We start from the raw sequence: 42,971 nt of genomic DNA on the forward strand, positions 1-42,971 counted from the left end.
GGCACTGCTGCGCGACTCGCCGATCGTCATTCTGGACGAGGCGACCACCGGGCTGGACCCGGCCTCGACGTCGGCGGTGCTCGAGGCGATCGACGAGCTGGTGGCCGGACGCACGACCCTGACCGTCACCCACGATCCGCAGGCCGCCATGCGCGTCGACCGGGTGGTGTGGATCCAGGACGGGCGGATCCGGCTGGAGGGGAGTCCTCAGCACCTCATGGACATCTCGGACGAGTTCCGCCGGTGGGCGAACAGCCACCTGTCGGACTCCTTCGCCTTGGAGGGGAGCGGATCGTGAACCTGCCAACGATCTCCACAGCGACCACAGCCGACGCCGTCTGCGCGGTTCTCGATGCCGACCGGCTCAGTGAGTTCATCGGCCAACCAGTGCGGGCAGGCCGACTGCGCATCAAGCCGAACGTCTCGGTCCTGGTGTCCTTGACGGGGCGCTCCACCGGGCTCACGTCCGGGTGGGCACGGCTGCTCTGGCCGGTCTCGCACTCCAAGGCCGCCCAGGCCGAGCGCCTGGCCACCTCCCTGGGGCTCGACCAGGCTCCGGTCACCCGGTCCGCAGGCGGCGACCTGCTGCTGCAGAGCGGTCCGATCCACACCGACCCCAAGCTGGCCGAGCCGATAGCGGGCGCCGCCCGCCAGGGGGTGCTGAGATCCTGGGAGGCTAGGGACGTTCTACGCTACAACCCCTCACGCCGTCTCGTACTGCGAGACGGCTCCACGGTGGTGCGGATGCGTGCTCAGGCCGGCAGCCCGGCCGACGACGTTCATCGCGCCCTGTCCGAGTTCCTCCCGGTCCCGCGTCTGCTCGATTCCGAGGCCGTGGCCCGGTGCGAGGGGCATGTCAGCCTCCAGCAGTGGTGCGGCGACACGAACTTGGCCGAGCTCTCCGATGACCGTACCGCTGAGCACGCCGCATCCGAGGCCGTAACCGAGTCCGCAGCGGATGCCACGCGGCGCGTGGGGGCGCTGCTGGCCGAGCTGCACTCCTGCGTGGAAGCACTGAAGCCGGACCTCGTCGACCGGCTGCCTCACCAGCATCCCGATCCTTGGGACCTGGCCGAGGTTCACGCCCGTCAGCTCGATGTCCTCGATCCCGAGCTGGCCCGCCGCGTGCGGGCGGTGGGCGGCATGCTGCCCATCCGGTCGTCTGGCGAGCCGGTCCTCACCCACGGCGATGCCTCCCCCGACCAGGTGCTGTACGAGCGCTCCTCCGGGCGGATCTGGTTGACCGACTTCGACCGGGTGCGCCTAGCCCCAGCGGCCACCGATCTGGGCTCCTACCTCGCGATGGCGCCGGTCTCCCAGGGGCGTGCCCTGCTGGAGGGCTACGCCGAGCACGGACCGGTGCCCGCTGCCGAACAGCTGGGGGTGGCGGTCGCCCGCTCGCGCCTGGCACGGCTGGCCGATCCTCTGCGCCATGCCGATCCGTCCTGGCGAGAGCGCATCGGGGTGGAGCTGGCCGCCATTGAGAGCATCGCCCGGTCACCTGAGAAGGAGGCCACCTGGAGATGACAGAAGTCTCGACTACGACACAGATGACTGAGATGACTCAGAAACCAGAGATGAACGGCATGCTGAGCACGCTGCGCGCGATCCCAGGGCTGCGCCGCGCCTGGCCCGGGCACCTGGACTCGGGCTCCACGAGCGTGAGCATCGAGTGCGTCGACGGCAAGGGCCGTCTGCGCGCCGGGCACGTCACCACAGGCGCCGCACCCGAGCTTCTGCCCTACGCCGCGGACCCGGCGCTGCCGGCCCTGTCCGCGGGTCTGACCGGGGCGCTCGTCGTTCATCGCGTCGGCCGTCGCGCCGTGGTGATGGAGGAGGCCCGAGTCCGCAAGATGGTCCGGCCCCACAAGGCCGCCTCCCTGGTGCGGGCGCACACGACCGCCGCCTCGGTCCTGCGGGTCACCGGTCTGCGCACCCCCAGGATCCTGAGCAACAACGACAACGTCGTCGACTTCGAGCTGCTGCCCGGCCGCAGCCTCAATGAGCTCGGCGATGCCGGCCTGCCCGGGTGGCAGCGGATCGCTGAGTCCTGGTCCCATCTGGCCCGAGCCGAGGCGGACCTGCCCGTCCACGGGCCGCGTCAGGAGGCCGAGGTGCTGCGCCGATGGTGTGCCTCCGCCCAACGCTACGGCGTCATCGACCAGCCGGCTCTCCTGCACGAGCAGGTGGTGGACACATGCCTGAGCCTGCGGGAGGACGACGGGGTGCGCATCATCGCCCACCGAGACCTCCACGACGGTCAGCTTCTGTGGGACGGAATCGAACTGTCCCTGCTCGACCTGGACACCGCGGCGGTGGCTGAGGCGGCCCTCGACCTGGGCAACCTCTGGGCCCACGCGGACATCATGGCGGTTCAGGGCCGGCTCGGCCTTGAGGCCCACGCACAGGTCCGCGGGCTGCTCGACAACCTGGCCCGCACGCTGCCCACGACGGCGGAGCGTCTGGAGACCTACTACCGATCCTCGGCGCTGCGACTCGTCTTCGTCCATGCCTTCCGCCCCACCGCCCACCAGTGGCTGCCCATCTGGGTGCGCCACTGCCTAGGACACGCCTCCCCCTTCATGCCCCTCGACCTCAGCAACGATTGGAACAACTCATGAACCCTCTCAAGCTCACCGTCATCGGCTGCGGATACCTTGGTGCCGTCCACGCCGCCGCCATGGCCCACCTGGGGCACCACGTCCTGGGAATCGATACCCGGAGCGAGCAGGTCGACGTCCTCTCCCAGGGCCGCGCCCCCTTCTACGAGCCGGGCCTTCCCGAGCTGCTGATCACCGGCGCCCAGCAGGGCGATTTGCGCTTCACCTCAACGCCGACGGCGGCGGAGCTGGCGGAGGCCGATGTCCACTTCATCGCCGTGGGCACCCCGCAGTCCGCCACTGGCGGTGAGGCGGATCTGAGCCAGTTGTGGAGCGTGGTCGACATGCTTCATGATGCCCTGCCCGAGGGCGGGCGCAGCATCGTGGTGGGCAAGTCGACCGTCCCGGTCGGCACCGCCCAGCAGGTGGCCGAGCGCCTGGCCGACCGCGCCCTGGTGCTGTGGAACCCCGAGTTCCTGCGCGAGGGCTTCGCCGTGGCCGACACCCTCCACCCCGACCGCATCGTCTACGGGATGCCCGCCGACCCCCGCGACGCCCAGGAGGCCCAGGCCGCTCTCGACGCCGTCTACCAGCCCCTGCTGGAGGAGGGCATTCCCCGCATCGTCACCGACTACCCCACCGCCGAGCTGGTCAAGACCGCCGCGAACTCCTTCCTGGCCACCAAGATCAGCTTCATCAACGCCATGGCCCACCTGTGCGACACAGCCGGTGCCGACGTCACCGTCCTGGCCGATGCGATCGGCCACGACCCGCGCATCGGCAAGCGCTTCCTCCAGGCCGGCGCCGGATTCGGCGGAGGCTGCCTGCCCAAGGACATCCGGGCGCTGCAGGCCAGCGCCGATCTTCACGGCGCCAGGCACCTGGCGGACCTGCTGGGGCGGGTCGACTCCATCAATCGCGAGCAGCGCAACCGGATCGTCGATCTGGCCAGGGCTCACGCGGGAGGAGACTTCTCCGGCAAGGCGATCACCATCCTGGGAGCCGCCTTCAAGCCCCTGAGCGACGACGTACGCGACTCCCCCGCCCTGGATGTCGCCTCGCGCCTGGCCGACCTCGGGGCGGAGGTGACCGTCTGCGACCCGCAGGCCCTGCCCGTCGTGGTCCGGTCCCATCCCCATCTCACCTTGGAGGATGACCCCCGCACCGCACTCCTGGGCGCCGAGCTCGTGCTGCTGCTGACCGAGTGGGACCAGTTCGTGGCCCTAGACCCCACTGAGACCGCTACCGGCGTCGCCGATCGCGTCATCATCGACGGACGCAACGCCCTAGACCCTGCGGCCTGGCGCCAGGCAGGGTGGACCTACGCCGGAGTGGGACGCTGAGTCGGGCCGGTACCGGCTCCGCCCGTGCCCGGGCTCGTCGGGCGGAGCCCAGTAGGTCCGGGCACAATGGCGATGTGACCTCACTGATGCACACCCGTACCGTCACCATCGGTACCCGCGTCATATGGGCGATTGTGCTGGTCGCCAGCATCGCACTGGTCACCTGCGGGGCGATCGTGTGGGCTCTGGGGCACTCGAGTGTGTCGGCCGATGCCACGAACCGGCTCGAGCACAGCCGAGACCGGATCCGCGAGCTGGCTGTGGACGGGACGGATCCCTCCAGCGGCCAACCCTTGGAGGACATCTCGGCAGTGCTTCGCGTCCACATGCAGCGCACCGCGGAGGGGCCCGGTGAGGCCGAGCTCGGCTTCGTGGGCACCAGCTCCAACACGGAGCTGATCTGGCTCTCCGCAGACAACGTCTCCTTCCGACCGGAGGAGGACGCGAAGCTGCTTAAGCACGTGACATCCCGGGCCGCCGCGTCGGAGTCCGTCATCGAGACCGTGCACACTCCTTCATCGAGCTACCGGGTTCTCATCGTCCCGATCCAGGACGGTTCCCAGCACGGGGCCCTGGTGCACGTCATCGATCTCAAGGTCGCCGAGTCCCAGCTGCTGCGCACCATGGCCTTCTACGCGGCGGCGGCCGTGTTCACCGTAGCCCTGGTGACAGGTCTGGCCTGGTTCGCCGTCGAGCGGCTCCTGCGCCCCATCGAGCAGCTGCGGCGCGCCACCGAGTCCATCGGTGAGGACGACCTGACCACTAGGGTGCCGGTCAGGGGCCGAGACGACCTCACCGCTCTGGCCGCTGCCGTCAACCGGATGCTCGACCGGGTCCAGACCTCGGTGGAGGCACAGCGCAGCCTGCTCGACGACGTCGGCCACGAGTTGCGTACGCCCATCGCCGTGGTCCGCGGTCACCTCGAGCTCACCGATCCCACCGATCCTGAGGACGTGCATCAGACCCAGCTGCTGGCCATTGATGAGCTCGACCGGATGGGAATGCTCGTGGGCGACCTGATCCTGCTGGCCAAGAGTGCTCAGAGCGACTTCGTCACCCCGGTGGACACCGATGTCGCCGAGCTGACCGAGATGGTCTTCGACAAGTCCCTCGCCCTGGGTGAGCGCCGCTGGCGGCTGGAGTCGGTGGCCTTCACCCGGGCCAGCATCGACCCCACCCGGATCACCCAGGCGTGGCTCCAGCTGGTGGCCAACGCGGTGAAGTACTCCGCGCCCTGCAGCACCGTCTCCCTGGGCTCCGCCGTCCGAGACGGCCACCTGCTGATGTGGGTGGGCGACGAGGGCATCGGGATCGCCCCTGAGGACATCGACGTGGTGCGACAGCGATTCAAACGCACCGCCGGTGCTCAGGAGATGGCCTCGGGAACAGGGCTGGGACTGAGTATCGTGGAGACGATCGTCGCAGCGCACGGAGGGCGACTGGACATACGCTCTAAGGTAGGCGAGGGATCGGTGTTCACCATGACGATCCCCCTGGAGGCGTCCCCTGTTCCGTCCTCGTCCGAGACCACGACCTCGGGCGACGCCGGTGCCTCACCCCCTGAACAGTCCCCGACGGCGTCCGAGGAGTGACCCACCATGAGCAGCATCCTCATCGTTGAGGACGAGTCCCGCATCGTCGCGTTCCTCACCAAGGGTCTCAAGGCGGCCGGGTTCACCACGCACACCACCGCTGCAGGTCGGGAGGCGGTGGAGCTCGCGCTCCAGACAAGCTTCGACCTCATCATCCTGGACGTGGGCCTGCCCGACATCGATGGCTTCGAGGTGCTTCAGCAGCTGCGTGGTCAGGGGGTGGCTGCACCGGTCATCATGCTCACGGCCCGGTCCTCAGTGGCCGATCGCGTTGCCGGTCTCGAGGGCGGCGCGGACGACTACATGCCCAAGCCCTTCTCCTTCGAGGAGCTCCTGGCCCGCATCCGGGTGCGACTGCGTCCGGAGGCCGCGGGAGCGGACCAGATGCGGTTGACCCACCGCGACATGGTCCTGGACCTGCGCACCCGGACCCTGACGCTGGAGGGCCGGACGGTGGAGCTCTCGGCACGGGAGTTCGCCCTGGCCGAGGCCTTCATGCGCCACCCCGGCCAGGTCCTCAGCCGTGAGCAGCTCCTGAGCGCCGTGTGGGGTCTGGACTTCGACCCCGGGTCCAACGTGGTGGAGGTCTACGTCTCCTACCTGCGCAACAAGCTGGGCAGGGACAGGGTGGAGACGGTACGCGGCATGGGCTACCGGCTCACCTGATCCGCAACGCCTGCGTCTCCGAGCACCGGCCCGTGACCGCTGCGTCAGCCATCTAGTCGGTCATCCATTCAGTCGTCGATGTCGTGGTCGTCGTCACCGGCTTCTCTCACGCCGTTGTTCGCCGGTTTCCTGTCGTCATCATCGTCGACCTCGGTGCGGGAGTCATCGGACCGTCCAGTGGCGGCCGGGGCAGCAGGGGCGGCCGGCGCCGGCTGACGACTGCCGTGGTCGACGGCGACAGGCGGGTCGGGCTCCACCGCCTGAGGCGCGTGGTGGCCCTGCGTCGAGGAGTCCGATGAGGCTGCGGATCCCGCTTCGGTGCTGTCTGGCTCGTGCTGGGTACTACTGGCACCACCGGCACTCCGGCTCGGCGTCGCCGTGGTCGAGGACTGGGAGGATGTGACCCGTGGGGTTGCCGTCAGGACGATTCCCGGTTCCTTCGCGGACTCGGTGGGGTGGGAGAACACCATGCGGGTGACCGCGAGCAGGAGGCCCGCTGTGACCACGACAACCGCGCTGGCGACGACGCGGCCACGACCGAAACGATGTAGCAGACTCGCCACTCCAGCGCCCCCTCTCCCCAGCCTTCCTGGACTTGCCCGACTCTCGTCGACCGTAACACGAATGAGATAACAAAGCACCGGAGCATAGCACCAAGGAGTCACAGAACTGATGCGCAAGCTTTTCAGAATCAGCACAACTCCGAGGCGTCCCGGCGTCGCTCGGAGGTGCGACGGTTCAGGGACGGATGTGGCCGTCGCCCTCGACGATCCAGGTGGTCGTTGTCAGCTCGCTCAGCCCCATAGGGCCGCGGGCGTGGAGCTTCTGGGTGGAGATGCCCAGCTCGGCACCCAGGCCCAGCTGGCCGCCGTCGGTGAATCGGGTCGAGGCGTTGACCATGATCGCCGCCGAGTCCATACCCGCAATGAAGGCACTGATGACGCCCACGTCCTGAGCGAGGACCGCCTCGGTGTGCCCGGTGGTGTGGGCCCGGATGTGGTCGATGGCCTCGTCCAGGTTCTCGACGACGCGCACGGCCAGGTCCAGGGAGCCGTACTCGGTGTCCCAGTCCTCCTCGGTGGCCTCGGTCAGGAGGGCCTCGTGCCCGCTGTCGGCGGCCGCCGTGGCCAGGATCCGGCCGGCGGCCGGGTCCGCATGCAGGATGACGTCCTGGCCCCACAGGGCGGCGGCTGCGGACGGGAGGTAGGCGGCCGCGGCATCAGTGTGGACCAGGAGCGTCTCGGCAGCGTTGCACACGCCGACGCGCTGGGTCTTGGCATTGACGATGATGTCCACAGCGGCCTCGAGGTCGGCGCTGGCATCGACGTAGACGTGGCAGTTTCCCGATCCGGTCTCGATGACGGGAACGGTGGACTGCTCGACGACGGTGCGGATGAGCCCGGCCCCGCCGCGAGGCACGAGGGCGTCGACCAGGCCGTGGGTCCGCATGAGGGCGCGGGCCCCGTCCCGTCCGGCGGCGTCTACGCTGGTGACGAGGTCGGCCGGCAGCCCCTGGGCGTTCAGGGCACTGCGTAGGGCCGCGATGATCGCGGCGTTGGAGTCCTGGGCGGCGCTGCCTCCGCGCAGGATGATGGCGTTGCCGGACTTGACGGCCAGTGCGGCGGTGTCGACGGTGACGTTGGGGCGGGCCTCGTAGATCATGCCGACGACTCCCAGGGGCACCCGAACCCGGCGCACCCGCAGCCCGTTGGGCATGACCGAGCCGTCGACGACCTGCCCCACGGGGTCGGGCAGGGCGACAACCTCCCGCAGGGAGTCGGCGATGCCTGCCAGGCGGCCGGCGTCCAGAGCCAGGCGGTCCAGGAGTCCGGGCTTCATCCCGGAGTCGCGTCCGCGCTCCAGGTCGGCGGCGTTAGCGCTCAGAATGGCCTCGGTGTGCTCGGTGAGGCTGTGGGCCATGGCTTCCAGGGCGGCGTCCTTGACGGCGCGCGGGGCCGTGGCCAGGCTTCGTTGCGCGGTGCGGGCGGCATGGGCGGCTGCGGTGACGAGCTCGTGGGCCTCGACGTCGTTCATGGGGACACCATAGAAGAAGAAAGCAATCTAGCAAAAGCGAAGTTGAAGCGATAGACTAGTTGAATCCTTGCAGACAGCAACCATTCGATGGGAGTAAATCTTCCATGAAGATAACCCACATTTCTGCGAACAACTGGCGAAACTTTAAAACAATAGACTTCGACCTTGAACGCAGACTATTCATTGTCGGCCCTAATGCGGCCGGAAAATCCAACCTACTCGATCTCTTCCGATTTCTGGGCGAAGTTGCCGCACCTGGAGGGGGTCTCGCCAGCGCAATTTCCAGCCGAGGCGGCCTCAGCAAAGTACGCAGCCTATTCTCCCGAAACTTTCGAAAAGGAAGGCTCATCATTGATGTCGATCTTGTCGACGGCGACACGTCCTGGAGATACTGTTTATCCATCAAGGGAGAATCGGGGGGACTCAATCGACCAATCGTCGATGAAGAACTTGTCGAACAAAACGGGAAGACAATTCTCAAGCGCCCCGACTTCGTGGATAACTCCGACAAAGAGCGCCTCACGCAAACACACCTTGAACAGATCGCAGCAAACCAGGATTTTCGCGAAATAGCAGACTACTTCAGCAAAGTCCAGTATTTCCACTTAGTTCCGCAGATTATTCGAGATCCAGGACGAATTAATGCCACTCCTCAAGACCCTTTCGGGAGAGACTTCATCGCCCAAATGAACGCCACCCCCAAACGCACGAGGGATGCATGGATGCGGCGAATGCAACGAGCCCTGCAAGCAGCCGTCCCCGAGTTCGAGTCCCTTGAGATCGAGGTGGACCCCTCAGGCACCCCCCATCTCAAAGCCGGCTACAGGAACTGGCGCTCCACCCCCTCAACACAGTATGAAACAGATTTCTCGGACGGAACTCTACGCCTTATCGGCCTTCTCTGGACCGTCATCAAGGCACCGAGCAACGCCGGAGTCCTCCTCCTAGAGGAGCCCGAATTATCACTCAACTCAGCTATCGTCAAGGTTCTGCCTTCCATGTTCGCCATGGCACAGCGTTCCAACGATCTTCAGATTGTTTTATCTACTCACGCTCCCGAACTGCTCGACGAGGAAGGGATCAGCCCGAAAGAGATACTTATTCTAAGGGTGACTGACGATGGCACAACTGCTGACCTCCTCTCAGATCTCGATCACCCTATGGACAACATTGAGCTTGGACTGCCCACCTCGGACGTCATCCATCAACTCATTGCACCACATGAATTGCAAGGCCTAATCGACTCCTCCAGTCGATAAAGGTTTCATGAACATGAGCAATCCCTATGTCAGCACAGTATTTGAGGGTACCTCAGACCAAGAGATGGTCAAAAAAATAATCAGCCACTCCGGTCTACTCATCCAGCAAGCCCTACCGAAGAACGGCTCGGGCAACGTTGACAAACTGGTCCCTAAACTCGCAAAGACCGGAGCATGGAATCCTTGGATAGTTTTCCGCGACTCAGATACTGCATGCCCAGTCAAACTGTACAAAAAGCTCACGTCATCGACGCCACCAAATCCAGCATTCGTTCTTCGTATAGTACATCCCATGAGCGAGGGATGGCTTATGGCCGACGCCCAGTCTTTTTCTCAGTACTTTAAAGTTCCTGTAAGTAAGATACCTGTCGACACAGAAGCTTTAACTCATGCCAAGCGACATCTTCTTTCTCTATGTCTGAAATCACGTAGTGGAAACATTCGTAATGACGTAGTTCGCTCTGACGGAACCACAGGCCCCTTGTACGCCTCGAGAATTAATGACTTTGCAGAGAAGCACTGGGATGTTCGAACGGCAGCTGAGAACAGCCCGAGTCTCCGTCGTGCTCTCGTACGCTTAGAGGAACTGCGTTCTTTCCTATTGTCGCGGTAGAAGAGCTGCTTCAGACTCCGGCGATACGGGGCAGCTCGGCGAGATCGTCGCGGTGGATCACTGGGGCCACGTGATCGGGGGCGGCGGCGCCCTCGGCCCGGGCCGCCAGGACCTCCCCGAGCTCAGCAGCGGCGTAGCGGCATATTCCCCGTGCCAGGACACCCTCGGGGCCGACGACATCGACCACGGAGCCCGACTCGAAGTCCCCGTCGACGCCGGTCAGGCCGGGCAGCAGGAGCGACTTCTTCCCCACGGTCAGGGCCTGGGCCGCCCCGGCATCGATGAGAACACGCCCTTCGGGCTGGGAGGCGTGGGCCATCCACAGCCGGCGGCTGGGGCGGTGGGGCCCGGTGGGCTCGAACCAGGTGCCCAGGTCGCTGGGAACCCGTCCCTGCCCCAGGAGCCCTGCGGCGTCGTCGGCCCGAGCTATGAGGGTGGTGGTGCCCGAGGCGCAGGCGATGGTGGCGGCCTGAAGCTTGGTGGTCATGCCGCCGGTTCCCACGAAGGAGCCGCGCCCGGAGACGCTGACCCCCGCCAGGTCCGCTGAGGAGCGCACGAAGCGGATGGGCGTGGCGCCGGGGGTCCCGGGGCGCGCGGTCCACAGGCCGTCAACGTCGGTGAGCAGCACGAGAACGTCGGCGGTCACCAGGTGGGCCACGAGAGCGGCGAGCCGGTCGTTGTCGCCGAGGCTGAACTCGCTGGTGGCCACCGCGTCGTTCTCGTTGATGATGGGGACGGCTCCCAGTGAGAGCAGGGAGTCGAAGGTGGCGCGCACCGTGCGGTAGTGGCTACGTATGGCGACGTCATGGGCGGTGAGGAGGACCTGGGCGGTCACCAGTCCGTAGGCGCTCATCGCGGTCTCCCAGCGGGCGGCGAGCCGGCCCTGTCCCACGGAGGCGGCCGCCTGCAGGAGACAGAGCTCGTCGGGACGCCGGCTCATCCCCAGGGGCACCAGCCCTGAGGCGACGGCCCCGGAGGAGACCAGGACGACGTCGTGGCCACGGCGTCGCATGCCGGCGATGAGGCCGGCGAGGATGTCGATGCGGTTGAGGTCGAGCCCGCCGTCAGCGCGCGTCAGGGACGAGGAGCCGACCTTGACCACCACGCGAGCGCCTGCGGGCAGTCGTTCGGGGCGCTCCTGTCCGTGGTCGGAGCTGGCGCCGGTTGCTGCTGGAGTCATGGGTTCGCGCCTCAGTCCTCGTCGTCCCCGTGCCAGGAGGCGGCATCGGTCCACAGGCCCTCGGCGGCCTCGTCGCGCAATTGCTGGCGCGCGGCCTCCTTGGCGTCCATCATCTCGCGGTACTGGCTGCGCCGCTCCACGTTGGTCCGACGCCGACTGGTCTCCAGGCGCAGGTCGGTGCCTCGGGCGCCCAGCAGCTCGGGACCGGTGGTCATCGAGGGCTCCCAGGTGAAGAGCACTCCCCCGTCGACCTCGCCGATGAGGACGGTGTCTCCTGCGTGGGCGCCGGCCTTGACGAGCTCGTCCTCGACCCCGGCCGCGGCCAGGCGGTCGGCGAGGTAGCCGACGGCCTCGTCATTGGAGAAGTCGGTCTGATGCACCCAGCGCTCGGGGCGCTGCCCGCGGACCTGGTAGACCTGCCCCTCGCTGGGATGGGCCAGCAGACGTACCTGGGCGACGCTCTCCTTCTCCCGGCGTCCGACCGCTGCGGGCCGGATGATGGGGCGCGGCTCACCGGATCCCTCGGTCTCACTGGACTCGCGGTCGCGCTGGGGAGTCGCCGGAGCGGCCTTGCGGGCCCGCTCAACCTCGCTTGCCAGGGCGAAGGACAGGGGACGCAGCCCCGTGTGGGCAACCGCCGAGACGATGTGGACGGGCAGGCCGCGGGCCTCGATGTCGGCTCGCACGAACTCAGCGAGCTCGGCGGCATCGGGGACGTCGACCTTGTTGAGCACCACGATACGTGGCCGCTCCATGAGCGGGACCCGGCCGGTGAGAGCGGGATCGTCCTCCTGCTCGCCCAGGCGCTCGGAGTATGCGGAGAGCTCGGCCTCGATTGTGTCCAGGTCGGACAGGGGGTCGCGCCCAGGCTCGAGGGTGGCGCAGTCCAGGACGTGGACGATGACGGCGCAGCGCTCGATGTGACGCAGGAAGTCCAGCCCCAGCCCCTTGCCCTGGGAGGCGCCGGGGATGAGACCGGGGACATCGGCGATCGTGTAGCGGACCTCGCCGGCCTCGACAACCCCGAGGTTGGGCACGAGGGTCGTGAAGGGGTAGTCGGCGATCTTGGGGCGGGCCGCGCTCATGGCGGCGATGAGGGAGGACTTGCCGGCGCTGGGGTAACCCACCAGGGCGACGTCGGCGATGGTCTTGAGCTCCAGAGTGACGTCCCTGGCCTGGCCGGGCTCGCCCAGAAGGTGAAAGCCGGGGGCCTTGCGCTTGGAGGAGGCCAGTGAGAAATTGCCCCGCCCGCCAGTACCGCCTTCGGCGACGACGATGCTGGCGCCCTCCCCCACGAGGTCGGCGATGACCTGACCACCCACGTCCTTGACCACGGTGCCCTCCGGAACGGGCAGAACGAGGTCCTTGCCGTCGGTACCGCGACGCCAGTCCCCCATACCAGGAGTCCCGTTTCCGGCCCGCTGGTGCGGGGAGCGGTGGTAGCTCAGCAGGGTCGTCACCCGGGAGTCGACGGCCAGGACGACGTCCCCGCCGTGGCCACCGTCGCCGCCGTCGGGTCCGGCCAAGGGCTTGAACTTCTCACGGTGCACGGAGGTGCAGCCGTTGCCGCCGTCGCCGCCGGCCACGTGGAGGACCACTCGGTCAATGAAGGTGGGCATGGGGTCTCCTGTGAGTCCGGGGATAGCGCGAGGGCGGACGGCAGGTGCCGTCCGCCCTCGTGTGACGTGTGAGGTGCTCGGGGCTCAGGCCTCGGGAAGCACGACGTTAACGACCCGACGCCCACGGAAGGTGCCGAACTCGACGTTGCCGGCGGCGGTGGCGAACAGGGTGTCGTCGTTGCCTCGGCCGACGTTGCGACCGGGGTGGAAGTGGGTGCCGCGCTGGCGGACGATGATCTCGCCGGCCTTGACGAGCTGGCCGCCGAAGCGCTTGACGCCGAGGCGCTGCGCGTTGGAGTCACGGCCGTTGCGGGAGGAACCAAGACCCTTCTTGTGTGCCATGGTTTAAGGCTTCTTTCTTCTCGAGCGTGTGCGTTCAGGATGCCCGCGTGCTGGCTGGCGCCGGGGCGGTCACTTGATGGCGGTGACCTTGACGGCCGTCAGCTGAGCGCGGTGGCCCTGGCGCTTGCGGAAGCCGGTCTTGTTCTTGAACTTGAGGATGTTGATCTTGGGGCCCTTCTCGTCACCGATGATCTCGGCGGTGACGGAGGACTTGGCCAGGTCGGCGGCAGCGGTGGTCACCTTGTCGCCGTCCACCAGCATGACGGGGGCGAGGGTGACCTCGTCGCCGATCTCACCGGCAAGCTTGTCGACAACCACGACGTCGCCGACGGAGACCTTCTCCTGACGGCCGCCGGCCTTGACGATCGCGTAGACCACTTGAATGCTCATCTCTGTAGATTCTTCGAAAGGCTCTCACTCACCGCGAGACTCTGATCAGCCTCGCCGGGAGGACCCTGTCCTGGGCAATGGCGCAAGACGCACCGGCAGATAACTCTAGGCGATCATGTCGCCAGCACCAACCTCCGGCCTGTCCTATCCCCTGTGTTCTTGGGCACGAAGGCCCTGTGGACGTCAGGCCGACACCTCCGGGACCTCCGGGGCGTCTGAAGAATTCTCCGGCGACGGTGCGGCGCTCTTCGCGGTGGCCCGCCTCCTCGTTCTCCTCACAGGCTTCTCACTCGTCGGTTCCTCAGGCGCCTCACCGGACTGCTCGGCCAGCTCCTCAGGCTTGTTGCCGGCCTTCTTCTCAGCCTTCTTCGCGGTCTTCTTCCCCGGCTTCCTGTCCGCCCTGTCACCGGACTTCCTCGCCGACTTCCTCTCAGTGGCCTTCCTTGCCCTGGTCTTGACCGGCTTGTCCTCGACCGGGGAGACCTGGCCCTCCTGACCGCCGTCAGGCTCCACCATGTCATCCACACTGTCACTCACGCTCTTGGCCGAGTCCTCAACGGCCCCCTGCGGGCTCTTCGCATCCTGAGCCTCGCGGGACTCCTGCCCCTCCTGCTGAGCATCCTTGTGCGCCTGCTCGGCAGCGGCCGCGATCTGGGCCAGGGCGCCGCGCACCGCCGCCCGGGCCTCGTCATCGGCTCCGGGCTCAGGTGAGCCGACGACGTCGCTCCCTCCGGCTCCCTTGCCACCACCGGAGCTCTTGGCACTCTTGGAGCCCTTGGTCTCCTGGGAGTCCTTCTTGGCTCCCTTCTTACCACCACCGGCAACCGCCTGCTCCTCGCGGTTCTTGCGCCCGCGCGAGCGCCCACCACCGCGGGAGGCAGAGGCCGACATGTCGGCCTGCTGGTTCTCCACGGGCTCGTCGTGGACGATGAAGCCACGGCCCTTGCAGTGCTCACAGGTGGTGGAGAAGGCTTCGACCAGCCCCTGCCCGACCCGCTTGCGGGTCATCTGGACCAGGCCGAGGGAGGTGACCTCGGTGACCTGGTGGCGGGTGCGGTCGCGGCCCAGGCACTCAACGAGCCGGCGCAGGACGAGGTCCCGGTTGGACTCCAGGACCATGTCGACGAAGTCGATGACCACCATGCCGCCGATGTCGCGCAGGCGCAGCTGACGCACGATCTCCTCGGCGGCCTCGAGGTTGTTGCGGGTGACGGTCTCCTCCAGGGTGCCGCCCGCGCCGGTGAAGCGGCCGGTATTGACGTCGATGACGGTCATCGCCTCGGTGCGGTCGATGACCAGGGTGCCGCCACTGGGGAGCCAGACCTTGCGGTCGAATCCCTTGGCGAGCTGCTCGTCCACGCGGTGGGCGGCGAAGACGTCCTCGGGGCCGGTCCAGTGCTCGAGACGCTCAGCCAGGTCCGGACTGACCTCATCGACGTACTGGGAGATCGTCGACCAGGTTGTGTCACCGGAGACGATGAGCCTGCGGAAGTCCTCGTTGAAGACGTCTCGGATGACCCGCACGGCGAGCTCCGGCTCGCCCTTGAGAAGGACCGGGGCCTTGCCGCTGCCCTTCATGACGGAGGAGGCCTTCTTGTCGATGCTCTCCCACTGGGCCACAAGCCGTTCGACGTCCGCGGTCAGCTGCTCCTGGCTGGCGCCCTCGGCGGCGGTGCGCACAATGACCCCGGCCGAGTCAGGGACGATCCGCTTGAGGATCTTCTTCAGGCGGCTGCGCTCAGTGTCGGGCAGCTTGCGGGAGATCCCCGTCATGGTGCCGCCGGGGACGAGGACCAGGTAGCGCCCCGCCAAAGTGATCTGGCTGGTGAGGCGGGCTCCCTTGTGCCCGATGGGGTCCTTGGTGACCTGGACCAGGACGGTGTCACCGCTGGAGAGGGCATCCTCGATCCGGCGGGGCCGCCCCTCCAGCCCGGCGGCGTCCCAGTTGACCTCTCCGGCGTAGAGCACCGCGTTGCGGCCCTTGCCCAGGTCCACGAAGGCAGCCTCCATGGAGGGCAGGACGTTCTGGACCCGGCCGACGTAGACGTTGCCGACCATGGAGGTCTGGGTATGGCGGGAGACGTAGTGCTCCACGAGGAGCCCGTCCTCCAGGACGGCGATCTGGTTGAGGCCGTCGGACTCGCGCACGATCATCTGGCGGTCCACGGACTCCCGGCGGGCCAGGAACTCGGCCTCGGTGACGATGGGCCGACGGCGTCCAGCCGCTCGTCCCTCGCGACGGCGCTGGCGCTTGGCCTCCAGCCGGGTGGAGCCCTTGAGCGCGGTGACCTCGTCGCGCGGATCCCCTCCCTCGGAGCGGGTACGGGAGCGACGGCGGCGTCGACGCGATCCGGACACGGCCCCCGCAGCCGCCTCGACAGCTGCATCCGCGGAGGTCTCGCGCGCCGAGGATGTGGCGGCGGCATCCTCCCCAACGGCCTGGGAGTCGTCGTCGGAGCCACTGCGCTCAGAGCCCTCGCCACCCTCACCACGTGAGCGCGAGCGCCGACCGCGCCCACCGCGGCGGCGCTTGCGGCGGGCTCCGCCCTCGCGGGCGCCATCCGACGAATCAGCCTGAGACTCGTCGTCAGTCCCGGAGACCTCGGTGCTCTCATCACCGGACTCGTCGGCCGGAGAGCCTTCACGCCCCTCCTGAGGAGCACCGGCACCTGCGACCGCCCGACGACGACGGCTGCGCCTCTCGCCCCGACCCGCTCGGGGCGAGGCGGAGTCGGCCTCGTCGTCCTCATCCCGCTTGCCGGCGTTGGTTCGGGCGCCGGTCTGCGGGCCCTCATCCTCGTCCGTCCAACCGCCCGTGCCCTGATGGCGCGAGGCGGTCGGCGCCTCCTGAGGAGCACCGGTCGCAGCGGTGACGCGCCGACGACGACGGGCCCGACTGGGGTCCGGAGCCTGGAACAGGAGCGAGGCGGCAGGCAGGCGGGGCACCTCGGGCTCTTCCTCGTCCTCCCGGACGGCCTCGTCATCCGGACCGTCCTGTACGTCAGGTTCCTCGTCGGCGGCGTCTTCAGCCTGCTCGTCCTCAGTCGGTGACTCCGTCTCAGCCTCTACTGCTTCCGCGAGCGGCTCGGCGCTCAGCTCAGCATCCTCTGGCTCATCGGGCTCGCCGACCTCGTTACCGGGCACGTGCTGCTCAGCGGCCGGGACCGCCTCAGGGGCCGCCGAGGCGGCGACGACCCTGCGACGACGACGCGGCGGATCCGCTGGAGCGACCGAGACGGCCGAGGGCTCGGGCTGCTCAAGGCCAGGATCGCCGGCACCTGAGGTGGCGACAGCGTCTGCAGGAGCCGCCGCGACCGGCTGCTCCGCAGCAGGGGCCTGGGCGGGAGCGGCGGCGGCAGCGGTGACCCGACGGCGACGACGCGGAGCCGGGGCGTCCGCGGCAGCCTGGTCCTGCTCGTGGGATTCTGTTGATTCTGATGTGGTGCGACGTGCCATGGGGCTTGCACTCTCCGAGGCTGACGCCGTCGTCGTACCCTCGACGCGTCAGCGCGGTTGTGCTCCCCAGCGGGAGCAGCGAAAAAGTCTCGAACGCGCCCAGTGAAGGGCACCTGCCTCGCCTGACGTCCACACAGACCGGGCTCGCAGCGGCGCAGCTCAGGCGGCGCAAGGTCCTCGGACAGGGTTGGTCGGAAGGCGCGACCCCAGGTACCGGTACGAAGCACCTGAAGTCGGCTCGAAGTATCCCACACATACAGCGATAAGCGCCTGCGCGACTCGTCGCAACCGCGGGTGGCCCACGTCTCGTCCCACACAGATCTCACACCACAGTCGGTTTTCTCTCAGTATTCAGTCAGCTTTCAGTGGACTCTCGCATCTTACTTACGGGCCTTCAGTCCCACTCGCAAGATCATTAATCTTCAACATCCACGGCCCGAACACCCTCCGAGAACTTCTTCGAACGGTAGTCTTAACAAGGAAAGCAGGAGGTCCATACGGGCGCCGTCATCGCATTGAAACTCACCTGTTTCACGACATCACGTCATAGATGACCTACAATCCCCCTATCGACCTGTAGGACGTTCTACAGAGTACCTTATCGATCTCATCGTCATCTCCGAAAGGTGGCACGGATGGCCATCTCTCCTATGGCGCTGGACTCTCTGGATCTGGCGCGCTGGCAGTTCGGTATCACCACCGTCTACCACTTCATCCTGGTTCCGCTGACCATCGGGCTCTCCCCGCTGGTGGCTCTCATGGAGACGCTGTGGCGCCGGACCGGCAACGAGCAGTGGCTGGTGGCCACCAAGTTCTTCGGCAAGATCCTGCTCATCAACTTTGCGCTGGGTGTGGCCACCGGTATCGTCCAGGAGTTCCAGTTCGGGATGAACTGGTCGGAGTACTCGCGGTTCGTGGGCAACATCTTCGGTGCGCCGCTCGCCTTCGAGGCACTGCTGGCCTTCTTCATGGAGTCCGTCTTCCTGGGGCTGTGGATCTTCGGGTGGGACAGGCTGTCCCCAAGGCTCCACAATCTGTGCATGTGGGCGGTGGCCGCGGGCACGAACTTCTCCGCCTTCTTCATCCTCACCGCGAACTCCTGGATGCAGCACCCGGTGGGCGCCGTCGTCAACCCCAGGACGGGGCGCGCCGAGCTCGACGGCGTGAGTGGCTTCCTCAAGCTCCTTTCCAACGAGCTGGTGTGGGTCACGGTCCTGCACGTCATCTCCTCGGCCCTGCTGGTGGCCGGCGCCGTCATCATGGGCGTCTCGGTGTGGTGGATGGTCAAAGCCACCCGCGCGAAGCAGGGTTTCGAGGCGCGCGAGCTGTGGCGGCGGGTGACGCGCTTCGGGGCCATCGCCATGGTGGCCGCCGGTCTTGTCACCGCCGGCACCGGGCACATGCAGGGCCAGCTGGTCGCCGAGTACCAGCCGGCCAAGATGGCCGCCGCCGAGGGCCTGTGCCACTCTGAGTCCAAGGCGTCCTTCACCGTGGCCGCCTTCGGCGACTGCAAGAACGAGGACGGCATGGTCCGGTTCATCTCGGTTCCCGGTGTCTACTCCTTCATGGCCACCAACGACTTCAACGCCGAGCTCACCGGGCTCAAGGAGGCCAGTGACACCTACGCGGAGCGGTACGGCACCACCGACGCGCGCGGCAGCTCCGTCGACTACAGCCCCAATGTCATGGTCAACTTCTGGTCCTTCCGCCTCATGATCGGGCTGGGGATGGCCTCGATGGGCCTGGGAGTCCTGGCCCTGTGGCTGACCCGTTCCGGGCGTCTCATCTCCCGCACACTTCTGGGAAAGGCAGCGCTTGCCACCATGTGGCTGCCCTTCATCGCCTGCTCCTTCGGCTGGATCTTCCGCGAGATGGGGCGCCAGCCCTGGGTCATCGTCCCCAACCTGTCCGACCCGGTCTCCCAGGTCTACATGCTCACCGCGGACGGCGTGTCCTCGGTGGTGTCCTCGACCACGGTGCTGGCCTCGATGGTCATCTTCACACTGCTGTATGCCGCGCTCGGCGTGGTCTGGTTCGTGCTGCTGCGACGCTACATCCGCGAGGGCGTGCGTACCCCGGTGCCGGACGAGACCATCAAGGCCGACGGCGAGCCCGACGGCGCATCCGGCGAGAGGTCGGTCGATACCGCCTCCGCCCTGTCCTTCGCCTACTGAACCGAGGAAGGTAGAGACCCATGACACTGAGCATCCTCTGGTTCACCCTCATCGCCGTCCTGTGGATCGGCTACCTCACCCTGGAGGGCTTCGACTTCGGCGTCGGAATGATCCTGAAGATCCTGGGCCGTGATGAGCGCGAGCGGCGTGCGACGCTGGCCACCATCGGTCCGCACTGGGACGGCAACGAGGTATGGCTGCTGACCGCCGGTGGGGCGACCTTCGCCGCCTTCCCCGAGTGGTACTCCACCCTGTTCTCGGGAGCCTACGTCGTCCTGTTCGTCATCCTGCTGTGCCTCATTGTGCGTGTGTGCGCCATCGAGTGGCGTCCCAAGGTCAACTCCCAGTCCTGGCGCGACCGATGGGACTGGGTCCACACGGTCAGCGCCTGGCTGCCCTCCGTCCTGTGGGGCGTGGCCTTCGCGAACCTGGTTCAGGGCATGCACATCGAGGTCGTCCAGATCTCCAACGGCGCCGTGGTCCCGGCCAATCAGGTACCGGCCGACTCCCTCGTGGCCGGCGCCGCCCACCAGATCACCGGCGGTCTGCTCACGATGGTGACGCCCTTCACCCTGCTGGGCGGTGCCGTCACCTGCCTGCTCTTCCTCAACCACGGTGCGCTCTTCGTGGCTCTCAAGACCACCGACGAGCTCTCGCAACGAGCGCTGCGGATGTCGCGTCGACTCGCTCCTGCAGCCACCGCCGTCACGGCCGCCTGGGCCCTGTGGGCGCAGCTGGTCTACTCGGACAGCGCCCTGTCCTGGATCCCACTGGCCGTCGCTGCAGCCGGGCTCATCGGCTCGCTGCTCATGGGACGTAGCGGCAGCGAGGGGCGGGCCTTCGCCCTGCACTTCGTGGGAATCGCCTTCGCCGTCGTCTTCATCTTCGCCGCGATGGCCCCCAACGTCATGCGCTCCTCGGTGGACCCGGCCTACTCGCTGACGATCCAGCAGGCCGCGAGCGCTGACACGACGCTGCTCATCATGACCGTCGCCGCGGCCGTGTTCGTCCCCGGGGTCCTGGCCTACACGATCTGGAGCTACAAGGTGTTCGCTTCGCGCATCAGCATTGAGGGCATCAACCCCGATCAGGGCGGACTGCACCCCACGCTGGTGCGCGACTCCGCCCAGCCGGAGGCGCACTTCGGGTACTGATCAGCCGCCTAACGCATCGGCCAGGGCTTCCGGGCCTTTGGACCTATTCCCTTATCCTTAAGCGGGTGAAGCCTCTCGATCCCCGGCTGATGCGTTACGCCCGCTCAGCCCGCCGATACATCGCCGCCACGACCGTGACCGGCATGGTGACCGCCGCACTGGTAGTGGTGCAGGCCTTCCTCATCTCAGGTGCTCTCTCCGCCGTCGTCTCGGGCGGCGCCGGCCCCACGGAGGTCACAGGGCTGGTGGCGGCTCTGAGCGGAGTCGTGGTGGTCCGCGCGCTGGTGGTCCTCCTTCAGGAGGTTCACGCCCACCGTTCGGCGACAGGGACGATCGTCGAGCTACGCCGCCTGGTCCTGGAGCACGCCGCCCGGCTGGGGCCCCGGTGGCAGGCACTGCACGGCGCCGGGACCGCCACCCTCCTGACCCGCGGCCTGGACGACCTCGAGCCCTACTTCACCCGGTACCTGCCCCAGCTGGTGCTGGCTGCCACGGTCACCCCGGCGACGGTACTGGTTCTCATCACCCAGGACTGGCCTGCCGCAGTGGCCGTGATGTGCACGCTCCCCCTCATCCCGATCTTCATGATCCTCATCGGGCGGATGACCCAGTCCGTCTCACAGGAGCGGCTGAAGGCGATGCAGGTCCTGGGAGACCAGGTGCTCGACCTCATCGCGGGACTGCCCACGCTCAAGGCGCTGGGACGCGAGCAGGGGCCGGCAGAACGGGTGCGAGCCCTGGGGCGCGCCTACCGTCGCACCACCATGTCGACCTTGCGGTTCGCCTTCCTGTCGGGCGCGGTCCTGGAGTTCATCACGACGCTGTCGGTGGCGATCATCGCAGTCGAGGTCGGATTCCGGCTGGTGGCCGGCCGCATGGACCTGTTCACTGGTCTCCTCGTGCTCATGGTGGCGCCGGATGTCTACCAGCCGCTGCGGCAGGTGGGCTTCCAGTTCCACGCCTCGGCCAACGGGGTGGCCGCCGCCGAGTCGGTCTTCGAGGTTCTTCAGACGCCTGTCCCCGAGCAAGGCCCCCTACCGGCCCCTGATCTGCGCACGGCCACGATCGAGCTCGACGCCGTGTCGGTGGCCGCCCGAGGAGCATGGGCCCCGGCGGGCCTCAGCGCGACGATCCGCCCCGGCAGTCTCGTGGCTCTGACCGGCCCATCGGGTGCGGGCAAGACCACGACGACGCAGGTCCTCCTCGGCCTGCTGCCCGCCGACCGGGGGCGGGTGAGGATCGTGCCCGACTGCGACGAGGACCGGCGGGACGGTGCCGTCGATCTCAGTGAGATCGACCCGGCCACCTGGTGGGAGCAGATCGCCTGGGTGCCTCAGCGTCCCACCATCACCCCCGGGACCGTCCTGTCCAACGTGCTGGACGACGCACCGGGCGACTCCGTGGCCGGGGGCGCCCCCGACGAGCTGGTGAAGGCGGCCCGCGCAACCGGATTCGATGAGGTCGTGGCGGATCTGCCGCAGGGCTGGGACACGCTCGTGGGTACCGGCGGTGTGGGACTGTCCGTGGGGCAGCGCCAGCGCCTCGCCCTGACCCGGGCTCTGTGCTCGACGGCGCCGCTGGTGATCATGGACGAGCCGACCGCGCACCTCGACGCCGTCAGTGAGGGGCATGTCCTTACCGGCGTGCGCGCCCTGCACGCCTCGGGGCGCACAGTGGTGGTCATCGCTCACCGTCCGGCGCTCATCGCCCTGGCGGAGCAGACCGTTGCCGTGACAAGCGAATCGATACTACTGGAGCCACAGGAAGGCGTCTCGCCTGGCCGGGCGCCCGTCCATGAGCTGTCGCGGCCGCAGGAGGAGGACCAGTGAACCCGGCGACCAGCCCCCTCTCCCCCGCCCTGTCCGCCAGCGAGCGCCGGGCGCTGCGCCGGGCCGTCGGCCTGCTGCACCTGGACCGTCCCCGTTTCGTCCTGGCGGTCCTGGCCGGCACGGCCGGGATGGCCTCGGCCGTGGCCCTGTCCGGGGTGGCGGCCTGGCTCATCGCGCGGGCCTCCCAGATGCCCGACGTCGTCGCTCTGGGAGTGGCACCGGTGGCGGTACGGCTCTTCGGCATCTCCCGCTCGGTGCTGCGCTACTGCGAGCGGCTCATCTCCCACGACACCGCCCTGAAGGGCATGGGTGCCCTGCGTACCCGTCTCTACGAGGCGCTGGCCTCGGCCCGCAGCGACACGGTCGCGGGACTTCGCCGCGGCGACGTCCTGGCACGGGTGGGCAGCGACATCGACGCGGTCGGCGATCTGGTCGTGCGCGCCTACCTGCCCGCGGCGGTCGCGGCGGTCCTGGGCGCGGCCACCTGTCTGGGTGTGGGACTCGTCTACTGGCCAGCCGGCCTCATCCTGGCCGTCTGTCTGCTGCTGTCCGGGCTGGGGGCGCCTCTGGCCACGATCCGCTCGGCCCGGATCGCCGAGCAGGCGCGTCAGAGGCAGTCCACCGAGCTGTCCGCCGAGGTGCTCGCAACCCTTGAGGGCGCCGCGGAGTTGACCGTCTCCGGGCACCTGGCAGGCTCCATGCGCCAGGTCGCCTCCCGGGAGGAGAACCTGGTACGCCTGCGAGACCGGGCCGCGGTTCCCGCGGCGATCGCAGCTGCCATGGACGTGGCAGCCATGGGGATCGCCGTCGTGGGCAACCTGGTGGTCGGGATGAGCGCTGTGACCGCCGGGCGGCTGGGCCCGGTCTGGCTGGCGGTGATCGTCCTGGTGCCGCTGGCGGCCTTCGAGGCCACCTCCGCACTCGGCCCGGCCAGTGTCCAGCTGGTGCGATCGGCCGGCGCTGCCTGCCGCATCGTGGAGCTCATCGAGACGGCTGAGGCCGGCACTCAGGCCTCGGCTGTCACCAGGGAGCTGCCGGCGCTCTCCGCGCGGGGACCACGTCTGCGGGCCAGGAACCTGGCAGTGGGCTGGCCGGGTGGGCCGATCGTGGCCGAGGGCATTGACCTTGACCTTCAGGCAGGCAGCAGGGTGGCGATCGTGGGGCCCTCGGGAATCGGGAAGTCAACCCTTATAGCCACGTTGGCGGGCCTGCTGGAGCCCCGGGGCGGCTCGCTGACGCTCGATGGTGTTCCGCCGTGGCAGGTCTCCCGCCCCGAGGCGGCGGCCCGGGTCTGCCTGACCGCGGAGGACGCTCACGTCTTCCACACGAGCGTCCTGGAGAACCTGCGCGTGGCACGAGGGGATGTCACACCCGCCCAGGCAGGAGAGCTGCTGAGGCAGGCCGGGCTCGGTGACTGGTTCGAGGCGCTGCCCGATGGTCTCGACACCATCATCGGAACGGATGCCACGACGCTGTCGGGCGGCGAGCGGCGTCGACTTCTGCTGGCCCGGGCGCTGGCGGCACCCGCACCCCTCATGCTCCTGGATGAGCCCGGTGAGCACCTCGACGCCGCCACCGCCGACCGGCTCGTGGCCGACCTGCTGACGGTGGGTGCCCGCCAGGGCCGCGGCACGCTGCTGGTCACCCATCGCCTCAGCGCCCTGGAGCACGCCGATGAGGTCCTGGTCATGGGACGTCCCTCGCAGGCGGCCACAGAGCAGGCACCGGCGACTATCCTGCACCGGGGAAGCCACCACGAGCTCAAGGATGTCTCCGAGGGCTACCGGTGGTCACTCTCCCAGGAGGACCAGGACAAACCACAGGACGATGTGCCTGACGTGAGCCGGACGAGCTGAGCACGATGACGACACACGACCAGCACCACCCAGCAGACAAGCTGCAGGGGCACCGTTTTCCCGGTGTGCCCGAGGACGATCCGCAGAAGCTCGACGAGTCTGCTCTGCTAGGCGAGGAAGCGGTGGCAGCGTCCTCCGAGGAGTCCGTGCCGGCGGGGCGGCTGGCCTACGCCGTCCACGCCGACCAGCTCGTCTCCACCCGGGGGCGACAGGCGGCTATCCAGCAGCCGAGCCTGGATGAGGCGACTGTGAACCTCATCCAGGCGGCGCTGAGGCTGACCAGCTCCTTGCGGGTCCCTGACGCGCTGCGCCGTCTGGTGGAGTCGGCCTGCTCCATCACGGGGGCCTCCTGGGGTACCATCGCCGTGCTCAGCCACGCGGACATGGACGTCGTCGACGCCATCGGCACCGGGGCCTCCCCCGAGGGCTCGAGCACTGGGTTGTGCAGCGGGGTGCCCACGGCAACCCTCGATGAGCTCGCACAGATGGCCGGCGCCCCCGGTACTGCTACCGCATCACGCACATCAGCGGACACCCCGCTCAGCGGTCTTGAGGGTACGGGGCTGGTCATCGACAACGACCTGGGCCGGGCCTCGGCCTTCACCGGCGACATCGAGGACGAGGAGACCGGCAGCCTGCTCTCAGCCCCGCTGCGCCTTCATGGGCAGGTCTACGGGCACCTCTACCTGTGCGACAAGCCCGGGGGCTTCAGTCGTTCGGATGCCGACGCCGTCCTGACCCTGGCACAGGCCGCGGCGGTGGCCGTGGAGAACGCGCGCTTGTACCGCGAGGCCCGCGACCGCGAGCAGTGGATGGCCGTCTCCCAGGAGCTGACGACGCTGCTGCTCTCCGGAGCCGAGGAGGACGACGCCCTGACCCTCATCGCCCACCGGGTCCGCCAAGTCGCCCACGCCGACACCGCCGCGCTCATCCTGCCCAGTATCGGGGAGAGCTGGATCTGCGAGATCGCCGACGGCGAGCACGCCGGAGAGCTGGTCGGCACCTTCTTCCCACCCGAGGGCCGCGCTCTGACCACCTTGGCGCACCAGACCGGTCTGGTGGTGGCCTCCTTGGAAGACGCCTGGCAGGGCGGCGACCTACACGTCCCCCAGCTGGCCCGGTTCGGGCCGGCCCTCTACGCCCCGATGATCCACCGGGGCCGGGGTGTGGGCGTCATGCTGCTGCTGCGCTCCCCCGGAGCAGCCCCGTTCACCGCCCAGGACCTGGAGATCGCCGAGCTCGTGGCCGGCCAGGCCACCATGGCCTTCGAGCTGGCCGATGCTCACCACGCCGAGGAGATGGCCACGCTCCTGGACGAGCGGGCCAGGATCGGCCGGGACCTGCACGACCTGGCCATCCAGCAGCTCTTCGCCACCGGCATGCAGATCTCATCGGCTCGGGAACGCCTGGCCGCGGCCCGGGACGGCGACGAGGAGGCCGGTGCGCAGGCGGACCTGGACACGGTGTGCTCCGTGCTGAGCACTGCGCTGGAGGCAGTGGACGACTCCGTGGGCCAGATCCGCTCCATCGTGCGCTCGCTGCGCGACCGTGACGAGGAGGTCGGTGTCGTCGAGCGGCTGCGACGGGAGGCCTCTCTGGCGCGCAACGCCCTGGGCTATGCGCCCTCGCTGCTGCTGAGCGTCGACGGGCGGGGGCTGGCCCAGGTGGACCGCGATGAGGAGGACCGGCTCATCAGCTCGGTCGACTCCGTCGTGGGCGCCGACATCGCCGACGACATGGTGGCCGTGGTGCGCGAGGGCCTGAGCAACGTGGCCCGCCACGCCCACGCCTCCTCGGTGACGGTGGACGTCAAGCTCGAGGGAGTGCTGCCCGGCTCGGAGCTGTGCTGCGGACCGGGGGACGACGAGGGCCACGCCTCAGGAGACGCCGAGCCCTTCCGGGGCAGCCCGGTGGTGGAGATCGTCTGCCGCGACGACGGCGTCGGAGTGAACCCGTCCGTGACGCGACGTTCGGGGACCGCCAACATGGCCGAGCGGGCACGCCGTCATGGCGGCAACTTCGTCATCGGCCCCAGGGCCCGCTCCGACGGAGAGCGACGCGGTACCTGCTTCACCTGGCGGGTGCCGCTGAACGCGGGCGGCCGGCTGCACTGAACCCGCTGGTCAGCTGTCGCACCCGCGGGTAGGAGGGTCGATCAGCCGTTGCGCCAGCCCGAGGCCCGCTGCCCGGCCACCCAGGCGGCGACCTGGGTGCGCCGCTGCAGGCCCATCTTGGCCAGCAGGGAGGTGATGTGGTTCTTGACCGTCTTCTCCGCAACCCCGAGGCGCTCGCCGATCTCCCGGTTGGACAGGCCGTCGCCGATGAGGTCGAGCACCTTGCGCTCGGCGTTGGTCAGGTCCGCGGTGGGGTCATCGTGGTCGGCCCGGCGGCGCGTGACGGTGCGCTCGTCGAGCAGGACGCGACCGGAGGCGACGGCCCGCACGACGTCGCTGATCTCGGCGCCGTGGACGGTCTTGAGCAGGTAGGCCCGGGCCCCGGCGGCCAGGGCCTCGGCCAGGGCCTCGTCGTCGTCGAAGGAGGTCAGCACGATCGGCAGGGCCTGGGGCACCGACTCGCGCAGCTCCTGCATGAGCTCGATGCCGGTGCCGTCGGGCAGCTGGAGGTCCACGAGGATGACGTCGGGGCGCACCAGCTCGGCCCGACGCACCGCCTCGGCCCGGGAGCCCGCCTCGGCGACGACGTCGAGCCCGTCGGCGCGGTCAATGATCTCGGCGATGCCGCGACGGACGATCTCGTGGTCGTCCACGATCATGACGCGGACGATCTCCGAGGAGGGGGTGTGTGCCATGCTCATGACATTACCAGGGGCTGGAAACCTACGTCACACCTCTGGCGACGCCGTGGCGCCATTGTCGTGGGGTTCCCAGCCGGCACCGGGGGCTGCCTACCGGCGCCGGCGCGGACGGCGCTGGCAGCGGGGACAGTAGGTGTGGGAGCGTCCGCCCAGGGCCTCACGGAGCATGGTGGTCCCGCAGCGACGGCAGGCCTGTCCCTGGCGGCCGTAGGCGCCCAGCTCGCGGGCGAAGAAGCCGGAGGCGCCCTCGACGTCGACGTAGAGGGCGTCGAAGCTCGTGCCACCGGCCTCCAGGGCCCGCCGCATGACCTCCGCGGTTGCCTCCAGGATCCGGGCCACGACCCGGGTATCGAGGGCCGTTCCCAGGCGCAGACCGTGCACCCCGGCCTCCCACAGGCCCTCATCGGCGTAGATGTTGCCGATGCCCGAGACGAGTCCCTGGTCGAGCAGAAGGGTCTTGATGGCACGCCTCGAGGCGCGCACCCGGGCGACGACACCTGTGGGACCGGCGAGCTCCAGGGCCGGATCGAGCAGGTCGCGAGCGATATGCGTGGCGTCGGCCGGCAGCAGCGGCTCAGGGCTGCCTGCACCGCCGGGGGCGCCGTCGACGGTGGGGGTCAGGTCGACGACATGCAGGCCGCCGAGCATGCGCTGGTCAACCAGGTCGAGAACCGCCCCGTCGGTGCCGTCGGCACTCGGGTCACTGCTGAGATGGACACGTACACGCAGGTGGCGCGGAGAGGCCGAGATGTCTCGCACGTAGCGGGGCCGCTCGGTGGCACTCAGGTCTACCGGGCGCCTGCCGAGCCGGGTGTCCGGGTCCACCAGGAAGGCCGCGGCGCTCCTGATAGCCGGGTCTCGGTCGGAGGCTGCGGCGGGACTGGTGCCGCGCACGAGCAGCTGGCCGCTCATGCCCAGGTGGGCCGACAGGGCTCGCCCGTCGTCCAGCGGCAGCCACAGGAACTTCCCCCGCCGGACGACCGCGGTGACGGTGCGTCCGGTGAGCTGGTCGACAAAGGCCCGCACTCCCCCGTCCTGACGGCGCAGAGGACGCGGGTCGAGGACCTCGACACCGGTAACGGTGCGTCCGGCCACGTGCCGGGCGAGTCCGGCACGCACCACCTCGACCTCGGGGAGCTCGGGCATCAGCTCTGCGGGGAGTGCCGGGAGTCCTGCTGGGTGAGCAGGTCGGCGCGCAGGGCCTCGTTGACACCGGGCAGGTCCAGTCCGCCGTCGCCCCGGGCGGCCAGGATGGCGGCGTAGGCGGCCTCGGCGGCATCGTGCTCGGCGATCTTCTTCGAGCTGCCCGTGCCCCGTCCCATGACCTGGCCGTCGACGACGGCGCTGGCGGTGAAGACCCGCTGATGGTCGGGGCCGGTACCGCTCACCTCGTAGCCGGGATTGCCGAGCTGGTGGGCGGCGGTGAGCTCCTGGAGGCTCGTCTTCCAGTCCAGGCCGGCCCCGCGGGTGCGGGCCGAGTCCAGGAAGCGCGAGACGAGCCGGGTGACGACCGTGCGGGTCTCCTCCAGGCCGTGGGTGAGGTAGGTGGCGCCGATGAGGGCCTCGACCGTGTCGGACAGGATGGAGTCCTTGTCGCGCCCGCCCGAGAGCGCCTCACCCTTGCCGAGCTTGATGAACTCCCCCAGCCCCAGGTCGCGGGCGACGGCGGCCAGGGCCGGCTCGGAGACCGTGGCGGCGCGCATCTTGGCGAGCTGGCCCTCGGGGACGGTCGCGTGGGTGCGGTAGAGGTACTCGGTGACGATGATGCCCAGGACCGAGTCGCCCAGGAACTCCAGGCGCTCGTTGGTGGGCAGGCCGCCGTTCTCGTGGGCGTAGGAGCGGTGGGTCAGGGCCAGGTCGAGCAGCCCGGCGTCGATACTCGGTCCCCAGCGGTAGACGAGCGCCTCGGTGTCGGTGCGAGCGGGCGGGGCGCTGCGGCGCTTGGCCATCAGGGTCGCCCCTCCTCGGGATCGTCGTCCTGCTGGCAGGTCTCCAGCAGACCGGCCAGCACGGACCAGCGCGGATCGAGAACCTCATGGTGGTGGTCGGCGGGCAGCTCCTCAAGCCGCTGCCCGCAGTCGGGGCACAGTCCGGGGCAGTCGGGGCGGCACAGGGGCTGGAAGGGCAGTGTGGGCACCAGGGCGTCGCGCAGGGCGGGCTCGAGGTCCAGGGTGGTGTCCCCGACGGCGAGGAGCCCGTCGGCCTCCTCATCGCCCTCGGCCCGCTGGGCCTCGATGGCCTCGGGGAAGAGGTAGAGCTCATCGATTCTCACGGTGCGGTCCTCGTCGAGGACGCGCAGGCAGCGCACGCACTCGCCGTGGACGTGGAGATCGGCGTCGGCGTGCGCCAGGACGCCGTCGTCCATGGAGGTCAGGGTGACATCGAGGGCGAGGTCGCTGCCCTCGGGCACGCCGATGACCTCGGTGCCCAGGTCCGCGGGGGCGGGGGTGCGGATCCGCAGGTTCTTGACCGAGCCGGTGGCGCGGGGCAGGTCGACGATGTCGACGACGAGTCCTGGCATGGTTTCCTCCACAGCTGGTTGACCGCGCCGTCTGGGACGGTGACCGTCGTCGGCGAGGTGATGGATGAGGGGTCTGGCGCGAGCGTACCCCGAGGTTACGGCGCCGCCGGTTCAGCGGGCGGAGGGGTCCACGGACCAGCCGGAGCGGCGTCGGACGGGTTCCTGGACCTCTACCGACTGGTCCAGGCCATCGCCCAGGCGACCGGCCAGGACCTCCCGGCCGGCCCGGATCTGCTCGGTGATCTTGGCGATCTCGGCCTCCAGGGAGGCCAGGGCGCGGTCGGAGTACTCGTCAGCCCCGTGGCGCAGGGAGGCGGCCTTGTCCTCGGCGGCGGCCACGATGCTGTCTGCCCGGTCGTTGGCCATGCGCACGATGTTCTCCCCGGCCACCAGGCGCTCGGACTCCTCCTGGGCGTACTGGACGAGCCGTTCGGACTCGGCGCGTCCCTCGGCCAGGACGGCGTCGGCGTCGGCGACGATCTTCTCGGCTCGGTGGACGGCGGTGGGGACCGCGTCACGGGCCCGGTCGATGAGGTTCTGGGCGGCTTCCCGGTTGACGATCGCGGAGGCGCTCATCGGCATCGATCGGGCATGGGTGATGAGGTCGTCAAGCTCATCGAGGATGTGCAGCAGGTCGTCTCCGGCATCGCGGCTGGTCGTCACGGTAGGTCCTCTCGTGTGTGGTCGTCGCCGACGAAGCGGCCTGGCGGGGTTCCGGGTGGGACGGGTCCTGGGGAGACGCTGTTCTGGCCGGGGCCCTGGCGGGACGACTGGGAGGTCTCGGCCAGTCGGGCCCCCAGGATCCGGGCGACGGCGGGCGGGACGAGTGCGGAGACGTCCCGGCCGTAGCCGGCGATGTCCTTGACGAGGGAGGAGGAGATATGGGCGTAGGCGGGCGACGCCGTCAGGAAGACCGTCTCGGGCGCCCCCAGGTCCCGGTTGAGCAGCGCCATGGGCAGCTCGGCGTCCAGGTCGCTGCCGTTGCGCAGCCCCTTGATGATGGCGCTCGCGCCACGCTGGCGGCAGTAGTCGGCCAGGAGCCCGGGGACGAGGTCCACCTCGACGCCGGGAAGGTGGGAGGTGGAGGCCCTGACCAGGGCCAGGCGCTCCTCGACATCGAGCAGGTGACGCCCGGCCTTGGCGGCGTTGTGGGCAACCCCGATGACGACGACGTCGAAGAGCGTGGTCGCACGCGAGGCGATATCGACGTGCCCCAGGGTGAGGGGGTCGAAGCTTCCGGGGTAGACGGCCAGGCGCATGCGGCCACGCTACTGTCTGGGCGTGTCGCCGTGCGGGACGCGCGCCGCGTCGTTCCTTTCCAGGGCCGGTACGGGCCGTCAGGGGAGCCCCCCGCCTGCCCACCTTCGCACTCTGCAGCAGCGCATCACTTCCCGATCCCACCGTCCGCCGGCGTCCAGGAGCACTGCACAGGCGCTGCTATATTTTCTCCTGTGCCCACACGCGTGACCCTGAGTGACGTGGCTGACGCGGTCGGAGTCTCGTCTCAGACCGTCTCCCGCGTGCTCAACAACCACCCTTCGGTCCGCCCCGAGACGCGCCAGAAGGTGCTGGCCGCCGTCCAGGCGCTGGGCTACGAGCCGAACCTCGCTGCCCGCTCGCTGGCCTCGGGCTCCTCCGGGGCCGTGGGAATCCTGCTGACCGCCGGGCTGTCGCATGGCATGGCCTCCACCTTCTCCGCGATCGCCCGGGCTGTTCGAGAGCGCGGCGGTACCTTCGCACTTGCCACCGCCGACGGCAACGACTCGGAATCCGTGCGACAGGCACTCGCTCACCTGCACGGCTACCGCGTGGCCGCCACTGTTGTCCTCGCCCAGCGCGCCGATGTCCTCGCCGTGCTGTCCTCCCAACGACGCCCCGGCCCCATCGTCGCGATCATCTCCGGTCAGCACGACTTCTCCACGCTGTCGACTGTCTCCATCGACCAGGCTCTGGGGGCCCGTCTGGCCACGGAGCACCTTCTGGCTCAGGGGCGCAGCCGTCTGCTGCATGTGACCGGGGACCTGTCCTGGCAGGACGCCTCGGAGCGGCTCGCCGCCTACCAGTCGGTCTGCGCGGAGGCCGGGATTCCTGGCCGCTGGGTGGGCACGGACGCCTGGACAGGAGAGGCCGGAGCCAGAGTTGCTCGGCGCCTGCTTGGTGCCGGCCTGCCCGACGCCGTCTTCGCAGGCAATGACGACATCGCACTGGGCCTGTGCCATGAGCTGCTCGCCGCCGGCGTGAGGATCCCCGACGACGTCGCCGTCGTCGGGTTCGACGACATTCCCCTTGCTCGATGGGCCACGCCGTCGTTGTCCAGCGTCACACAGGACTTCGACGCCCTGGGAAGGGCAGCGCTGAGTCTGTCCGATGAGCTCGTGGCGGGCGGCACCCCCCGCAGCGTCACCTTGACCCCGCAAATGGTGGTTCGGGGCTCCGCGCCCAGTCGGTCCCGGATGACGTCACCATGAGCGCGGGTGGGGGCTCCCTGTGCTCCAGGCAGCCCCCACCCGCGCGTGAGCAGGGTCTGACAGCAGATCCCCCTCGGCGTCACCCTGCTCCGACCGAGCGCTCAGGTCGCGGACGCGTCAACCGTCGCGGTGTCCTCGCGGTCCGCACGCAGCGTGTAGAACCCGTAGGCGGCGACGATACTCAGGCAGACGCCCACCGTCACGTAGGAGAATGCCGCTGAGGTAAGGTCCATGACCCATCCTTGAACCAGGGGCATCGTCGCTCCGCCGATGATGGACATCACCAGGCCAGCGGCTCCGAACTTGGTATCCTCGCCCAACCCCTTGAGGGCCTCGCCGTAGATGGTGGGAAACAGCAGCGAGATGCTGGCCGACATCAGTGCCACTGCGACGGCTCCGACGATATTGACGCTCACCATCGCGAACAGTGACAGCCCGACGCCGAACAGGCACATGATGATCATGAGCTTACGAGCATCGAATCTTCCCATGAGTCCGACCATGAGAAAGCGGAAGACCAGGAACACCAGCAGACTCGCCTGCAGCCAGTACCCGGCGACCTTGTCCGACACCCCCAGGGCGTCTGTGACGTAGTGAAGGGTGAAGGTCCAGATGCAGGTCTGAGCCGCGATGTTGAAGTACTGGGCAACGACCCCGAAGCTGTAGCGCTTGTTGCCCAGCAGTCGCTTGAGCCGTCCACCCGATGAGGCCGGCTGCCCCGTGGAGACCACAGGAGTCTCAGTCACCTTGACGAAGGCGATCGACACCGCAAGAGCGATGTAGAACAGACTGAGTGCCACGAAGGGCCCCATGACGGCCTGCAGCTCGGAGGAGCGGGTGGACAGCAGCTCGGCCTCACTCATGGACGCACGCTGCTCCGCCGTTGCGGGACTGATGTGGGGCAGGATGAGCGTCGCCGCGATCAGCACCCCGAGGTTGGATCCGATGGGATTGAAGGCCTGAGCGAAGTTGAGGCGCCGAGTGGCGTTGTACTCCGGTCCCATCGACATGACGAAGGGGTTGGCACTCGTCTCAAGAATGGACAGCCCTGAGGCCAGGGTGAACAGCGCGGCCAGGAACATCGAGTAGGTCATCACGTGGGACGCCGGGATGAACAGGAGTCCCCCCGCAGCGGCCAGGCCGAGCCCGATGAGGACCCCGCCCTTGTATCCCAGACGGCTGTTGATGAAGGCGGCGGGAATCGCCAGACAGAAGTAGGCACCGTAGTAGGCGGACTGCACCAAGGAGGACTGGACGTTGTTCATGGAGAACACCGAACGGAAGACCTTGACCAGCGGTGCGGTCATGTCCCCAGCCATTCCCCACGCCGCGAAGCAGGAGACGAGGAGGATGAAGGGAACGAGCATGCCGGGGTACAGGAATCCCTGACCGGAGGAGCTCTGCGCGGCGGACGCAGTCTCATTGTGGCTTGAGCGCGCGCTCCGTGAGGACGACGAGGCTGCACCCGTGTCATCCGGGGGCACACGTTCAGCGGTGGACATGGTGGTGGACGTCATGGCTTCTGCTCCGTTGCAGGTAGGTGGATCTTCGTATCAACGGCTCGATGTAGGCATCCTCGATGCTCACAGCACCCCCTTCTTGAGGATGAGGTTCCCGTACAGCGCGGTCTCGCCGGTGAGGACCACGGCGTAGACGCTCGGGGTGTAGTCGTAGAAGGCCATGCGTTCGATCGTCCTGACGCTCACGGGACCGGCGTCCTTCTCCGCCTCGTTCCAGATCTGCTCGTAGACGTCCCACACCGGAGGCCGGGGGTCGTCGCCGACCGTCTCCATGAGGGCCACCTGGTAGCTGCTGTACCGGTCGAGGGGCATGAGGGTGAGGATGGATGTGAGCAGGTCGGGAATCCCCAGACCGTCGGCCCGCACTGTGGTGGGGTGGAGGTGGTGTCCGGGGAAGTTCGCATCGGCCAGGAGGATCTCGTCACCGTGCCCCATCTCCAGCAGGATCTTGACAAGGTCGGGTGAGAGGTTGGCGGGAATATTGCGGAGCATCGTCGCTCCTTTCATAAGCGAGTTGACAGGTGTTGGCGTAGAAGGTGGATAGGTGTAAGCGCGCGCAGACCAAAGGATCAGCGGACGGTGGCGTTGAGCAGCCGCTCGCGCATGATGTCGAAGGCGCCGGGCGGAACGATGGAGTCGGAGGGGTCGACGTCGACCAGGCTGACGCTGCGGCGCAGCACCTCGCCGCGCGAATCCGGCTCGACGGCGCCGGTGGCCTTGAGCTGGGCGAGGATGTTGCCCAGGGCACTGGCCTCCGGCGTGCCCACGACGACACGCCGGTTGCAGGCCGCCGCCGTCATCGCCGGAAGGAGGCTGTTACGAGCTCCTCCTCCCACCAGATGGATCGGCGAGGCGGGGTCCAGCAGATCGCCGACGACGTCCTGCAGCCCCTGGGCGTAGGCGGCGTGCGCGCAGGCAAGCGACTCGAGAATGAGCCGGACCGTCTGCGCCGGCCCCTCGGGCTCCACCGCGTAGTGGTCACGGCACCAGTGGGCGATCTTGGCCGGCATGTCCCCGGGGGTGGCGAAGAGCGCGTCGTCGGGGTCGATCACGACGCCGAGCGAGGTGCACTCCCCCGCCGCCTTGACCAGCGCGCCGGTGTCAGGCTCGTTCCAGGAGCGCTGGCACTCCTGGAGCAGCCAGAAGCCGGTGAGGTTGCGCAGGAGCCGGATACCGCCGTCGGTGCGGACCTCGTTGGTCAGCCCTGCCCGCAGCGCCGCCTCGTCCAGGACCGGATGGGGAACGACGGCGCCGATGAGGCTCCAGGACCCCGAGGAGATGAACAGACGAGCCTCGTCACCCCTCAGCCCGAGCGCGTGGACGGCGCAGGCGGTGTCGTGTCCGCCGGGGCGCACGATGGTGATTCCCTCCGGCGTCGTCCCGGCCACCGTGGCATCGTCGACGAGCGGGGGCATCCACCGCTCGGGGATCCCAGTGGCCTCAAGAACCTGAGGCGCCCAGTGCCTCGCCCCTGGTGAGGCGAGCCCGGTGGTCGAGGCGATCGCCCGCCCCGCACCGGCCGGGGCGCCGAGCAGGTACGCCACCAGGTCGGGCAGCGGCAGGAAGCGGTCGACCCGGTCAACGAGGTCCGGCTCCTGCCTCAGGTCCGCGTAGAGCTGGTAGACCGTGTTGATCTGCTGGGGCAGGATACCGGTCGCTCGCCAGGCCGCCTCCGGGGAGATGACCTGGTCCAGGTCCGCGGCCCACCGGGCCATGCGCCCGTCGCGATAGGCCCGGGGAGCGCGCAGCAGCTCTCCCTGGGCGTCGAGCAGGCCGTAATCGACGCCCCAGGTGTCGATGCCGATGGAGTCGGGAGCCCGCCCCAGGCGCCCAGCCGCCTCGACGATGCTCCGACGAGCACCGTCCATGATGCGCTCGAGGTCCCAGGTGAGGGCGCCCTGGTCATCCACCACCTGGTGGTGGAGCCGGAAGACCTCCTCAGTGCTGATGACTCCCTGACGGTAGCTTCCCAGGACCGCTCTCACGGAGCTGGAGCCGAGGTCGAGCGCGAGGGCGTGGTGCTCGTCGGTGCTCGTCATGACAGCGATCCTTCAGCGGTAGAGGGGGCCGAAGGTGGCGCAGGCCCGGAAGTCGGCGCTCTCGGGCTCGGCGGTGCCGAAGGGCACCCAGGCCTTGGGACGCAGGATCCTCTCGCGCTCGACGTTGTGCATGTAGACGGGGATGCGCAGCATCGAGGCCAGAGTGATGAGGTCGGCGCCGAAGTGCCCGTAGCCCGTGGCCGTGTGGTTGGCGCCCCAGTTGGCCATCCAGTCGTAGACGGAGGTGAAGGCGCCCTGGCCGGTCAGGCGCGGGACGAAGAAGGTCGTCGGCCAGGTCGGGTCGGTGCGGTTGACGATCTGGTCGCGCACGTCGTCCGGCAGCTCTACGGTCCAGCCCTCGGAGATCTGGAGGACGGGCCCCTGACCGGCCACGAAGTTGAGGCGGGTCGCGGTCACGGGCATGCCGCCGGCGGTGGTGAAGTGCGTGGAGAAGCCGCCTCCGGGGAAGTACTCGCGCGTAGCGGCGTGGAAGGTGGAGGCCTTCAGATCCGCCTCGATGTCCGCCTCGGTGATCTCCCACCAGTGCTTGATGATCGGGTTGCCCTCGGTGTCCTTCTCCTCGCCAGTGGCGTTGAGGGTCGTCGCCCCGGAGTTGCGCAGGTCGATGAACCCGTTCTCGGCGCGTCCCTCGAGCTTGTATCCGGTGACCCGCTCAACGGCCTCGGGGCTCCAGTAGGTGCGCACGTCGCTGAAGAGCTGGGGGCGGTGGGTCAGGACGGAGTTAAAGAGCATGGCGACGGCGTTGCCGGCATCGCCCTCCGTGGCGAAGACCTTCTCGGGCCGCTTGCCGTTCCAGTCGAAAGTGGTGTTGAGGAAGGTCTCGAGGATGTCGCCGTTGGGCTTGTAGTCCGTCCACTGGCGCTGCCCCTGGAAGCCCGCCGCGATGGCGTCGTGCCCGTCGGCCTCCTCGACGAAGCCGAGCTCGGCCAGGGCGGGGTTGCCCTCCATGAGGTCGCGGCCGATGAGGAGCATCTTGATGCAGTAGTCGAACTGCTCGTCGTACTCCTCCTGGGTGAAGCGGTTGGCCTCGGGGTTGCGGTTCTCCCCGATGGTGAGGTGCTCGCGGGCCCAGGCCAGGGCGGTCTCGTACTCCTTGTGGTCGTAGATGCCGTTGGCGATTCGGCGGTCGATCTCGATCATATCGATGTACTCGGCGCGCATTCCCAGGTAGTCGACGAAGAACTGCTCGGGGACGCGACATCCCGCGATCCCCATCGAGACGGTCCCGATCGAGAGGTAGCTGCGTCCCTTCATGAGACCGACCCCCAGAGCCGCGCGCGCGTAGCGCAGGATGTTCTCGACGACGTCGTCGGTCAGGCCGGAGTCGTCGGCGTCCTGCACGTCGTGGCCGTAGATGCCGAAGCAGGGAATGCCCAGCATGTTGTAGGCGGCGGCCGCGGCGGCCAGGGTCACGGCCCCCGGCCGCTCGGTGCCGTTGAAGCCCCAGATGGCGTGCGGAATCGAGGGGTCGAGGTCAAGGACCTCGGTGATGTAGTTCCATGAGGCGGTGACGGTCAGGTCGGCGCACACGTTCTCAGTGCGGAACTGCTCCTTGCAGCGGTTGGCCTCGGACACTCCCCCGATCGCGGTCTCGGAGATGACGCAGCGCACCGGGCTGCCGTCGGGGTAGGTCAGGTGGGAGGAGATGAGCTCGGCGACATCCTTGGCCAGCTGAGCGGTCTTGTCCTCGAGGGACTCCCTGACGCCGCGACGGCGGCCGTCGATGAGTGGGCGGATTCCGATGGCGGGGTAGGACGCGGTGGGCATGGCAGGTTCCTTTCACTGGGCGACGATGACCAGGTCCCACATGAATGTGAGCGCAAACAAAGCATGACCCCAACCACCCAGTAATGTCAAGTGTGAAAAGAAAAAGACGTAACCATAGACATGTGAGCGCAAACATGAGATGATCCGCTGGTATCACTTCAGACGCAACGGGGCGCGCTGCGGTACGTCCCGAGGAAAGAGCTCACGATGCTTCTCCACGACGCCCGTCAGCAGATCACCGATGCCTGCTTCCACCTTTCCGACGACGGCCTGGTCGTCGGCACCGCCGGCAACCTGTCCGTCAGGGAGGGCGACCTGGTCGCCATCACTCCCTCGGGCCTGCCCTACCAGGACATGCGCCCCGACCTGGTCGCCGTGGTCGACTACGCCACGGGCAAGCAGCTCGAGGGGCCGCTCAAGCCCGCCAGTGAGCTCGACCTGCACCTGACGGCGCTACGGGCGACCGGTCAGATGTCGGTGGTGCACACCCACTCCTACGCGGCCACCGCCGTCGCCAGCCTCGAGGGCGTCAGCGCACTTCCTGCCGTGCACTACTACATCTGCATGTTCGGTGGCAGCGACGTGCGGGTGGCGGACTACGCGATCTACGGCTCCCCTGAGCTGGCGGCCAACGTCGAGCGAGCGCTCGAGGGGCGCACGGCTGCCCTCATGAGCAACCACGGCTCCGTGGTGACCGGCCCTGACCTGGCCTCCACCTACATCCTGGCCCAGGAGCTGGAGTGGGTCTGCGAGCTCTACCTGCGCACGCGCACCGTGGGCGCTCCCAAGATCCTCTCCGAGGAGCAGATCGCGGCGGTGACCCGCAAGATCCGGGACACCGGTTACGGTCAGCACGCTCCGGCCCAGGAGGACTGACCGGTTCGGGGACGCCCAGGGTGCGAGAACCGGGGGCGGAGGTCACGTATGGTCGGGCCATGACCAGGATCGTGGCTGGAACCGTGGGCGGGCGCAGGATCGAGGTGCCCCGGTCCGGGACGCGCCCCACCTCAGAGCGGGTCCGCGAGGCACTCTTCGCCCGGCTGGACCACTACGGGGTGCTCGACGGCGCCCGGGTGCTGGATCTGTGCGCGGGCTCGGGGGCCCTGGGCCTGGAGGCGGCGAGCCGAGGGGCCGACGACGTCATGCTCGTGGACTTCTCGCGCGCGGCCACTGACACCTGCCGGCGCAACATCCGGGTGCTGGGACTGGACGGGGTCCACGCGGTGACCGCGAAGGCGGACGCCTTCCTGACAGGCGCGGCGGGAGCACCGGTGGACCTGGTACTGATCGACCCGCCCTACGATCTGAGCGAGGAGGAGCTCACCGCGATTCTCAGCCCCCTGATCCGCAGAGAGGACCCGTGGCTGACCGCAAGTGCCGTCGTCGTCGTCGAGCGCTCGAGGCGTTCAGCCGAGCCCACCTGGCCGGAGGGCATGAGACGCTTCGCGGACAAGCGCTACGGGGAGACCATGATCTGGTTCGCCGAGCCGACCGCTGAGCCCGTCGGGGCCGCCGATCCTGCCTGAGCCCGCCCTGTCACGCTCGTTCGAGGAAGGCCTGGGACTCCTCGTCGAGTCGCTCGACGATCGCCGCGGCCAGGGCCCGGTGCTCGCGCAGCTGCGGATCGTCGGCCACGATCCGCTCGGCCTCACGCCGGGCGGTGGCGATGAGCCGGGCGTCGCGGGTCACGCGCAGCAGGTCCAGGCCGGAGGTACGCCCTGACTGCGAGGCCCCCAGGACGTCGCCCTCGCTGCGCAGGTCGAGGTCGGCCTCGGCCAGAGCGAATCCGTCCGTGGTGGAGGCGAAGGCCTTGAGCCGGTGGAAGGCGGTGGAGCCGACCTCCACACCGGTGACCGCCACGCAGACGGACTCTCGGCTGCCGCGTCCGACCCGACCGCGCAGCTGGTGGAGCTGGGACAGGCCGAAACGGTCGGCGTCCAGGATGACCATCATGGTGGCCTCAGGCACGTCCACCCCGACCTCGATGACGGTGGTCGCCACCAGGACGGGAGTGGCGCCGGAGGCGAAGTCGGCCATGGCAGAGGCCTTGTCCTCACTGCTCATACGCCCGGTGAGGCTCCCGACGCCGACACCCTCCAGGGCGGGCTCGGCCTCCAGCCGCTGTCGCCATTCCTCGACGGCGGCCAGAGGGCGGTCCGGGCGCGAGCAGGACTCCTCGAGCTCAAGCGGCCCTGGGGTCTGCTCGGCGGCGGTATCGGCGCCGGAGGCCATCGCGGCCTCCTGCTGAGGCTCGTCGTCACCGACCTCGATCCGCGGGCAGACGACGTAGACGCGTCCACCGGAGGCAGTCTCCTTGGCGGCACGTCGCCAGATTCCCTCCACCCAGGAGGTGCGCGACCAGGGGACCAGGTGCGTGGGGACGGGGCTGCGTCCGGCGGGAAGCTCGTCAAGGACAGAGGTGGCCAGGTCGCCGAAGACGGTCATGGCGATGGTGCGTGGGATCGGGGTGGCGGTCATGACCAGCAGGTGGGGGGTGTGACGCTGGCCGGTGGCCGAGTCGGTGACGCCGCCGCGCTCGCGCAGGGCGTCGCGCTGAGCGACGCCGAAACGGTGCTGCTCGTCGACGACGACCAGCCCGAGGAAGGGGATCTGCACCGTGTCGGACAGCAGGGCGTGGGTGCCGACGACGATCGCCGGCTCACCGGCGGCCAGGTCGGCGAGGATACGACGGCGCTGGGCGGCCGGGGTGGAGCCGGTCAGCAGGTGGACCCGGGTGGCGCGCTCAGCCTCACCGAGCATCCCGGACAGGGCCAGGGGGCCGAGAAGCGCCTCCAGGGAGGAGTGGTGCTGGGCGGCGAGCACCTCGGTGGGGGCCAGCAGGGCCGCCTGTCCGCCGCCGTCGACCACCTGGAGCATAGCGCGCAGGGACACGAGGGTCTTGCCGCTTCCCACGTCACCCTGGAGGAGGCGTTGCATGGGAACGGTGCGAGCCAGGTCGGCGGCGATCTCCTCACCGACGCGCACCTGTCCTGCGGTCAGGTTGTAGGGCAGGGAGGCGTCGAGGTCGGCCCTCAGGGAATCGACCACCTGCGGCTCTGGCCAGGCCACCGCGGTGCGCGTGGCCTCGTGGTGGGCCCGTCGCTGAGCCAGGGCCACCTGAAGGATGAGAGCCTCCTCGTGGCGCAGCCGGCTCCGGGCCGCCTTCCACTGGTGGGCGTCATCGGGCCGGTGCACCCAGCGGTAGGCGGTATAGGCGTCGATGAGTCCAGCCGAGCGCCGCAGGTCCTCAGGCAGGGGGTCGGCAACGTCGCCCGGTCCGAGCTGGTCGAGGACGGTCCGTACCGCCTTGGCCACCGACCAGGACGGGAGGGCCTCCGTTCCCGGGTAGATAGGTATGGGGCGGGCCAGCAGGGCCTCGCGCTCGGCCTCATCGAGCTCGTCGAGGACGTACAGGCGCGGGTTGGTCAGCTGCTTGCGTCCGCGGTGAAGCCCGACCTTGCCGCTCATGAGGACGGTGGTTCCGGGAGCCAGCCGGGTGGCGCGGGCACGCATCTGGCCCGCCGCACCGAACTGGACGACGTCCATGGTGGAGACACCGTCAGTGACGGTGGCCTCCATGAGGGCCGGAGCCCGGCCGGAGCGGGTGCGTCGGGAGGAGGCGCGCGCGATCTGGGCCTGGATGGTGGCCTGCTCACCCTTGACGAGGGTGCGCATGTCGGTCAGATCCCCCCAGGTGTCGTAGCGCCGGGGCAGCAGGCGCAACAGGTCGGCCCCGGTCTCCACCCCCTGCTTGGCGAGCTGGGCGGCCGTCCGCTTGCCCACGAGCCGGGTCACAGGACGCTCGAGGAGACCGACGCTTCCGGGGCGGGGCGCGCGGGTTGAGCGATCAGGCGAACTGGTCACGACACCACCCTATGACGAACATGAGGCGGATCAGCTCCCGAGCCGCTACGCAACAGCTGCTGGATGCCCCGCGGCAACGGGGCCTGCGACGGCTACTCGATGGCGATGAGGACGTCAGGGTGCTCCTGGCCGCCCGCATGGACGGCGACCTCCACATCCTCACCAACCACATGTCCTCGGGCGCTCACTGCCGCGCTGGCGGCCAGGGCGCCGACGTCGCGGCCGGCGTTGCGTCCGGTGATGACGGTGAGCAGCTCGTCGGAGGGCCGCAGCGCCGAGGCCACGGCGTGGGCCACGGCGTCGGCATCGGCCTGCGCCCCGTTGAGGGAGATGGTGCGCAGGCCCGCGGCGGCGCTCCAGGCGCGGCGAGCCAGGTCTGCCAGCTCGGCCTCCTCACTCCGTCCGGCCAGGGCGACCGCGGCGGCCAGGACCCGGGCCTCATCATCGGTGTCGCACACGAGGAGCTGGATGCCCTCGGCCGCGTAGCGCTCCGACGACGATCCCGCCTGCATCCCGGCACGAGCGGCCTCACGAGCGGCTCCTGCGTTCCGCGTTCCGGCCGGAGGACGAACGGTGGAGACGGCCGAGCGCGCCGCCAGGAAACGAGCGGCATCGTGGGCGGCCTCCGTGCAGGCGGCGTCACAGGGCAGCACGATGACCTGGGAGGAACCCAGGTCCGCAGCGGCGCGTGCGATCCCCTCCCGGTCGGGGTTGAGGACGACAGCGGCGTCGGAGCGGGCGAGCTGCTCGATGAGTCCGGGGGCCCGGGTGCAGGCGATGACACCGATCCCGGCCTGTCGCGAGCGGGCGGCCAGACGCGGCGTCTCCGCCGGTACAGGGCGCGGCGCAGCCGCCTGGGAGGGGTGCATCCGTACCGACTTGGCCTTGCGCTCAGCCCGGCGGGCGGCCAGTCGCTCGAAGGAGACCACGTGGCCCGTGGGATCGGAGTCAAGCGCCCCCCACGGGGACGGGGGCTCGTCGGTGGAGGCCACTAGGGCGGTGGGGTGAAGGTGGTGGATGCAGATCTGGCGGGCACGGCCCACGTGCGGCAGGGCCGCGCGCGGTGTGTCGGTGTGGACGTGGACCTGGTAGAGACCCACCCCCAAGGCGTCCGGAGTACCGACAACGCCCACGGAGTCGCCGATGAGCTCCAGGTCGCGGCGCAGTTGGCCGGCTTGGACGGCGGTGGCCTCCAGCAGGTACATGACCTCGAACTCGCCGGTGGACATGCCCAGGGGCTCAGGGCCGACGCTGTGCGGCACCCCGCCCTCGGCCAGATCGGTGAGCATCTGCCGGGCGACGGCCGTGTAGGGGGCGTGCTCGTCGGCGTCCTCGTGGCCCTGACGCAGCTCTGGTGCCTCATTCTTCCCGCTGCCGACCTCCTGGATCGCGTCAATGGTGTCCGACAGGCAGGTCAGCAGCAGCATGAAGGCTGCTCCCCCGGCATCCACCGGGCCGTGGCCGAGACCCGCGGTCTCGACGACGGACTCCTGGGACCCGAAGGCCGCAGCGGCGGCGATGATGCTTAGGGTGGCGGGCGAGCTCGCCGTCGCCTCCTCCAGGGCGGATCGGGCGGCCGTGGCCGCGTCCCTGGCGACCGACAGCAGGGTACCCACCACCGGCCGGGAGACCGCGGCCCAGGTGGTGTCCGCCATGGCCTCATAGGCGTGCACGAGCTCGACGGGACGCAGGCCGGTGGGGTTGGGGGCGTCGGCGCAGATGTCGGCGAAGGCCGCCAGCGCCTGAGAGACCAGAAGACCCGAGTTCCCTCGGGCCCCGCGAACGGCGCCGTCGGCGGCGGCGCGGGCGACCTGCGCGGCATCGGCGGCCCGCCCCAGCCGGTGAAGGG

At 68.9% G+C, this 42,971-nt stretch carries 34 protein-coding genes (1 of these 34 only partly in view); 15 read left to right on the forward strand and 19 right to left on the reverse strand.

The features are described 5' to 3' along the window. The 6 genes from HMPREF9056_RS09800 to HMPREF9056_RS09825 all read left to right on the forward strand — a co-directional run. Positions 1–298 carry the end of an ABC transporter ATP-binding protein gene (locus HMPREF9056_RS09800; RefSeq protein ID WP_009746862.1) on the forward strand. The gene continues 1,478 nt to the left of window position 1, outside the view, so the window shows 298 of its 1,776 coding nt (coding positions 1,479–1,776); its start codon lies off the left edge, out of view; the stop codon is at positions 296–298. Further along, positions 295–1,527, forward strand: coding sequence for an aminoglycoside phosphotransferase family protein (locus HMPREF9056_RS09805; RefSeq protein WP_009746863.1), 1,233 nt, complete (start codon positions 295–297; stop codon positions 1,525–1,527). Before HMPREF9056_RS09800 ends, HMPREF9056_RS09805 begins: the two co-directional genes overlap by 4 nt. Before the next feature lie 32 nt (positions 1,528–1,559). Further along, the gene (locus tag HMPREF9056_RS09810; RefSeq protein WP_034514421.1) at positions 1,560–2,621 is read left to right on the forward strand and encodes a phosphotransferase; all 1,062 of its coding nucleotides are present in this window, start codon (positions 1,560–1,562) and stop codon (positions 2,619–2,621) included. Next, positions 2,618–3,943, forward strand: coding sequence for a UDP-glucose/GDP-mannose dehydrogenase family protein (locus HMPREF9056_RS09815; RefSeq protein WP_009746865.1), 1,326 nt, complete (start codon positions 2,618–2,620; stop codon positions 3,941–3,943). The genes HMPREF9056_RS09810 and HMPREF9056_RS09815 overlap by 4 nt, the downstream gene beginning before the upstream one ends. A gap of 74 nt (positions 3,944–4,017) precedes the next feature. Continuing rightward, the gene (locus tag HMPREF9056_RS09820; RefSeq protein WP_087942245.1) at positions 4,018–5,535 is read left to right on the forward strand and encodes a cell wall metabolism sensor histidine kinase WalK; all 1,518 of its coding nucleotides are present in this window, start codon (positions 4,018–4,020) and stop codon (positions 5,533–5,535) included. 6 nt (positions 5,536–5,541) lie between these two features. Then, entirely contained in the window at positions 5,542–6,201 is a 660-nt protein-coding gene (locus tag HMPREF9056_RS09825) for a response regulator transcription factor (RefSeq protein WP_009746867.1), read from the forward strand. 68 nt (positions 6,202–6,269) lie between these two features. Here HMPREF9056_RS09825 and HMPREF9056_RS09830 read toward each other — a convergent pair whose 3' ends face one another. Both HMPREF9056_RS09830 and HMPREF9056_RS09835 read right to left on the reverse strand, forming a co-directional pair. Continuing rightward, entirely contained in the window at positions 6,270–6,764 is a 495-nt protein-coding gene (locus HMPREF9056_RS09830; RefSeq protein ID WP_034514371.1) for a hypothetical protein, read from the reverse strand. 175 nt (positions 6,765–6,939) lie between these two features. Then, the gene (locus tag HMPREF9056_RS09835) at positions 6,940–8,235 is read right to left on the reverse strand and encodes a glutamate-5-semialdehyde dehydrogenase (RefSeq protein ID WP_009746869.1); all 1,296 of its coding nucleotides are present in this window, start codon (positions 8,233–8,235) and stop codon (positions 6,940–6,942) included. Between the two features lie 104 nt (positions 8,236–8,339). On the opposite strand from HMPREF9056_RS09835, the gene HMPREF9056_RS09840 reads away from it, so the two are divergent. Beyond that, positions 8,340–9,494 (forward strand): AAA family ATPase, encoded by a 1,155-nt coding sequence (locus HMPREF9056_RS09840; protein WP_034514372.1) that lies wholly within the window; start codon positions 8,340–8,342, stop codon positions 9,492–9,494. Positions 9,495–10,117: 623 nt separating this feature from the next. Here the strand turns inward: HMPREF9056_RS09840 and proB are convergent. The 5 genes from proB to HMPREF9056_RS09865 form a co-directional block, all read right to left on the reverse strand. Further along, positions 10,118–11,287, reverse strand: a complete 1,170-nt coding sequence (gene proB / locus HMPREF9056_RS09845) for a glutamate 5-kinase (RefSeq protein WP_157185049.1) — start codon at positions 11,285–11,287, stop codon at positions 10,118–10,120. Between the two features lie 11 nt (positions 11,288–11,298). Beyond that, a complete protein-coding gene (gene obgE / locus HMPREF9056_RS09850; protein WP_009746874.1) occupies positions 11,299–12,906 on the reverse strand; it encodes a GTPase ObgE in 1,608 nt (535 codons plus the stop codon). Positions 12,907–12,990: 84 nt separating this feature from the next. Beyond that, a complete protein-coding gene (gene rpmA, locus HMPREF9056_RS09855; protein ID WP_009746875.1) occupies positions 12,991–13,248 on the reverse strand; it encodes a 50S ribosomal protein L27 in 258 nt (85 codons plus the stop codon). 69 nt (positions 13,249–13,317) lie between these two features. Then, positions 13,318–13,638 (reverse strand): 50S ribosomal protein L21, encoded by a 321-nt coding sequence (gene rplU / locus HMPREF9056_RS09860; protein ID WP_009746876.1) that lies wholly within the window; start codon positions 13,636–13,638, stop codon positions 13,318–13,320. Between the two features lie 183 nt (positions 13,639–13,821). After that, a complete protein-coding gene (locus tag HMPREF9056_RS09865; protein ID WP_034514373.1) occupies positions 13,822–17,094 on the reverse strand; it encodes an Rne/Rng family ribonuclease in 3,273 nt (1,090 codons plus the stop codon). A 635-nt stretch (positions 17,095–17,729) separates the two neighbouring features. On the opposite strand from HMPREF9056_RS09865, the gene HMPREF9056_RS09870 reads away from it, so the two are divergent. The 5 genes from HMPREF9056_RS09870 to HMPREF9056_RS09890 all read left to right on the forward strand — a co-directional run bounded on the left by HMPREF9056_RS09870 (position 17,730) and on the right by HMPREF9056_RS09890 (position 26,221). After that, a complete protein-coding gene (locus tag HMPREF9056_RS09870) occupies positions 17,730–19,268 on the forward strand; it encodes a cytochrome ubiquinol oxidase subunit I (protein ID WP_009746879.1) in 1,539 nt (512 codons plus the stop codon). A gap of 20 nt (positions 19,269–19,288) precedes the next feature. Next, on the forward strand, positions 19,289–20,422 hold the full coding sequence (gene cydB, locus HMPREF9056_RS09875; protein ID WP_009746880.1) for a cytochrome d ubiquinol oxidase subunit II: 1,134 nt from the start codon (positions 19,289–19,291) through the stop codon (positions 20,420–20,422). A 65-nt stretch (positions 20,423–20,487) separates the two neighbouring features. After that, on the forward strand, positions 20,488–22,251 hold the full coding sequence (cydD, locus tag HMPREF9056_RS09880) for a thiol reductant ABC exporter subunit CydD (protein ID WP_216593605.1): 1,764 nt from the start codon (positions 20,488–20,490) through the stop codon (positions 22,249–22,251). Then, positions 22,248–24,107 carry a thiol reductant ABC exporter subunit CydC gene (gene cydC, locus HMPREF9056_RS09885; RefSeq protein WP_009746882.1) on the forward strand — a complete coding sequence of 620 codons (1,860 nt, stop codon included), beginning with the start codon at positions 22,248–22,250 and terminating at the stop codon, positions 24,105–24,107. Before cydD ends, cydC begins: the two co-directional genes overlap by 4 nt. 5 nt (positions 24,108–24,112) lie before the next feature. Further along, the gene (locus HMPREF9056_RS09890; protein ID WP_009746883.1) at positions 24,113–26,221 is read left to right on the forward strand and encodes a GAF domain-containing sensor histidine kinase; all 2,109 of its coding nucleotides are present in this window, start codon (positions 24,113–24,115) and stop codon (positions 26,219–26,221) included. Positions 26,222–26,262: 41 nt separating this feature from the next. On the opposite strand, the gene HMPREF9056_RS09895 is transcribed toward HMPREF9056_RS09890, so the two are convergent. The 6 genes from HMPREF9056_RS09895 to coaD all read right to left on the reverse strand — a co-directional run bounded on the left by HMPREF9056_RS09895 (position 26,263) and on the right by coaD (position 30,702). Further along, positions 26,263–26,922 carry a response regulator transcription factor gene (locus HMPREF9056_RS09895; protein WP_009746884.1) on the reverse strand — a complete coding sequence of 220 codons (660 nt, stop codon included), beginning with the start codon at positions 26,920–26,922 and terminating at the stop codon, positions 26,263–26,265. Between the two features lie 90 nt (positions 26,923–27,012). Beyond that, positions 27,013–28,068 (reverse strand): bifunctional DNA-formamidopyrimidine glycosylase/DNA-(apurinic or apyrimidinic site) lyase, encoded by a 1,056-nt coding sequence (gene mutM, locus HMPREF9056_RS09900; RefSeq protein WP_009746885.1) that lies wholly within the window; start codon positions 28,066–28,068, stop codon positions 27,013–27,015. Further along, positions 28,068–28,871: a ribonuclease III gene (rnc, locus tag HMPREF9056_RS09905; RefSeq protein WP_009746886.1), complete on the reverse strand. Its 804-nt coding sequence runs from the start codon at positions 28,869–28,871 to the stop codon at positions 28,068–28,070. The genes mutM and rnc overlap by 1 nt, the downstream gene beginning before the upstream one ends. After that, the gene (locus HMPREF9056_RS09910; protein ID WP_009746887.1) at positions 28,871–29,443 is read right to left on the reverse strand and encodes a DUF177 domain-containing protein; all 573 of its coding nucleotides are present in this window, start codon (positions 29,441–29,443) and stop codon (positions 28,871–28,873) included. Before HMPREF9056_RS09910 ends, rnc begins: the two co-directional genes overlap by 1 nt. A 111-nt stretch (positions 29,444–29,554) precedes the next feature. Continuing rightward, a complete protein-coding gene (locus HMPREF9056_RS09915) occupies positions 29,555–30,106 on the reverse strand; it encodes a hypothetical protein (protein ID WP_009746888.1) in 552 nt (183 codons plus the stop codon). Then, complete coding sequence (gene coaD / locus HMPREF9056_RS09920) at positions 30,103–30,702, reverse strand: pantetheine-phosphate adenylyltransferase (protein ID WP_009746889.1); 600 nt, start codon at positions 30,700–30,702, stop codon at positions 30,103–30,105. The genes HMPREF9056_RS09915 and coaD overlap by 4 nt, the downstream gene beginning before the upstream one ends. 192 nt (positions 30,703–30,894) lie before the next feature. Here coaD and HMPREF9056_RS09925 point away from each other — a divergent pair, with 192 nt between their 5' ends. Further along, on the forward strand, positions 30,895–31,911 hold the full coding sequence (locus HMPREF9056_RS09925; protein ID WP_087942246.1) for a LacI family DNA-binding transcriptional regulator: 1,017 nt from the start codon (positions 30,895–30,897) through the stop codon (positions 31,909–31,911). A 101-nt stretch (positions 31,912–32,012) separates the two neighbouring features. Here the strand turns inward: HMPREF9056_RS09925 and fucP are convergent, their stop codons facing one another. From fucP to HMPREF9056_RS09945, 4 genes are all read right to left on the reverse strand, one after another. After that, positions 32,013–33,278, reverse strand: coding sequence for an L-fucose:H+ symporter permease (gene fucP, locus HMPREF9056_RS09930; RefSeq protein ID WP_009746891.1), 1,266 nt, complete (start codon positions 33,276–33,278; stop codon positions 32,013–32,015). Positions 33,279–33,494: 216 nt separating this feature from the next. Continuing rightward, positions 33,495–33,923, reverse strand: a complete 429-nt coding sequence (locus tag HMPREF9056_RS09935) for an RbsD/FucU family protein (RefSeq protein WP_009746892.1) — start codon at positions 33,921–33,923, stop codon at positions 33,495–33,497. 77 nt (positions 33,924–34,000) lie between these two features. Continuing rightward, complete coding sequence (locus HMPREF9056_RS09940; protein ID WP_009746893.1) at positions 34,001–35,470, reverse strand: rhamnulokinase family protein; 1,470 nt, start codon at positions 35,468–35,470, stop codon at positions 34,001–34,003. A gap of 12 nt (positions 35,471–35,482) precedes the next feature. Then, on the reverse strand, positions 35,483–37,258 hold the full coding sequence (locus HMPREF9056_RS09945) for an L-fucose isomerase (RefSeq protein ID WP_009746894.1): 1,776 nt from the start codon (positions 37,256–37,258) through the stop codon (positions 35,483–35,485). Positions 37,259–37,465: 207 nt separating this feature from the next. On the opposite strand from HMPREF9056_RS09945, the gene HMPREF9056_RS09950 reads away from it, so the two are divergent. Both HMPREF9056_RS09950 and rsmD read left to right on the forward strand, forming a co-directional pair. Then, the gene (locus HMPREF9056_RS09950) at positions 37,466–38,134 is read left to right on the forward strand and encodes a class II aldolase/adducin family protein (protein ID WP_009746896.1); all 669 of its coding nucleotides are present in this window, start codon (positions 37,466–37,468) and stop codon (positions 38,132–38,134) included. A gap of 59 nt (positions 38,135–38,193) precedes the next feature. Next, complete coding sequence (gene rsmD, locus HMPREF9056_RS09955) at positions 38,194–38,784, forward strand: 16S rRNA (guanine(966)-N(2))-methyltransferase RsmD (RefSeq protein WP_009746897.1); 591 nt, start codon at positions 38,194–38,196, stop codon at positions 38,782–38,784. Between the two features lie 10 nt (positions 38,785–38,794). On the opposite strand, the gene HMPREF9056_RS09960 is transcribed toward rsmD, so the two are convergent. Next, the gene (locus HMPREF9056_RS09960) at positions 38,795–41,053 is read right to left on the reverse strand and encodes an ATP-dependent DNA helicase RecG (RefSeq protein WP_009746898.1); all 2,259 of its coding nucleotides are present in this window, start codon (positions 41,051–41,053) and stop codon (positions 38,795–38,797) included. A 161-nt stretch (positions 41,054–41,214) separates the two neighbouring features. Further along, a partial coding sequence (locus HMPREF9056_RS09965; RefSeq protein ID WP_009746899.1) for a DAK2 domain-containing protein occupies positions 41,215–42,971 on the reverse strand: 1,757 nt, incomplete at its 5' end.

The sequence above is a fragment of the Actinomyces sp. oral taxon 170 str. F0386 genome (assembly GCF_000195595.1).
Taxonomy (GTDB): Bacteria; Actinomycetota; Actinomycetes; order Actinomycetales; family Actinomycetaceae; genus Actinomyces.

Excerpts from the sequence above, each read along its gene's own strand:
- HMPREF9056_RS09810 (WP_034514421.1), top strand. The coding sequence starts at position 1,560 with ATGACTCAGAAACCAGAGATGAACGGCATGCTGAGCACGCTGCGCGCG.
- HMPREF9056_RS09815 (WP_009746865.1), top strand. The coding sequence starts at position 2,618 with ATGAACCCTCTCAAGCTCACCGTCATCGGCTGCGGATACCTTGGTGCC.
- HMPREF9056_RS09825 (WP_009746867.1), top strand. The coding sequence starts at position 5,542 with ATGAGCAGCATCCTCATCGTTGAGGACGAGTCCCGCATCGTCGCGTTC.
- HMPREF9056_RS09835 (WP_009746869.1), bottom strand. The coding sequence starts at position 8,235 with ATGAACGACGTCGAGGCCCACGAGCTCGTCACCGCAGCCGCCCATGCC.
- HMPREF9056_RS09840 (WP_034514372.1), top strand. The coding sequence starts at position 8,340 with ATGAAGATAACCCACATTTCTGCGAACAACTGGCGAAACTTTAAAACA.
- proB (WP_157185049.1), bottom strand. The coding sequence starts at position 11,287 with ATGACTCCAGCAGCAACCGGCGCCAGCTCCGACCACGGACAGGAGCGC.
- obgE (WP_009746874.1), bottom strand. The coding sequence starts at position 12,906 with ATGCCCACCTTCATTGACCGAGTGGTCCTCCACGTGGCCGGCGGCGAC.
- rpmA (WP_009746875.1), bottom strand. The coding sequence starts at position 13,248 with ATGGCACACAAGAAGGGTCTTGGTTCCTCCCGCAACGGCCGTGACTCC.
- rplU (WP_009746876.1), bottom strand. The coding sequence starts at position 13,638 with ATGAGCATTCAAGTGGTCTACGCGATCGTCAAGGCCGGCGGCCGTCAG.
- HMPREF9056_RS09865 (WP_034514373.1), bottom strand. The coding sequence starts at position 17,094 with ATGGCACGTCGCACCACATCAGAATCAACAGAATCCCACGAGCAGGAC.
- HMPREF9056_RS09870 (WP_009746879.1), top strand. The coding sequence starts at position 17,730 with ATGGCCATCTCTCCTATGGCGCTGGACTCTCTGGATCTGGCGCGCTGG.
- cydB (WP_009746880.1), top strand. The coding sequence starts at position 19,289 with ATGACACTGAGCATCCTCTGGTTCACCCTCATCGCCGTCCTGTGGATC.
- HMPREF9056_RS09890 (WP_009746883.1), top strand. The coding sequence starts at position 24,113 with ATGACGACACACGACCAGCACCACCCAGCAGACAAGCTGCAGGGGCAC.
- HMPREF9056_RS09895 (WP_009746884.1), bottom strand. The coding sequence starts at position 26,922 with ATGAGCATGGCACACACCCCCTCCTCGGAGATCGTCCGCGTCATGATC.
- mutM (WP_009746885.1), bottom strand. The coding sequence starts at position 28,068 with ATGCCCGAGCTCCCCGAGGTCGAGGTGGTGCGTGCCGGACTCGCCCGG.
- rnc (WP_009746886.1), bottom strand. The coding sequence starts at position 28,871 with ATGGCCAAGCGCCGCAGCGCCCCGCCCGCTCGCACCGACACCGAGGCG.
- HMPREF9056_RS09910 (WP_009746887.1), bottom strand. The coding sequence starts at position 29,443 with ATGCCAGGACTCGTCGTCGACATCGTCGACCTGCCCCGCGCCACCGGC.
- coaD (WP_009746889.1), bottom strand. The coding sequence starts at position 30,702 with ATGCGCCTGGCCGTCTACCCCGGAAGCTTCGACCCCCTCACCCTGGGG.
- fucP (WP_009746891.1), bottom strand. The coding sequence starts at position 33,278 with ATGCTCGTTCCCTTCATCCTCCTCGTCTCCTGCTTCGCGGCGTGGGGA.
- HMPREF9056_RS09935 (WP_009746892.1), bottom strand. The coding sequence starts at position 33,923 with ATGCTCCGCAATATTCCCGCCAACCTCTCACCCGACCTTGTCAAGATC.
- HMPREF9056_RS09940 (WP_009746893.1), bottom strand. The coding sequence starts at position 35,470 with ATGACGAGCACCGACGAGCACCACGCCCTCGCGCTCGACCTCGGCTCC.
- HMPREF9056_RS09945 (WP_009746894.1), bottom strand. The coding sequence starts at position 37,258 with ATGCCCACCGCGTCCTACCCCGCCATCGGAATCCGCCCACTCATCGAC.
- HMPREF9056_RS09950 (WP_009746896.1), top strand. The coding sequence starts at position 37,466 with ATGCTTCTCCACGACGCCCGTCAGCAGATCACCGATGCCTGCTTCCAC.
- rsmD (WP_009746897.1), top strand. The coding sequence starts at position 38,194 with ATGACCAGGATCGTGGCTGGAACCGTGGGCGGGCGCAGGATCGAGGTG.